Origin of the sequence: Nocardioides sp. Iso805N (assembly GCF_000364605.1) — a bacterium.
Taxonomy (GTDB): Bacteria; Actinomycetota; Actinomycetes; order Propionibacteriales; family Nocardioidaceae; genus Nocardioides.
The window spans coordinates 56,770-114,440 of sequence record NZ_KB822585.1 but is presented as its reverse complement, the minus strand read 5'-3'; the positions used below and the strand labels follow the sequence as shown (position 1 = coordinate 114,440).

General features: G+C 70.5%; 51 protein-coding genes and 1 riboswitch (2 of these 52 only partly in view). Of the genes, 18 read left to right on the top strand and 33 right to left on the bottom strand.

Going from position 1 to position 57,671, the window contains the following annotated elements; genetic code table 11:
- From H036_RS24620 to H036_RS0118630, 3 genes are all read left to right on the top strand, one after another.
- On the top strand, positions 1–522 hold part of the coding region annotated (locus H036_RS24620; RefSeq protein ID WP_017936325.1) for an HNH endonuclease signature motif containing protein (this coding region is incomplete at its 5' end). 648 nt of the annotated region lie to the left of the window's left edge; 522 of 1,170 annotated nt are visible.
- Positions 523–531: 9 nt separating this feature from the next.
- Complete coding sequence (locus H036_RS0118635) at positions 532–1,287, top strand: peptidylprolyl isomerase (RefSeq protein WP_017936324.1); 756 nt, start codon at positions 532–534, stop codon at positions 1,285–1,287.
- A gap of 89 nt (positions 1,288–1,376) precedes the next feature.
- Positions 1,377–1,658 carry a hypothetical protein gene (locus H036_RS0118630; RefSeq protein ID WP_017936323.1) on the top strand — a complete coding sequence of 94 codons (282 nt, stop codon included), beginning with the start codon at positions 1,377–1,379 and terminating at the stop codon, positions 1,656–1,658.
- 28 nt (positions 1,659–1,686) lie between these two features.
- On the opposite strand, the gene H036_RS0118625 is transcribed toward H036_RS0118630, so the two are convergent.
- A complete protein-coding gene (locus H036_RS0118625; RefSeq protein WP_017936322.1) occupies positions 1,687–2,127 on the bottom strand; it encodes an OsmC family protein in 441 nt (146 codons plus the stop codon).
- A gap of 105 nt (positions 2,128–2,232) precedes the next feature.
- On the opposite strand from H036_RS0118625, the gene pepN reads away from it, so the two are divergent.
- From pepN to H036_RS0118610, 3 genes are all read left to right on the top strand, one after another.
- Positions 2,233–4,692: an aminopeptidase N gene (pepN, locus tag H036_RS0118620; RefSeq protein WP_017936321.1), complete on the top strand. Its 2,460-nt coding sequence runs from the start codon at positions 2,233–2,235 to the stop codon at positions 4,690–4,692.
- Positions 4,693–4,776: 84 nt separating this feature from the next.
- A complete protein-coding gene (locus H036_RS0118615; protein WP_017936320.1) occupies positions 4,777–5,991 on the top strand; it encodes an exonuclease SbcCD subunit D in 1,215 nt (404 codons plus the stop codon).
- Entirely contained in the window at positions 5,991–8,930 is a 2,940-nt protein-coding gene (locus H036_RS0118610; RefSeq protein WP_017936319.1) for an AAA family ATPase, read from the top strand. The genes H036_RS0118615 and H036_RS0118610 overlap by 1 nt, the downstream gene beginning before the upstream one ends.
- A 104-nt stretch (positions 8,931–9,034) precedes the next feature.
- Here H036_RS0118610 and gcvP read toward each other — a convergent pair whose 3' ends face one another.
- The 14 genes from gcvP to H036_RS23690 all read right to left on the bottom strand — a co-directional run bounded on the left by gcvP (position 9,035) and on the right by H036_RS23690 (position 22,713).
- Positions 9,035–11,917 (bottom strand): aminomethyl-transferring glycine dehydrogenase, encoded by a 2,883-nt coding sequence (gcvP, locus tag H036_RS0118605; protein WP_017936318.1) that lies wholly within the window; start codon positions 11,915–11,917, stop codon positions 9,035–9,037.
- Between the two features lie 86 nt (positions 11,918–12,003).
- A riboswitch (glycine riboswitch) is annotated at positions 12,004–12,090 on the bottom strand.
- Between the two features lie 78 nt (positions 12,091–12,168).
- Complete coding sequence (locus tag H036_RS0118600; RefSeq protein ID WP_017936317.1) at positions 12,169–12,768, bottom strand: MerR family transcriptional regulator; 600 nt, start codon at positions 12,766–12,768, stop codon at positions 12,169–12,171.
- A gap of 215 nt (positions 12,769–12,983) precedes the next feature.
- The gene (locus tag H036_RS0118595; RefSeq protein WP_017936316.1) at positions 12,984–13,451 is read right to left on the bottom strand and encodes a bifunctional nuclease family protein; all 468 of its coding nucleotides are present in this window, start codon (positions 13,449–13,451) and stop codon (positions 12,984–12,986) included.
- Positions 13,452–13,495: 44 nt separating this feature from the next.
- The gene (ftsR, locus tag H036_RS0118590; protein ID WP_017936315.1) at positions 13,496–14,245 is read right to left on the bottom strand and encodes a transcriptional regulator FtsR; all 750 of its coding nucleotides are present in this window, start codon (positions 14,243–14,245) and stop codon (positions 13,496–13,498) included.
- An 11-nt stretch (positions 14,246–14,256) separates the two neighbouring features.
- The gene (locus H036_RS0118585) at positions 14,257–14,751 is read right to left on the bottom strand and encodes an FHA domain-containing protein (RefSeq protein WP_017936314.1); all 495 of its coding nucleotides are present in this window, start codon (positions 14,749–14,751) and stop codon (positions 14,257–14,259) included.
- An 80-nt stretch (positions 14,752–14,831) separates the two neighbouring features.
- Positions 14,832–15,218 (bottom strand): glycine cleavage system protein GcvH, encoded by a 387-nt coding sequence (gene gcvH, locus H036_RS0118580; protein ID WP_026146167.1) that lies wholly within the window; start codon positions 15,216–15,218, stop codon positions 14,832–14,834.
- A 50-nt stretch (positions 15,219–15,268) separates the two neighbouring features.
- The gene (locus H036_RS23695; protein ID WP_017936312.1) at positions 15,269–16,099 is read right to left on the bottom strand and encodes a DUF881 domain-containing protein; all 831 of its coding nucleotides are present in this window, start codon (positions 16,097–16,099) and stop codon (positions 15,269–15,271) included.
- On the bottom strand, positions 16,092–16,424 hold the full coding sequence (locus H036_RS0118570; RefSeq protein ID WP_017936311.1) for a small basic family protein: 333 nt from the start codon (positions 16,422–16,424) through the stop codon (positions 16,092–16,094). Before H036_RS0118570 ends, H036_RS23695 begins: the two co-directional genes overlap by 8 nt.
- The gene (locus H036_RS0118565; protein ID WP_017936310.1) at positions 16,421–17,434 is read right to left on the bottom strand and encodes a DUF881 domain-containing protein; all 1,014 of its coding nucleotides are present in this window, start codon (positions 17,432–17,434) and stop codon (positions 16,421–16,423) included. Before H036_RS0118565 ends, H036_RS0118570 begins: the two co-directional genes overlap by 4 nt.
- Positions 17,431–18,039 carry a CDP-alcohol phosphatidyltransferase family protein gene (locus H036_RS0118560; RefSeq protein WP_017936309.1) on the bottom strand — a complete coding sequence of 203 codons (609 nt, stop codon included), beginning with the start codon at positions 18,037–18,039 and terminating at the stop codon, positions 17,431–17,433. Before H036_RS0118560 ends, H036_RS0118565 begins: the two co-directional genes overlap by 4 nt.
- Before the next feature lie 118 nt (positions 18,040–18,157).
- Positions 18,158–19,234: a hemolysin family protein gene (locus H036_RS0118555; protein ID WP_017936308.1), complete on the bottom strand. Its 1,077-nt coding sequence runs from the start codon at positions 19,232–19,234 to the stop codon at positions 18,158–18,160.
- On the bottom strand, positions 19,231–20,565 hold the full coding sequence (locus H036_RS0118550; RefSeq protein ID WP_017936307.1) for a hemolysin family protein: 1,335 nt from the start codon (positions 20,563–20,565) through the stop codon (positions 19,231–19,233). Before H036_RS0118550 ends, H036_RS0118555 begins: the two co-directional genes overlap by 4 nt.
- Positions 20,566–20,613: 48 nt before the next feature.
- A complete protein-coding gene (locus H036_RS0118545) occupies positions 20,614–21,417 on the bottom strand; it encodes a spermidine synthase (protein WP_017936306.1) in 804 nt (267 codons plus the stop codon).
- Positions 21,418–21,549: 132 nt separating this feature from the next.
- Entirely contained in the window at positions 21,550–22,713 is a 1,164-nt protein-coding gene (locus H036_RS23690; RefSeq protein WP_017936305.1) for a hypothetical protein, read from the bottom strand.
- 439 nt (positions 22,714–23,152) lie between these two features.
- On the opposite strand from H036_RS23690, the gene H036_RS24615 reads away from it, so the two are divergent.
- Positions 23,153–24,703, top strand: coding sequence for a S53 family peptidase (locus tag H036_RS24615; RefSeq protein WP_157417619.1), 1,551 nt, complete (start codon positions 23,153–23,155; stop codon positions 24,701–24,703).
- Between the two features lie 148 nt (positions 24,704–24,851).
- Here the strand turns inward: H036_RS24615 and H036_RS0118530 are convergent, their stop codons facing one another.
- From H036_RS0118530 to H036_RS0118495, 8 genes are all read right to left on the bottom strand, one after another.
- A complete protein-coding gene (locus H036_RS0118530; RefSeq protein WP_017936303.1) occupies positions 24,852–26,639 on the bottom strand; it encodes a thiamine pyrophosphate-requiring protein in 1,788 nt (595 codons plus the stop codon).
- A gap of 89 nt (positions 26,640–26,728) precedes the next feature.
- Entirely contained in the window at positions 26,729–27,187 is a 459-nt protein-coding gene (locus tag H036_RS0118525) for a DUF779 domain-containing protein (protein WP_017936302.1), read from the bottom strand.
- A gap of 19 nt (positions 27,188–27,206) precedes the next feature.
- The gene (gene adh, locus H036_RS0118520) at positions 27,207–28,730 is read right to left on the bottom strand and encodes an aldehyde dehydrogenase (RefSeq protein ID WP_017936301.1); all 1,524 of its coding nucleotides are present in this window, start codon (positions 28,728–28,730) and stop codon (positions 27,207–27,209) included.
- Positions 28,731–29,008: 278 nt separating this feature from the next.
- A complete protein-coding gene (locus H036_RS0118515) occupies positions 29,009–30,301 on the bottom strand; it encodes a GAF domain-containing protein (RefSeq protein WP_017936300.1) in 1,293 nt (430 codons plus the stop codon).
- A 201-nt stretch (positions 30,302–30,502) separates the two neighbouring features.
- Entirely contained in the window at positions 30,503–31,786 is a 1,284-nt protein-coding gene (locus tag H036_RS23680; protein ID WP_051068723.1) for a S1C family serine protease, read from the bottom strand.
- Between the two features lie 104 nt (positions 31,787–31,890).
- Positions 31,891–33,000 carry an acetate/propionate family kinase gene (locus H036_RS0118505; protein WP_017936299.1) on the bottom strand — a complete coding sequence of 370 codons (1,110 nt, stop codon included), beginning with the start codon at positions 32,998–33,000 and terminating at the stop codon, positions 31,891–31,893.
- Positions 32,982–35,387 carry a phosphoketolase family protein gene (locus tag H036_RS0118500; RefSeq protein WP_017936298.1) on the bottom strand — a complete coding sequence of 802 codons (2,406 nt, stop codon included), beginning with the start codon at positions 35,385–35,387 and terminating at the stop codon, positions 32,982–32,984. The genes H036_RS0118505 and H036_RS0118500 overlap by 19 nt, the downstream gene beginning before the upstream one ends.
- A 54-nt stretch (positions 35,388–35,441) precedes the next feature.
- The gene (locus tag H036_RS0118495) at positions 35,442–36,332 is read right to left on the bottom strand and encodes a LysR family transcriptional regulator (protein ID WP_036489238.1); all 891 of its coding nucleotides are present in this window, start codon (positions 36,330–36,332) and stop codon (positions 35,442–35,444) included.
- A 76-nt stretch (positions 36,333–36,408) separates the two neighbouring features.
- Between H036_RS0118495 and H036_RS0118490 the strand changes: the two genes are divergently transcribed.
- Together H036_RS0118490 and H036_RS0118485 are read left to right on the top strand one after the other, a co-directional pair.
- Positions 36,409–37,506 (top strand): TDT family transporter, encoded by a 1,098-nt coding sequence (locus H036_RS0118490; RefSeq protein ID WP_017936296.1) that lies wholly within the window; start codon positions 36,409–36,411, stop codon positions 37,504–37,506.
- A gap of 119 nt (positions 37,507–37,625) precedes the next feature.
- Positions 37,626–38,657 carry a lysylphosphatidylglycerol synthase domain-containing protein gene (locus H036_RS0118485; protein ID WP_017936295.1) on the top strand — a complete coding sequence of 344 codons (1,032 nt, stop codon included), beginning with the start codon at positions 37,626–37,628 and terminating at the stop codon, positions 38,655–38,657.
- Positions 38,658–38,664: 7 nt separating this feature from the next.
- Here the strand turns inward: H036_RS0118485 and H036_RS23675 are convergent, their stop codons facing one another.
- Positions 38,665–39,576, bottom strand: coding sequence for a LysR family transcriptional regulator (locus H036_RS23675; RefSeq protein WP_017936294.1), 912 nt, complete (start codon positions 39,574–39,576; stop codon positions 38,665–38,667).
- Positions 39,577–39,671: 95 nt separating this feature from the next.
- On the opposite strand from H036_RS23675, the gene H036_RS24610 reads away from it, so the two are divergent.
- Positions 39,672–40,403, top strand: coding sequence for a type 1 glutamine amidotransferase (locus H036_RS24610; protein WP_017936293.1), 732 nt, complete (start codon positions 39,672–39,674; stop codon positions 40,401–40,403).
- Here the strand turns inward: H036_RS24610 and kynU are convergent.
- Genes kynU through H036_RS0118440 form a run of 7 tightly spaced genes read right to left on the bottom strand, consistent with a single transcriptional unit; the run spans position 40,396 to position 48,137 of the window.
- Entirely contained in the window at positions 40,396–41,652 is a 1,257-nt protein-coding gene (gene kynU / locus H036_RS0118470; RefSeq protein WP_017936292.1) for a kynureninase, read from the bottom strand. The two genes, H036_RS24610 and kynU, sit on opposite strands and share 8 nt — an antisense overlap.
- Entirely contained in the window at positions 41,649–42,578 is a 930-nt protein-coding gene (locus H036_RS23665; RefSeq protein WP_017936291.1) for an alpha/beta hydrolase, read from the bottom strand. Before H036_RS23665 ends, kynU begins: the two co-directional genes overlap by 4 nt.
- Positions 42,575–43,543, bottom strand: coding sequence for an ABC transporter ATP-binding protein (locus tag H036_RS0118460; RefSeq protein WP_017936290.1), 969 nt, complete (start codon positions 43,541–43,543; stop codon positions 42,575–42,577). Before H036_RS0118460 ends, H036_RS23665 begins: the two co-directional genes overlap by 4 nt.
- Complete coding sequence (locus H036_RS0118455) at positions 43,540–44,532, bottom strand: ABC transporter ATP-binding protein (protein ID WP_017936289.1); 993 nt, start codon at positions 44,530–44,532, stop codon at positions 43,540–43,542. Before H036_RS0118455 ends, H036_RS0118460 begins: the two co-directional genes overlap by 4 nt.
- Entirely contained in the window at positions 44,529–45,431 is a 903-nt protein-coding gene (locus tag H036_RS0118450) for an ABC transporter permease (protein WP_017936288.1), read from the bottom strand. The genes H036_RS0118455 and H036_RS0118450 overlap by 4 nt, the downstream gene beginning before the upstream one ends.
- Positions 45,428–46,525 (bottom strand): ABC transporter permease, encoded by a 1,098-nt coding sequence (locus H036_RS0118445; protein WP_081615623.1) that lies wholly within the window; start codon positions 46,523–46,525, stop codon positions 45,428–45,430. The genes H036_RS0118450 and H036_RS0118445 overlap by 4 nt, the downstream gene beginning before the upstream one ends.
- Entirely contained in the window at positions 46,500–48,137 is a 1,638-nt protein-coding gene (locus H036_RS0118440; protein ID WP_017936286.1) for an ABC transporter substrate-binding protein, read from the bottom strand. The genes H036_RS0118445 and H036_RS0118440 overlap by 26 nt, the downstream gene beginning before the upstream one ends.
- A 109-nt stretch (positions 48,138–48,246) precedes the next feature.
- On the opposite strand from H036_RS0118440, the gene H036_RS0118435 reads away from it, so the two are divergent.
- Positions 48,247–49,899: a DUF885 family protein gene (locus H036_RS0118435; RefSeq protein WP_017936285.1), complete on the top strand. Its 1,653-nt coding sequence runs from the start codon at positions 48,247–48,249 to the stop codon at positions 49,897–49,899.
- A 48-nt stretch (positions 49,900–49,947) separates the two neighbouring features.
- Here H036_RS0118435 and H036_RS0118430 read toward each other — a convergent pair whose 3' ends face one another.
- Complete coding sequence (locus H036_RS0118430; RefSeq protein ID WP_017936284.1) at positions 49,948–51,897, bottom strand: S9 family peptidase; 1,950 nt, start codon at positions 51,895–51,897, stop codon at positions 49,948–49,950.
- A 90-nt stretch (positions 51,898–51,987) separates the two neighbouring features.
- Here H036_RS0118430 and H036_RS0118425 point away from each other — a divergent pair, with 90 nt between their 5' ends.
- The 4 genes from H036_RS0118425 to H036_RS0118410 are packed head-to-tail and all read left to right on the top strand — an operon-like array spanning position 51,988 to position 55,155.
- Positions 51,988–52,413, top strand: a complete 426-nt coding sequence (locus tag H036_RS0118425; protein WP_198290019.1) for a Rid family hydrolase — start codon at positions 51,988–51,990, stop codon at positions 52,411–52,413.
- Positions 52,410–53,393, top strand: coding sequence for an LLM class flavin-dependent oxidoreductase (locus tag H036_RS0118420; RefSeq protein WP_017936282.1), 984 nt, complete (start codon positions 52,410–52,412; stop codon positions 53,391–53,393). Before H036_RS0118425 ends, H036_RS0118420 begins: the two co-directional genes overlap by 4 nt.
- 52 nt (positions 53,394–53,445) lie before the next feature.
- Positions 53,446–54,297 carry a tryptophan 2,3-dioxygenase gene (gene kynA / locus H036_RS0118415; RefSeq protein ID WP_017936281.1) on the top strand — a complete coding sequence of 284 codons (852 nt, stop codon included), beginning with the start codon at positions 53,446–53,448 and terminating at the stop codon, positions 54,295–54,297.
- A 6-nt stretch (positions 54,298–54,303) separates the two neighbouring features.
- Positions 54,304–55,155 carry a PaaX family transcriptional regulator gene (locus tag H036_RS0118410; RefSeq protein WP_017936280.1) on the top strand — a complete coding sequence of 284 codons (852 nt, stop codon included), beginning with the start codon at positions 54,304–54,306 and terminating at the stop codon, positions 55,153–55,155.
- A 30-nt stretch (positions 55,156–55,185) separates the two neighbouring features.
- On the opposite strand, the gene H036_RS0118405 is transcribed toward H036_RS0118410, so the two are convergent.
- Positions 55,186–55,614, bottom strand: a complete 429-nt coding sequence (locus tag H036_RS0118405) for a RidA family protein (protein ID WP_017936279.1) — start codon at positions 55,612–55,614, stop codon at positions 55,186–55,188.
- Positions 55,615–55,678: 64 nt separating this feature from the next.
- Here H036_RS0118405 and H036_RS0118400 point away from each other — a divergent pair, with 64 nt between their 5' ends.
- The 3 genes in view from H036_RS0118400 to H036_RS0118390 are tightly spaced (at most 43 nt apart) and all read left to right on the top strand, a layout consistent with a single transcriptional unit that may run on beyond the window.
- Positions 55,679–56,533 carry a fumarylacetoacetate hydrolase family protein gene (locus H036_RS0118400; RefSeq protein ID WP_232421909.1) on the top strand — a complete coding sequence of 285 codons (855 nt, stop codon included), beginning with the start codon at positions 55,679–55,681 and terminating at the stop codon, positions 56,531–56,533.
- Between the two features lie 43 nt (positions 56,534–56,576).
- Entirely contained in the window at positions 56,577–57,062 is a 486-nt protein-coding gene (locus tag H036_RS0118395; protein ID WP_017936277.1) for a cupin domain-containing protein, read from the top strand.
- Positions 57,059–57,671: the 5' portion of an acyl-CoA thioesterase gene (locus H036_RS0118390; RefSeq protein ID WP_017936276.1), read on the top strand. 290 nt of this gene lie beyond the right edge of the window; 613 of the gene's 903 nt are visible here — the first part of the coding sequence; the start codon lies at positions 57,059–57,061; its stop codon lies beyond the right edge, outside the window. The genes H036_RS0118395 and H036_RS0118390 overlap by 4 nt, the downstream gene beginning before the upstream one ends.

Genomic DNA, 57,671 nt, shown 5'->3' with positions numbered 1-57,671 from the left:
CGCAACCGGCTCTTCGCCGACGCCTTCGCCCAGCTCCTCGAATGCGTGCCCGGCGACCGTGTCCCCGCCCACGGCGGCGACACCACCGCCGTGATCGTCACGATCCCCATCGAGTACCTGCACAGCGAGCTCGGCATCGCCCAACTCGGCGACACCAACGTCCCCGCCGGGGAAGCACGGCGACTGGCCTGCACCGCCGCGGTCATCCCCTACGTCCTCGGCGGCAAGTCCGAACCCCTCGACCTCGGCCGAGCCAGACGCCTCTTCTCCCCCGCCCAACACAAAGCCCTCAGAATCCGCGATCGGCACTGCCGCGCCGAGGGCTGCACCGTGCCCGCGACCTGGTGCGACGCCCACCACGAAAATCCCTGGAGCCGAGGCGGACCCACCGACCTGACCAACGCCGCCCTCCTCTGCGGCCACCACCACCGCAAAGCACACGACCCCACCTACGAAACCATCAGGCTCCCCAGCGGCGACTACCGGTACCGCCGCAAGTGCCTGCGTCGAGTCGCGGCCTAGGATCCAGCCATGCTCTTGCGCGCCTCGATCGCCCTGACCGCCCTCGTCCCGGTCCTGCTCCTGTCCGGATGCGGAAGCGACGACTCCAAGGCGACCGACTCCGCGACTACCTCGCCGGCCGCATCATCGAGCAGTGCCGCCGCCGGTGGGGCGACCACCTGCACCTACCCGAGCAGCGGCGCGGGCTCGGCGGGCGTGAAGGTCAGCACTCCCCCGGCGACGCCCGCAGTCTCCGGCAAGGTCGCCGCCACGATGCACACCTCGATCGGCGACATCGGCCTGACGCTCGACGCTGACACCGCACCGTGCACCGTCAATTCGTTCGTGTCGCTGGCGAAGCAGAAGTACTTCGACAAGACCAGCTGCCACCGGCTCACCACCGAAGGCATCGATGTGCTGCAGTGCGGCGACCCCAGCGGTACGGGTTCCGGCGGGCCGGGCTACACCTTCGCCGACGAGCTCGACGGCGCCAAGGCCCTGGTGACGGACAAGGAGGGCACCTCGGCGGCCGGCGAGACGATCAAGACCTACCCCGCGGGGACGGTGGCTATGGCCAACGCGGGCGCGAACACCAACGGCTCGCAGTTCTTCCTGGTCTACGCAGACAGCCCGCTGCCGCCGAACTACGCCGTCTTCGGCACCATCGACGCGGCCGGCGTGAAGGCGATCATCGCGGACGCCGCGGCGGGCACCGACAACGCCAACGGTCAGGGCGACGGCCACCCGAAGAAGCCGGTCGACATCACCTCGGTCACGGTCGGGTGATCTGGGCTACGTCGTCCGCCGCGTCCGTGTAAGCCCTGTCTATCGGGGTATTGGCCAGAGGACATGCACCCAACCCGGGAGGAGCCATCATGCTCACCCTGACCGAGAACGCCAGCACGATCGTCAAGAACATCACCCACCAGCCGCAGGCACCGGACACGGCTGGTCTTCGGATCACGTCCGACGACGCCAGCCAGACCTTCGAGGTCACCGCCGCCCCGACAGCGCACCCTGGCGACCAGGTGGTCGAGCAGGACGGCGCCACCGTCTACCTCGACGAGCGAGCCGCCGAGCTCCTGGAGGACAAGGTCCTGGACGCGGCGGTCGACCCCGATGGCCGGGTCGAGTTCGCGCTCGGACCGCAGGCCTGACCCACAGCGCTCACGCCTGGGTGCACGCTCACTCGAGCGCACCCTCGACGTACGCCACCGGTGCGCCGAGCTGAACCGTCCGTCCGACGGTGCACAGCCGGTCCCGGATACGGTCGAGTGTGGCGGGGACGACCGCGCGAGCGGCGTCCCCGCCCTCACCGTCGGGGAAGGTGACATCGAAGGTCACCTCCAGATTGACCACGTGGTTGCCGTTCTCATCACGCACCACGTCGCCCGCCGCGCGCGCGGCGAAGGCCTCGAACGGGGCGCGCTTGCCGGTGATGTAGTCCAGATCGAGCGCGCCGCACGCGGCCAGTCCTGCGAGCAGCAGTTCGACCGGCGAGAAGTCCGCCCCGTCGGCCACGCCGACGCTGACCTCACCGCCGCGGCCGTTGGTGGCCCTGAAGAGATGCTCGCCGACCTTCTCCAGATCGATGGACCGCCGGTCGACCTTCGCTACGTCATTCACGCGCCTAGCGTGCCAGACCCGTTGACCGGCGCCGCGCGGCACGGCCCGCGCCAGAGCTCGTACCTCGCTCGCGCTGTCGCTCGCTTGGTCGCCTAGGCTGCCCACGTGTCGAGTGTCCAGAATCCCTTCCACAGCCTCCAGCGCACCGAGGCGCAGGCCCGCAAGGCTCAGCTCGAGATCATCGGGTACGACGTGAGCCTCGACCTTGCGACCAGCGAGACCGAGTTCTCCTCGCGGACCGTGATCCGGTTCCGCTCGGCGGGCGGTGACACATTCGTCGACGTCAAGCCGGTGCGACTCCACGCGATCCGGCTCAACGGCGAGCCCCTCGACGCCGACCTGCTCGAGCGCGGCCGCTTCCCGCTGCACACCCAGAGCGGCGAGAACGAGCTGGTCGTGGAGGCGACGATGCGCTTCCGCAACGACGGCGAGGGGCTGCACCGCTCCGTCGACCCGGCCGACGGCAAGCACTACATCTACGGCATGTCGTTCATGGACGCCGCACCGAGCGTCTTCGCCTGCTTCGACCAGCCCGACCTGAAGGCGCCGTACACGCTGCACGTGCGGGCCCCGCGGGATTGGGTCGTGATCGGCAACGCGCCCGGGCAGCAGGTCGCGCCGGGTGAGTGGGAGCTGGAGCAGAGCCAGCCGCTGTCGACCTACTTCGTCACACTCGTCGCCGGTCCCTACCACGTGCTCCACGACGAGCACCGGCTCAGCGACGGTGTCATACCGCTCGGCCTCTCCGCCCGCGCCAGCCTGGCCAAGGACCTGGACAAGGACGCCGACGAGCTGTTCACCTTGACCAAGCAGTGCTTCGACGAGTTCCACCGACTGTTCGGGATCCGCTACCCGTTCGGCAACTATCACCAGGCGTTCGTGCCGGAGTTCAACGCCGGCGCGATGGAGAACCCGGGCTGCGTGACCTTCCGCGACCCGCTGATCTTCACCTCCCGGGTCACCCGCGGCATCCGCATCCAGCGTGCCACCACCGTCGCGCACGAGATGGCGCACCAGTGGTTCGGCAACCTGGTCACACCGGCCTGGTGGGACGACCTGTGGCTCAACGAGTCGTTCGCCGAGTACATGGGCAACCGGGTGACCGCCGACGTCACCGAGTACGCCGACGCCTGGGCCGACCTGTCCTACTCCCGCCGGCAGTGGGGCCTGGTCGCCGACCAGCGGCCCTCCACCCACCCGGTCGCCGGCAACGGAGCGGAGGACGCTGTCGCGGCGCTCCAGGACTTCGACGGCATCTCCTACTCGAAGGGCTCGGCCATCCTGCGCCAGCTCGCCGCACGCCTCGGCGACGAGGTGTTCTTCGGCGGCGTGGTCGACCACTTCAACCGCCACCGCTTCGGCAACGCGACGATGCACGACCTGTTCGACTCCTGGCAGCGTGCCGGCGCCGCCGACCTGGGCGACTTCGCGGCGCAGTGGCTGCGCACCGCCGGCCCAGACACCATCACCTACGACCGCAGCGCGGGCGTGCTGCTGCGTACCCCCCCGGCAGACCACCCGGCCGACCGCTCGCACGCCTTCCGCGCAGCGGTGAACGATGGGGCAGGATGGCGCACCGAGCAGGTCAGCGTCTCCGCCGCGTCGACGCCCCGGCCGCTCGAGGGCGAGGCGATCATCCTCGACCCGTACGACGACACGTGGGCGGTGCTGATCCCCGACCAGACCACCGTCACAGCGCTCAAGCGGCTCCTGCCCGAGGTCACCGACGGTCCGCTGCGCGCGGGCATCTGGAACAACCTGCGCAACGGGTTCCACAATGCCGCCATCGCACCCACCGACATCGTGGACATCGCGGTGGCCAGCTTCCCCGTCGAGGACACCGAGGACACCGCCCGGCGGACCATCGCCTGGCTGTTCCGCGACGTCGTGCCGGTGGCGCCGGACGGCTCGCTGGCGCGGTTGCACGAGGCCGCACTCGGCAAGATCACCTCCACCGACGTCGGCTCCGAGCAGCAGCTGGCCGGCTTCCGGGCGGCGATCCGGTCGGCCGAGGACAGCGGCGTGCTGCGGGGCTGGCTCGCCGCCACTCCCCAGGGCATCGACCTCGACCTCGACCTGCGCTGGCGGCTGCTCGGCCGACTGGCGGCGCTTGGCGCCATCACCCGCGAGGAGCTCCAGGCGGCGTACGACGCCGAGCCCGCCAACGACGCCCGCGTCGCGCTGACCGGCGCCCTCTGCTCGCTGCCGGACGCCGAGGCGAAGGCGTACGCCTGGTCGGTCTTCACCGGCGAGACGAACCTGCCCAACTACGAGGTCGTGGCCGCCGGCCAGGGGCTCTGGCGTGGTCCGGACGAGCTGACGGCGCCGTACGTCGAGCGCTACTTCGCCGAAGTGCCCGACACCGTCAAGGTGCGGTCGGGCTGGGTGCTGGCCACCGCCGCTGAGGCGTTCTTCCCGGCCGGATCGGTGCAGGACGCCACCTTGGCGCGCGCACACGCGACGATCGACCTGCCAGGCCTCGACCTTCCGCTGCGGCGCGTGCTGGTGGACTGCGCCGACCAGCTCGCGCGGCAGCTTGCCGTACGCAGCACGTTCGGCGGCTGAGGATCGGCCCGCTCCGGGTGCCATCTCGGTCACGTCCGGCGTGGGTCACCCAGACTGTCAGTGGTCCCTTCTAGGTTCTCTTCCATGCGGATCCTGCACACCTCCGACTGGCACCTGGGGAGGTCCTTCCACCGGGAGGGCATGCTCACCCACCAGGGCGTCTTCGTCGACCACCTGCTCGAGGTGGTCGAGCGTGAGCGGGTCGACCTGGTCGTCGTCGCCGGCGACATCTACGACCGGGCGCTCCCGCAGGTGGACGCGGTTCGGCTGGCCTCGGAGACGCTGGCCCGGCTGGCAGCTTCGCGGGCCAAGGTGGTGCTCACCAGCGGCAACCACGACTCGGCCCACCGGCTCGGCTTCGGCTCGGACCTGATCGATGCGGCCGGGGTCTTCATCCGCACCGACGCCTCCCGCGCGGCTGCGCCGATCATGCTGGAGGACGAGCACGGGCCGGTGGCCGTCTACGGCATCCCCTACCTGGATCCCGACACCGTGCGCGAGCCCTGGCAGCTCGCTGCACGCTCCCACGCCGCCGCACTCGGCGAGGCGATGCGAAGGGTCCGCGAGGACCTCACCCGTCGCGGCGGCGCCCGCTCGGTGGTGCTGGCGCACGCCTTCGTGGCCGGCCGCGCCGAGGAGCCGGTGCAGCCGAGCGACTCCGAGCGTGACATCTCCGTCGGTGGCGTCTCGATCGTGCCGACCTCGGTCTTCGACGGCGTCTCCTATGCCGCTCTCGGCCACCTGCACGGCCGCCACACGCTCAGCGAGACGATCCGCTACAGCGGCTCGCCGCTGGCCTACTCGTTCTCCGAGGCGAGCCACCGCAAGGGCTCCTGGCTGGTCGAGCTGGGTGCCGACGGTGTCAGCCACGCGGAGTTCGTCGAGGCGCCGGTCCCCCGCGAGCTGGCGCTGCTGCGCGGCGACCTGGAGACCCTGCTCGCCGACCCTGCCCTGGCCGTCCACGAGGGCTCGTGGGTGCAGGTCACGCTGACCGACCCGGTGCGCCCCAGCCAGGCGATGGAGAGGCTGCGCCGACGTTTCCCGCACACCCTGCTGCTCGGTTTCGAGTCGACGGCGCCCGTGGTCGGAGCACTGCCGCAGGGACACGGCCCGATGCGCCGCGACCGGGACCTGGTGGCCGACTTCGTCGCCGAGCTGCGCGGCGCGCCCGCCTCGGAGGGTGAGCTCGCCCTGCTGGGCCGTGCCGTGGACGACTGCTGTGAGGACACGGATGTCGACGTGCTCGTCGGCGCCGGCGCCGCGTCGGTCGAGGAGGAATGGGCGGAGGTGCTCTTCTGATGCGCCTGCACCACCTCGAGATCACCGCCTTCGGTCCGTTCGCCGAGACCGTCACCGTCGACCTGGACCGGCTCTCCTCGGCCGGCCTGTTCCTGCTCTCCGGGCCGACCGGCGCCGGCAAGACCAGCGTGCTGGACGCGATCTGCTTCGCTCTGTACGGCGATGTTCCCGGCGACCGCGCCTCCGCGAAGAGGCTGCGCTGCGACCAGGCCGCGCCCGGTGTCGCACCCCGGGTCGTGTTGGAGGCGACGCTGGCCGGCCGCCGCTTCCGGATCGGCCGCTCCCCCGCCTGGGACCGCCCCAAGAAGCGCGGCACGGGATCCACCACCGAGCAGGCCGCGGTGGTGGTGCAGGAGCAGCGTGCCGACGGCTGGACCACCCACACCACGCGACTCGACGAGGCCGGCCACCTGATCACCGACCTGCTCGGCATGACGCTCACCCAGTTCACCCAGGTCGCCCTTCTCCCGCAGGGGCGGTTCCAGTCCTTCCTGCGGGCGAGGTCCGAGGAGCGCAAGGAGCTCCTCCAGCGTCTCTTCCGCACCGAGCGGTTCAACGACGTCGAGCGCTGGCTGCGCGAGCACCGGCTCTCGCTGCGTCGACGCAGCGAGGGCCTCAACCAGCGGGTCGCGGACGCGGTCAGCCGGATCAGCGAGGCCACCGCATCGCCACTTCCCGATGACTGGGAGCTCGCCGACCTGACCCTGCCTGCCGGCGACGGCGCCATGATCGGCTGGGTCGAGGGGATCGGGAAGCAGCTGCACGAGGACCACGTCGCCGCCTGTGCCGTGGCAGCGGATGCCGTCGGCGCCGAGGCGCAGGCGCGCGACGCGCTGGACCAGGCTCGGGCTTTCGTGAACCGCCGCCTGCGGCACGACGCCGCCGTGCGCGAGCATGCCGAGCTCGTCGCCGAGGCTGAGGAGATCGACACCATCGCCGCCCGGGTGGAGGCGGCCCGCCGAGCCGCGACGGTGACCCCGGTGCGCAGGCTCGCCGAGCGGGCGCGCGCCCAGCACGAAGCCTGCCTGACCACGACTCCTGCCGACGCACCACTCGTCGAGGCCCGCGCCACGCAGCGCGAGCTGATCCGGCTGGTCGACGCAGCGCAGGCACTCCTGCCCCAGGAGGCACGTCGCGATGCCGTGGCGGTCGAGCTCGGCCGCGCCACCGCAGCACACGAGCGTCTGTCCGCCGAGATCGCCACCCTCAGGGCCCGGACGCAAGCGGCACCGGCCCGCATCGACGAGCTGCGATCCTCCTTGGAGGCCGCTCGACGTGCCGGTGCCGTGGTCGACACGCTGAGCGTGCGCGCCGGCGCCTACGCCGAGGCCGACCGTCTGCGGATCGCCCTCGCCGAGGCGAAGGAAGCACACGCCGCAGCACGCAGTGGGGCTCAGGAGCTGCGCGGCAACGCCCTCGACGTACGTGCTGCTCGGCTGGACAGCATGGCGGCCGAGCTCGCCGGTGCCCTGGCCGTGGGAGGCTGCTGCCCCGTCTGTGGCTCGGCCGAGCACCCGGACAAGGCCACGCCCTCCGCCGACGCCCCGGATGCCGAAGCGGAGAAGGCCGCCCAGAAGGCAGCCGACGACGCCAGCGCCGTCGAGCACCTCCGCGGGCTTGAGGTGCGTGACCTCGAGACCCGCCTCACCCTCACGCGGGAGCAGGCCGGCCCCGATCCCGAACGGGACGGCGTCCTGTCCGACCTCGCCGACGCCCGGACCCTTGCCGCCACCGCCTCCGACGTGGAGCGCGGTCTCGCCGCAGCCAGCCGCACCGCCGAGGCCGACAGCACGCGAATGACCGAGGCGAGCGCGCAGGCAGCCGCCGCGGAGGCAGCGCTCGCCGCGCTGGGCCGTGAGCACGTGACCCTGGATGCCTCGCTTGCGGAGGCGCTCGCCGCTGCGACCACGGTTGCCGACGGCGCCGCCATCACATCGATCGCTGGCCTCCTCGCCCATCGCGAGCAGGCCGCCCACGCCGGCGCCGCCTTGGTCGAGGCCATTGAGGCTCGCGATCGCGCCGCCAGTGCTCGCAGCGAGGCAGAGCGGGCGCTCGCGCACGCGCTGACCGACGCAGGCTTCGAGGACGCAGACGCGGTCGCTGCCGCCGAGATCCCGGCGCAGGAGATCGAGAGCCTCACCGCCCGGCTCAAGCGCCACGAGCGCCGCCTGGCCGTGGTCACGTCGGTCCTGGCTGAGCCGGATGCCGAAAGCCTCGGCGATCGCCCGCTCCCCGACGTGCCGGCCCTGACGAGCACGCACGAGACCGCGCTGCGCACGATGAGCAGTGCTCAGGCCGCGGTCGCGCGCTGCACCGCCGCGCTCGCCCGGCTGGCCAAGCTGCGCGACGAGCTCGACGAAGGTTTGGGCGCCTGGGCGCCGCTGCGCGGCGAGCTCGAGGTCGCTACCCGGCTGGCGTCGTTCGCGGAGGGCAAGAGTGCCGACAATCGATTGCAGATGTCCCTGTCCGCCTACGTCGTCGCCTACCGGTTGACCCAGGTGGTGGCCGCTGCCAACGAGCGGCTCTCCTCGATGAGCGACCAGCGCTACCAGCTCGAGCACACCGCAGCCCGTGGCGCCGGCGACCGCCGCGGCGGCCTGGCGCTGCTGGTGCGCGACGACTGGTCGGGTGAGACCCGTGACCCGGCGACGCTGTCGGGCGGCGAGACGTTCGTGGTCTCGCTGGCGCTGGCCCTCGGCCTGGCCGACGTGATCACCCAGGAGGCCGGTGGAGCGATGCTCGACACGCTCTTCGTCGACGAGGGCTTCGGTTCACTCGACGCCGAGACGCTGGACGATGTGATGGCCGTCCTCGACGGTCTGCGCGATGGCGGCCGGGTCGTCGGCGTCGTCAGTCACGTCGGTGAGCTCCGTGACCGGATCCCCACCCAGCTGCGGGTCGCCAAGTCCCGCACCGGGTCCACCCTCGCCGTGCACTGAACCCCCAGGCCGAGAGGTCACTTTCCGCAGGTTGAGTGTCCATCCACGTGGACACTCACACCGCAAGAAGTGACCTCTCGACCCGCAGAAAGTGACTCTTCGAGCTACTCGGCGAATGCCTCCGGCGGCGGGCAGGCGCAGACCAGGTTGCGGTCGCCGTACGCGTTGTCGATCCGGGCGACCGGGGGCCAGTACTTGTCGGCGGCGGAGTTGAGCCCAGGGATGCCCTGGGGGAAGACCGCCTCCTCACGGGAGTAGGGGCGGTCCCAGTCACCGACCAGCACGCGCGAGGTGTGCGGCGCGCCGCGGAGCACGCTGTTCTCGGCCGACCACTCCCCCGACGCGACCCGGTCGATCTCGCCGCGGATCGCGATCATCGCCTCGATGAACCGGTCCAGCTCCGCCAGGTCCTCGGACTCGGTCGGCTCGACCATCAGCGTGCCGGCGACGGGGAACGACATCGTCGGGGCGTGGAAGCCGTAGTCGATCAGTCGCTTGGCGACATCCTCGACGCTGACACCGGTCTGCTTGGTCAGCTCGCGCAGGTCGAGGATGCACTCGTGCGCGACCAGGCCGGAGTCGCCGCGGTAGAGCACCGGGTAGTACTCGCCGAGACGAGCGGCGACATAGTTGGCCGAGAGCACCGCAGCGGCCGTCGCCTTGGTGAGGCCGGCGCCGCCCATCAGCCGGATGTAGGCCCACGAGATCGGCAGGATCCCCGCCGAGCCGTACGGCGCGGCAGAGATCGGCCCGATGCCGGCGCGCTTCGACTCCTCCGGGTGCAGCCCGTGCGAGGGCAGGTACGGCGCCAGGTGGGCACGCACCGCCACCGGTCCCACACCCGGACCGCCGCCGCCGTGCGGGATGCAGAACGTCTTGTGCAGGTTGAGGTGCGACACGTCGCCGCCGAACTCACCGGGCTTGGCGTAGCCGAGCAGCGCGTTGAAGTTCGCGCCGTCGATGTAGACCTGACCGCCGTGGCTGTGCACGATCTCGCACAGCTCGGTGATGCCCGCCTCGTAGACGCCGTGCGTCGAGGGGTAGGTCACCATGATCGCGGCGAGGTCCTGGGCGTGGGTCTCGCACTGGGCGCGGAGGTCGTCGAGGTCGACGGTGCCGTCCTCGGCCGACTTCACCACCACCACGCGCATGCCGGCCATCACTGCGGACGCGGCGTTGGTGCCGTGCGCCGAGCCGGGCAGCAGGCAGACGTCGCGCTGCGCCTCGCCGCGGGCGCGGTGGTAGCCGCGGATCGCCAGCAGCCCGGCGAGCTCGCCCTGAGAGCCGGCGTTGGGCTGGATGGAGACCCGGTCGTAGCCGGTGACCTCCTCGAGCCAACCCTCCAGCTCGGCGACCAGACGCGCGTAGCCGGCGGCATCCTCGGCCGGCACGAACGGATGCAGGTCGGCGAAGCCGGGCAGCGAGATCGGCTCCATCTCGGTGGTTGCGTTGAGCTTCATCGTGCACGAGCCGAGCGGGATCATGCCGCGGTCCAAGGCATAGTCGCGAGCGGCGAGCCGCGCCAGGTAGCGCAGCATCTGGGTCTCGCTGTGGTGCGCCGAGAACACCTCGTGGGTCAGGTACGGCGTGGTCCGCAGCAGGTCGGACGGCAGCGAGTCGGCCGTGGTGCGGTCGAGCTCGTCAATGTCGGCGCTGATCCCGAACGCGCTGAACACGCTGCTCAGCGTCGAGCGGGTGGTGGTCTCCGAGGTCGATAGACCGACGGTGTCGGCGTCGACGTGGCGCAGGTGGATGGCCAGGTCGCGAGCCTTGGCGACCACGGCCGCGGCGACCCCCGGCACCTTCACGGTCAGCGTGTCGAAGAACTCCTCGCTGCTCAGCTCGTACCCGGCAGCCCGAAGACCGGCGGCCAGCACCGCGGCGTAGCGGTGGGTGCGGGTCGCGATCTGCGCCAGGCCCTGCGGCCCGTGGTAGACCGCGTACATCGAGGCGGTCACGGCTAGCAGCACCTGCGCCGTGCAGATGTTGGAGGTGGCCTTGTCGCGGCGGATGTGCTGCTCGCGCGTCTGCAGGGCGAGCCGGTACGCCGGACGTCCCTCGGCGTCGACCGAGACACCGACGAGGCGGCCCGGGATGTGCCGCTCCAGACCGGCGGAGACGGCCATGTAGCCGGCGTGCGGGCCCCCGTAGAAGAGCGGGACGCCGAAGCGCTGCGAGGAGCCGATCACGACATCGGCGCCGAGCGCGCCGGGGGCCTCGAGCAGGGTGAGCGCGAGCAGGTCGGCTGCGACCACGGCGAGAGCGTTGCGCTCGTGGGCGGCTGCGATGACAGCACGCGGGTCGAGCACGGCTCCGGAAGCGCCGGGATACTGGATCAGCACGCCACACAGCTCGCCGTCAGGCAGGCCGGCGCTCAAATCGGCGACGACGACCTCGATCCCCATCGCCTCGGCGCGGGTGCGGACGACGTCGATGGTCTGGGGCAACGCGTCGGCGTCGACGACGAACGGTCCGGATGCCTTGCGGTTCGCCCGGCGTACCAGCGTCATCGCCTCAGCTGCCGCGGTGCCCTCGTCGAGGAGGGACGCGTTGGCGGTCGGCAGACCGCACAGGTCCCCGACGAGGGTCTGGAAGTTGATCAGCGCCTCGAGCCGGCCCTGCGAGATCTCCGGCTGGTACGGCGTGTAAGCGGTGTACCAGCTCGGGTCCTCGAGCACGTTGCGACGGATCACCGCAGGCGTGATCGTGCCGTGGTAACCGAGCCCGATCATGGTCTCGCCCGGGCGGTTGCTGGCGGCGAGCTCACGAGCCAGCGCGGCGACCTGCGGCTCGCTGAGCGGGGCCGGCAGGTTGAGAGCCTCTGTGCTGCGGATGCCGCCGGGGACGGCAGCATCCATGAGAGCGTCGAGCGACCCGAAGCCGAGCCGGTCGAGCATCGCGACGGCGTCGTCGTCGGACACACCGATGTGGCGCTGCACGAACGGGGCGCTGGCGTCGAGCTCGGAAAGGGTGGGGCGGTCGGACACGAGGGCTCCTCGGGGACGCACGGGTCAGGTCGTCCTCCCCCTCTGTCACAACATCGCGCAGATGTGCGGATGACACTTCAGAGTCGCCAGCCCTCGTGGTCCTGGTGCCTGAGAGGTTCCGGGGAGGAATTGCCCCTTCGGCGCTCGCGATCGAGCTCTCCCACGCGGGTTGTCGGCACCCCAAGGATAGACGAACTCCGGCCCCGAGCCGTCAATCGACGGACCGGGGCCGGAATGATGTCTGGTGGGCCTCAGCCGACCGAGCGTGCCGCGCGTCGAGCTGCCAGCTCGTCACCCGGGGTCGACTCCCTCGTGTCGGCGCCGGCGCGCTCGCTCGGCAGCTCGGAGAGGCTGCCCTCGATCTCGCGCCACACCCCGCCGATCGCGATGCCGAAGACGCCCTGTCCGCCCTGGAGCAGGTCGATGACCTCGTCGTTGCTGGTGCACTCGTAGACCGAGGCGCCGTCGCTCATCAGCGTGACGCGGGTCAGGTCGTCGGTGCCGCGCTCACGCAGGTGGGTGACCGCGGTTCGGATCTGCTGCAGCGAGATGCCCGCGTCCAGCAGTCGCTTGATGACCTTGAGGATCAAGATGTCGCGGAAGGAGTAGAGCCGCTGCGACCCCGAGCCGCTGGCGCTGCGGATGGTGGGCTCGATCAGGCCGGTGCGGGCCCAGTAGTCGAGCTGACGATAGGTGATGCCGGCGGCATTGCACGCGGTCGGACCGCGGTAGCCCTGATCGCTCGGCAGTGGCGAGACGTCATCGCTGAAGAGCAGACCCTGCTCCTCGGCCTGCTCGGCCGCTAGGGATGCCTCGGCGCTGAGGCCTGGCTCCCGTTCGTGCTCGTTCACGCGATCCTCCGTGGTCTACTCCGGTTCAGCGTAACCCGATCGGGGAAGCCGTGGTGCCCTGTGGAGCACAACGGTGGAGTTACACCAGAGACAGTTCAAGGTAGGACCGCGATCGCCCCGGGTCAAAGACGCTTCCGGCGTGTCGCAACCCTCAACCTCAAGTTGAGGGTCATGGTCACGCCTGGTACGACGTCGAGCACGACGTCGGGCGACCCTCAGAGCGACTCGAAGTCCTCCGGCGTGACCTGGTCGAGGAACTCGCGGAAACGCTCCACCTCGTCCTCCTGTTCCGCCGGGACGGCGACGCCGGCCTCGGCCAGAACCTCGTCGGCGCAGACCACGCGGGCACCGGTCCGCAGTGCGATGGCGATCGAGTCCGACGGACGCGCCGAGACCTCGACACCCGAGCTGAAGACCAGGTTGGCGAAGAACACGCCGTCCTTCACATCCACGATCTGCACCTCGGAGAGCTCGTTGCCGGTGGCCTCGAGGATGTCCTTGAGCAGGTCGTGGGTCAGCGGCCGCGGCGGCACCACCCCCTGCTGGGCGAAGGCGATCGCCGTCGCCTCGACAGCTCCGATCCAGATCGGCAGGTAGCGCTCCCCGGTCACCTCACGGAGGAGCACCAGGGGCTGGTTGGAGGGCATCTCGACTCGGACGCCCAGGACGTCTACCTCACGCACGCCATCCAGCCTACTCCGCCGGCCCCGACGAGCCAGGGCGGCCTCTACGGCTGCTTCAGGCCGGCCTTGACCAGGGTGGCGTGCAGCCGCACCGAGAGTGCCGCGACCTCCGCCGCGGTCTCGGCAGCGCGTGCCCGGGCCGCCGGATCGTTGGTGCGCAGCTGGGGTGCGACGATCTGCTGGACCAGTCCGACCTCGCGGTCCGCCGCAGCCTTCATGCCGCGCAGATGGCGCGGCTCGATGCCGAACTCGGCCAGCTCCTTGGCGGTCTGGGCGATCACCAGGGCGTCGGTGTCGTAGTAGCCCCGGACCGGGGCTATCAGCTTGGCGTCCTCGAGCTCGCGCAGCAGCTCATCGCTCACGTCGGCGATCTTGACCAGCTCCTTGCGCGAGAGTCGCAGATTGTCGGTACGCCGGAACGAGTCGGGACTCGGCGTACCGTCCGAGGAGAGCGCCACGGTCGGCACGGTCGGGACGACCGGCCCCGGCTCCGGCGGCTCGAGGCCGCGGTCCAGCGCGTCGAGGTGCTCGGCGATGACCTTCTTCGGCAGGTAGTGGTCGCGCTGCATCCGCAGCACGTAGCGGATCCGGTCGACGTCTCGGTGGGAGAACTTGCGGTAGCCGCTAGCGGTGCGGTGCGGCGAGATCAGCCCGTCCTGCTCGAGCAGCCGGATCTTGGGGATGCTGATCAGCCCCGGGAAGTCGGCCCGGAGCAGGTCGAGGACCTGCCCGATGTTGAGCAGCTCGGTCCTCTCCCCCGACTCCGTGGTGGTGACCTGGTGTTCTGCTGCCACGCCCGGTGACCTCAGCCCTCGGCGTGGCCGGCGTAGTAGACCAGCCGGTACTTGCCGATCTGGACCTCGTCGCCGTCGTTGAGTACGACCTTGTCGATCCGGTCGCGATTGACGTAGGTGCCGTTGAGGCTGCCGACGTCCGCGACGGTGAAGTTCTGCCCGGAGCGGTCGAACTCGGCGTGCCGACGCGAGACGGTCACGTCGTCGAGGAAGATGTCGCTGTCCGGATGCCGACCCGCGTAGACGGTGTCCTTGTCGAGGAGGAAGCGGCTGCCCGAGCCCGGGCCGCGCTGCACCACCAGGAGAGCGCTGCCCGGCGGGAGGCCGTCGACCGCGGCTGCGTCGACCGGGTTGAGCACCCGCTCCGAGGTGTCGGAGCGTGCGTCAGCGATCTGGATGGTCGCGGTGCTGTCCGACGGGGCCGTGGGCGCGGCCAGCGCCGTACCGCACTGGGAGCAGAACCGCGCGTCGGCCGGGTTCTGGTTCCCGCAAGCGGGGCAGGTCATCGGGCATTCCTCCTCGTCTGACCCTCATCCGGATGGTGAGGGTGGGACGTAGTCGAACCTATCAGGTAGGCAGGTGCCGGTCAGGCCTGCAGCGTGGCCTCGTAGCCGGCGGCGTCGAGCAGACCCTCGACCTCGTCGCCGGAAGCGGGCACGACCTCGAAGAGCCAGCCGCCGCCGTAGGGGTCGTCGTTGACGAGCTCCGGGGTGGTGTCCAGCCCGGAGTTGACCGCGACGACCTCGCCCGAGATGGGCGCATAGACGTCGCTGACCGACTTGGTGGACTCCAGCTCACCGCAGGTGTCGCCCGCGCTGACCGTGGCGCCGACCTCCGGGAGGGAGACGTAGACGATGTCGCCGAGGGCGTCCTGGGCGAAGTGGGTGATGCCGATGCGCACCGACCCCTCGTTCTCGCCGGGAGTGCGGACCCACTCGTGCTCGCTGGTGTACTTCAGGTCCTGCGGATACAGCGACACGTCGTGCTCTCCTGAGGTCGGGGGTGGGCGAAGCTGTCGAAACCCTACTGCGTCTTGTGGATCGCGGTGATGTCCAGGGCGCTCTGCTGGGTGACCTTCACGGTCGCCCCGTCGTCGGCGAACTCGTCCTCGGGGCCGCGGGCGAAGGTGACCGCACCGGCGAGCGTCGCCGGCTCGCCGATCGCGTCGATCGTGTACGGCGGGGTGAGCAGCTGGTTGTCGACGTACAGGCCGTCCGGACCCTGCTCGAAGGACGAGGAGGCGACGAGCCGGACCTTGCCGTTGACCTGGATCGCCTCGGCCCCGGCCGAGCGGAGCTCCTCCACCAGGTCCAGGAAGTCGTCGACGTTCACCTGGTCGGTGGTCTCGGTGATGGTGACCTGGATGCCGGGACCCGTGACCGGCACCTGGCCGGCCAGGATCTTGAGGGTGTCGACCTGGCTCTGCGCCTGGTCCAGCGCGGCCTGGCGCTGCTCGGTGGCCGACGAGAGTCGGGTGCGGGTCTGCTGCAGCCGGGTCAGCTCGGACTGGGCGCGCTGGCTGGTGCCCGCCAAGCCGTTGAGCACGTCGATCAGGTCCTGCTCGCGGTAGCCGGCGTAGGTCGAGTCGTGGTCGTTGCTGTTCACCTGGGTGACGGCTCCGAAGCCGACGACAGCCAGCAGCACCGCCACCACGACCTGGCCGCGGCGGGCGTGGGTGAGCGCGTCGAGGAGTCGCTGGCGGCCGCTCGTCCCGGTGGCGTGGCCCGTCTGGTCGTCGTGGCCCGTCTGGTCGTCGTGGCCCGTCTGGTCGTCGTGGCCCGTCTGGTCGTCGTGCCCTGCTTGATCATCGTGACCTGCCGCGTCGCCGGCGGTCGGCTCCTGCGGATCAGGCATGGAACAGGTGCCGACGGATCGCGGCCACGTTGGAGAAGATCCGGATGCCGAGGACGACGATGACGCCGGTCGACAGCTGCCCGCCGACGCCAAGCTTGTCGCCCATCCACACGATGCCGGCGGCGATCACCACGTTGCTGATGAACGAGACCACGAAGACCTTGTCGTCGAAGATGCCGTCGAGGTACGCGCGCAGCGCGCCGAAGACGGCGTCGAGGGCGGCGACGACGGCGATCGGTAGGTACGGCTCGAACCCGACCGGCACATCCGGTCGGAAGATCAGGCCGAGCACGACCCCGACGACCAGTCCCAGCGCTGCGATCACGGCTTCTCCTTGTCGTCCACCGGTCCATGATCGGCGCGAGCGTGCCGCAGGACCAACATCGAGGATGGGGCAGCCGGCAGCATGAGGTTCGATTCGTTCTGCATGCTGAACGGCATCCCGTACTGGGTGGTGAGGTTGTGCAGCCGGATCCCCGAGACCGTCTGGGCGAACTTCGCCTGCATCATCTTGGTGTCTCCCAGCGCGAGGACGGTGTACGGCGGGGAGAGCGAGGTGTCGTTGATCCGCACCACCGACGCGGTGTTGCGCAGCGAGCTCAGCGGTGTGACGCGCTGTCCGTTGACAGCGATCGCTGTCGCGCCGGCCTGCCACAGCCCGTTGACCAGGCCGGCGAGATCGGAGTCGCGGACCTGACCGGCGGTGCCGCCGGACGCGGCATCGTCGAGGGTCGCCCGGACGCCCGCGCCGCGCACGCTGGCCCACCCGGCCGAGGCGCTCAGCGCGTCCTGGGTGCTGGTGGCCGTGTCGAGGCTGCGGCCGAGATCGCCGTACGCCGTCTCCTCGCGGGTCGTGCTCGTGCGCAGGGCCGCGATCTGCTTCTGCAGCGAGGCGACCGCCGCGTGCCGGGTGTTGATCCGCGAGATCAGCTGGTCCTTGCTGGCGTTGTCGACCGAGGCGTTGCGCGAGGTCTGCACTGCCGCCACCGCGACGAGAAGACCGAAGACGAGCACGACAGCGATGGTCAGGCCGCTGCGGTTCAGCGGTCGTCCGGTCCGACGCGATGCGATGTCCGGGCCGTCGCTCTGCTTGCTCGTTGGCGCTGCAGCCGCACGCTCACGTCGGCGCCGTTCGGCGACGTGCTGGTAGTCCTCGTCCAGGGACTGCCGCGTGATCAGGTCGAGCAGCGGTACGGCGGCGCGTGTGTCACCGGGCGACGGTGAGTAGGTGGCATGGACCGGTCCGTGGGCGGACTCGCGGACCGGTCCGTGCGCGGTGCTGTCCCAGGGCGACTGGGTGCGCTGCTCGGTGTTCTCCCGGGTCTCCTCACTCACTGGCCGACAGCTCCCAGGGGCGGCGTGCTGCGCAGCAGCTGCCGGGTCTGCAGGACATAGAGGACGGCCGACCACCAGTAGAGCGCGATGCCCCAGATCGCGAAGGACCAGCCGAGCACCCGGCACAGCATCGCGCCCACGCCGTCGCCGTCCGCGAGCAGGAGAAGCGGGAAGGCGTAGAGCAGGTTGAAGGTGGCCGCCTTGCCGAGGAAGTGCACGGGCAGCGCCCGGACGCCCCGCGTGCGCAGGACCGGCACGAGGCCCCAGATCACGAGGTCGCGCAGCGGGAGGACCACCGCCATCCACCACGGGATGAGGTCACGGAGCGCGAGCCCGATCACCACGGCGAAGATGTAGAGCCGGTCAGCAAGCGGGTCGAGCAGCTCCCCGATCCGGGAGTTCTGGCCCAGCCGGCGGGCCAGGTAGCCGTCGAGATAGTCGGTGATGCCCGAGACGACCAGCACCGCGAGCGCCGCGACATCCCAGTGCGGGCCGAGGAGGAACCACAGGAAGACGCCGATCCCGATCAGTCGCAGGACACTGAGCGCGTTCGGAATCGTCCAGACGCGGTCGGTCCTGGTGTCACGGGTGACGCTGTCATGCACGCGGCCAACCCTAGGCGACAAAGCGAGTGGCAGCGCGAGCGAGGTACGAGCTCGGGCGCTGGCCGCGAGCGCCGGAGCCAGCGCGCGAAGCTCGCCAGACGGGCATCGCCCGTCTGGCTCACTCTTGGAGACTTGGCACCTCATCTGCGTGCGCGGCGTCACGGATCTCGCCGACGAGCTCCTCGATCACGTCCTCGAGGGTCGCCAGCCCGACGGTCACGCCGTTCAGGTCCACCACCCGGGCCATGTGCGAGCCGCGGCGCTGGAGGGTCTCCAGCGCGTCGTGCAGCGGGTCGTCGGCGGTGACGGTCGCGAACGGACGGATCCACTTGTCCTCGACCGGTCGCTGGCGTCGTACCTCGTCGGGCTCGAGCACGTCCTTGATGTGCAGGTAGCCGAGCAGGTCGGGCGCGCCGTCCGCCGGCCGGTCGTCCTCCACCGGGAAGCGGCTGAATCCGGTGGCGGCGCACAGCGCCTCGATGTCGGCGCCGGAGGCGCCCCGGCGGACGGTGGCGAGGGACCCGGTCGGTAGCAGTACGCCGGCCACTGTCTTCTCGGTGAAGCCGAGCGCACCTGCCAGCCGGTCGTACTCGCTCTGCTGCAGCAGGCCCTCGCCGCGCGACTCCTCGACCATGGCTGCGACCTCCTCGCGGGTGAACGCGGAGACCACCTCGTGCTTGGGCTCGACCCGCACCAGCCGCAGCGTGGCGCGGGCGATCGCGTCGAGGACGACGATGAGCGGCCGCAGCACCCGGACCAGCGCGTACATGATCGGCGCCAGGATCAGCACCGCCCGCTCCGGGAGCGCGAGCGTGACGTTCTTCGGCACCATCTCGCCGAGCACGACGTGCAGGAACGCGACCAGCGACAGCGCGATCACGAAGGCGATCGGGTGCACCGCCCCTTCCGGCACGTGGATGGCGTCGAGCACCGGGGCGACCACATGGCTCACCGCCGGCTCGGCGACCGCGCCCAGGATGACCGAGCAGACGGTCACGCCCAGCTGGATGCCGGCGATCATGGAGGCGACGTCCTCCATCGCCCGCAGCGTTCGCCGGGCCAGCCGGGAGCCCTCCTGGGCCTGCGGCTCGATCTGGCTGCGGCGCGCGGAGACCAGCGCGAACTCGGTGGCGACGAAGAAGGCGTTGAGCAACAGCAGGACCACCGCCAGCACGAGTGCGACGGGCGTGCTCATGGCGTCACCCGCAGGGAGAGCCGGTCGATCCGCAGTCCGTCCATGTGCTCGACGGTCAGGACGGCGATCCGCTTCCCCGGTTCGTCGGGGTCGCTGAGGTCGGGCACCGCCACCTCGGCGCTGTCGCCGCGCAGCGGGATGCGGCCGAGCAGCCGCAGCACCAGGCCGGCGATGGTGTCGTACTCCTCGCCCTCGGGCAGCGCCACGCCGGTCAGGTCCTCGACCTCGTCGGGTCGCAGCAGACCCGAGAGCGACCAGGTCCCGTCGCGACGAAGCCGAGCGCGGGCGCCGAGCGTGTCGTGCTCGTCGGCGATGTCGCCGACGATCTCCTCGATCACGTCCTCGAGGGTGACGATGCCGGCCTGATCGCCGTACTCGTCGAGCACGATCGCCAGCTGGAAGCTCTCCTTGCGCAGCAGCGCCAGCAGCGGATCGAGCCGCAGCGAGTCGGGCACCAGGATCGGCTTGGCCATCAGGTGCTTGACCCGGGTGGTGGCGCGCTCGTGCACCGGCAGGGCGACGGCGTTCTTGACGTGGACGGTGCCGACGACCGCCTCGTGCTCGTCCAGCACCGGGAAGCGTGAGTGCCCGGTGCGCCGAGCCAGCTCGATCACGGCCTGGGCACGATCGCCGTCCTCCAGGCTGTGCTGCCGCACGCGGGGCGTCATGATCTCGCCGGCGGTGCGGGTGCCGAACTCGACCGAGCGCTCCATCAGCTCAGCGGTGTCGGCATCCAGGGTGCCCTCGTCGGCCGAGCGCTGGATCAGCGAGGTCAGCTCGCTGGAGCTGCGCGCCGAGCGCAGCTCCTCCTGCGGCTCGATGCCGAACCGGCGGACCAGAGCGTTCGCGGCGCCGTTGAGCAACCGGATCGGTCCGGCATTGACCTTGGTGAAGGCCCGCAGTGGAGCCTGGGTGGCCTTCGCCGTGCGCATGGGCAGCGCGAGCGCGATGTTCTTCGGCACCAGCTCGCCGAAGACCATCGTGACGACGCTCGAGGCGACCAGCCCGAGCACCACCGAGATCGGCGCGATCGCCGACTCGGCCACGCCGATCGAGCGCAGGGGCGGACCGATCAGGCCGGAGACGGCGGGCTCGGCGAGCCAGCCGATGCCTAGGTTGGTCAACGTGATGCCGAGCTGTGCTCCGGAGAGGTTGCTGGAGAGCGTGCGCAGGGCGTGCTGGACGCCGGAGGCGGTCGCGTCACCGGCCGCGACCTCCTGGTCCACGGCGATGCGGTCAACGGTCACGAGCGAGAACTCAGCGGCGACGAAGAAGCCGCAGGCGGCGACCAGCAGCAGCGCGAGCACGAGCAGCAGAGCGGAAGTCAGCACGAGTGCGACCTCCGCCGGAGATGGTGGCTGTCCATGGTGCGGCTCAGTCTATCGGCCCCTGGTCGGCACCGGGCCGGACTCCGCGTCCTCGTCGCCGAACGGCACTCCGCCGCCGAGCGTGTCGCTGACGGCGCGCCCGTCCAACACCCGGTACGGCGCACCGGCCCGTGCGGCCGCGGCCTCCAACGCGACGGCGATCTCGGCGCCGCCAAGATGCCCCGCCACCACCACCAGGTTCCCCTGCCGTCGGCCGCGCAGGGTCGCCGCCTCGGCGGTCACGACCAGCTCGGGCAACGACTCCCGGATGCCGGCGAGCACCCGGCGAGAGTGCCGGAACGGCGCCACGTCGCCGAGGTTGGCGATCAGCCGGCCATCGAGCGCCAACGCGCGCCGTACGTCGGCGAAGAACGCCGCCGTGGTCAGGTCGGCGGGCATCCTGCCGTCGGCGAACGCATCCACCACGACCAGGTCCTGCGACCGGTCGCGGACAGCCGCCAGACCGCTGCGCCCGTCGGCGATCCGAACCTTGATCCCGCTGCGGACCGGCAGCGGCAGCTCGACCCGGACCCGGTCGGCCAGCTCGGCGTTCGGCTCCAGGACCACCTGGGCCGACCGCGGCCGGGTGGCGGCGACGTAGCGCGGCAGGGTGAGGCCCGCACCGCCGATGTGCAGCACACGGAGCGGATCGCCGCTCAGCGTGTGCGCGTCGATGACGTCGCCGATGCGGCGCACGTAGTCGAAGACCAGCCGAGTCGGGTCGGCCAGGTCGACGTAGGACTGGTCCATCCCGTCCATCTGCAGGAGATAGGCGTCGGGACGGTCCGCCGCCACGATCTCCAGCGAAGCGTTCACGGGGCGATCCTGTCAGATCACCCGCAGCCGTCCGTCCCCGGAGACACGGACGGCCACGGGGCCCGTCAGGTCAGCGCGCATGGCGCTGTCCCCTCCATACCCGGAAGGACGTGCCGCAAACCTCGACCGCTCTCACTCGTCGGGGATGAGCGACTCGGCGAGGTCGACGAGCCCGTTGTAGCTCGCCACGTGCTCCGGCTTCGGTAGCGGCGTGTCGACACCGTGCACGGGGTCGGGGACAGCTGTCTTCTCCTGCTCCTCGAGCATGAACTCGAGTGCCTCGACCTCGGCCCGCATCCGCAGGATCCGCTCGTAGGCCGGATGCGCCCGCACCCGGGTGCCGCCATCGGCGCTGTACGCCGCCAACGCGTCCACGAGCTGCTCGGCGGTGGCCAGCAACCCCGCGATCCGGCGCAGCACGTCGATCGGGGCATCGTTCTGCACCAACCGGCGCGGCGCGTCCCTGACCACCTCGTAGGCGTCGGCGACGTCATGGCGCACCACGCGACCGCGCGGCCGGAGCCGCTCGTAGTGCACCTCGGCGCGCAGCAGGGTCGCGAACGCCGCGGCCAGCAGGCAGACCGTGATGGTGACGACGATCAGCTGGTTGCCGCTCGGGTCGGTGGGGTCGCTGCGCAACCTGGTGGCCAGTACGACGGCGGCGATGGCGCTGACGATGGTGGCGACGAAGGTCATCGTCGGCACCCAGACCGACGCACGGCGCTCGACCAGGCTGGCCATCGCGGACTCGGTCGGGGTGAAGACCGGTCGGGTCAGGTGGTGGGCGTAGCGCGCGCGGCGTAGGCGCTCCTCGACGAGCTCCTCGAAGCGGCGGCGCAGCGCCTGCCCGGGGGCGTCCTCCTCGTCGTCGTCCGCGTCCGCCTCGGCGTCCTCGGCGTCCTCGGGGCCGTCGGCGTCGGCGTCGGCGTCGCCGTCGCCCTCGTCAGCGTCTCCGGGCTCGTCAGGCGCGTCGTCACCCTTGTTGTCCGTGCCGACAGCTTCCTGTCCGACGTACGGCTCCGGGCCGACAAGATCTTCCCGCATCTCGAAGATCGGAATGCCGGGTCGGGGGATCTCGAACCCCTGCAGACCGGGCATCGGAGCGCCGGGCAGCTGGGCCCCGGCAGGAGTGCCCGTCGCAGCGGCACCACCGTCGCCGAAGGCGTCCGCGGCGGTCTCGGCCTCATCCTCGGCCCCGGACCAGGCAGCGCCCGGCTCGATCGGGTCGGCCCAGAACGGTCTGGGCACGAACCCGGGCGCCGGGAGCTGATGCTCCGGCGTCGAAGACTCGGTCACGTTACCTCCGGCTCGTGGATGTTCCCCCGCTCATCGGCAGGAATAGGACTCATATCAGGCGAAGGATGCCATTTCCCTCGAACGAACCATTTGCCTGTCCAGATGGTCAGCTCCCAATACCAAAAGCCGATCAGAAGGGAAGTCCCAACACCGTCCCGTATTCCCTAGACAGATATAGCCGCCCATGAAGAGATGCTCCCTCCCCACCTTGGCGCTGCTCTCCCTGCTCCTCGTCACCGGCGTCATGATCGCGGTCCCCACAGCCGCCGATGCCGACTCGTGGGGCCCTCCGGCCGAGCCCGCGCTCGTGCCGGTGACCGCCACTGGTTGTCCCCCGACCCCCGAACCCGGCCAGGCAACCTGCCTCGCCGAAGCCCTGCCTGTGAGCCACGCGGTCGCCGAAACGGTCGCGAGCAACGAGACCGACCGAGTCCGACCCATGGCAACAACCGCTCAGACCGTCAGCTACTCACCCGCCGACCTGGCCAGCCTCTATCGGATCCCTTCTGACCTGACGCCGACGTCCACCGTCGGCATCGTCGACGTCGGCAGTGACCCGAACACTCTGGCGCAGATGTCCTACTTTCGCAGCAGATTCCAGCTACCTGCGTGCACGAAAGCCACCGCCTGCTTCCGCGAGGTGGCGCAGGACGGGAGCACCCGGCTGCCCGCAACCGACAGCGACTGGGTCGTCGAGACCGCTCTCGACGTCCAAGCGGTCAGCGCCATCTGCCCGACCTGTCACATCCTGCTCGTGGACGCGTCCTCGGCCGGCATCACCGACATGGCCAGGGCCGCCCTGACAGCGACGCGGCTCGGTGCAGCCTACGTCTCGCTCTCCTATGGCTCCGCCGAGTCGGCGGCCACGACCTCGCTGCGCAACACCTACTACGCCAACCCCGACGTCACCTACGTCGCCGCGGCCGGCGACAACGGTTCCAGCGGTGGCGCCCTGTTCCCGGCGAGCGCACCGAACGTCGTCGCCGCAGGGGGCACCAGCGTGCGCCGGGTCAACGGCGGCTGGCAGCAGAGCGCATGGTCCCACGCCGGCGCGGGCTGCTCGACGCAGTACGCGATGTCGCCGGTGCAGGGGCTGGCCTCGGTGGGATCGGTCTGCGGCGGCAAGCGTGTCGTCTCCGACGTGTCCGCCCTGGCCGATCCCGCCACCGGAATGCTCTTCTACCGCGGCGGCAGCTGGTGGAACGCCGGCGGTACCTCCCTGGCCGCGCCTATCCTCACCGCGCTGTACGCGCTCGCCGGCAACCACACCGCACCGCTCTCGTTCTACGCCGACACCTCGGCGTTGGTTGATGTGACCACCGGATCGACCGGCAGCTGTGCCACCGCGAGGCTCTGCAGGGCGGGACCAGGCTGGGACGGTCCCACCGGCCTCGGCACGCCAGGTGGTCTAGACGCCCTGGCGGCCGGAGCGAACCTGCCGAGCTATGTCACCACTACCGCCGGCGGGCTCACCTACGGCGGCGGCTACCCGGCCACGCTGCGCTTCCACCTCACCGACCGTGACACCGGCGGAGGGGTGCAGGGTGCCACCGTGCAGCTGCAACGCCGCGTGTACGGCGGCGCCTTCGTGCCGGTCCGGAACGGGTCCACGAACGCCGCCGGAAACGTCGCGTTCGCCGACAGGCCGATGAAGCCGACGGCCTATCGGGTGGTCTTCGCCGGCGACGATCTGCACGGGAGGTCCGCGTCGAACACTGTCTCGCTCAGCAAGTTCCTGCCCTCCGTGAAGCTCCGCCGCCTCTCCGGTCGCCTGCGGGTGAAGATCCGCACCCCCTGGGGGTCCGCGCTGAAGTCGTCGACCGTGCGGCTGCAACGCCGCAGCGGTCACTCCTGGATCTCGGTGCGCAGGCTCCGCACCGACAAGCGCGGCATCGTCGTCGCCGGCGTCCAGCGTGGCAGGACCTATCGCCTCCAGTACGGCGGCGGCACCTGGCAGCTCGGCCACACCGCGGCCGTCAGGGCCCGCTGACCCTGTCATCCCCGTCACGTCGGCGCCCATGATGAAGCAGCGAGGCTGCCCACCGTCGGGTGGGCAGCCTCGCTGTCATCGTGGTCGCGCTCAGAAGGTATCGATCTGGACCGACTCCTCGGCCAGCGATCGATCCTGACGCACCTGCTCAGTCGTGGTGGGGCAGCAGCTCCTGCGCCTTGGTCTTGATGCCCTCCTTGATGACGCCCCAGCGCGAGGTGTCGCCCTTCAGGAGCGCGGCCGCCACGTTCCGCATCTCCTCCAGGTCGGCGTGCGGCGGGATCGGCGGCACGTCCGGGTCGCAGTAGACGTCGAGCACGTAGGGCCGGTCCGCCGAGAGTGCCTGCGTCCATGCCGATGCCAGCTGACCGGGCTCGCGCACGGTGATGGCACCCAGGCCGATGGAGGCCGCGAAATCGGCGTACGAGACCTCCGGGAGGGCCTGCGACTCGATGAAGGTGGGCGTGCCGCCCATCGCGCGCAGCTCCCAGGTGACCTGATTGAGGTCGTTGTTGTGCAGGACGGCGACGACGAGCCGTGGGTCGCTCCACTCGCGCCAGTAGCGGGCCACGGTGAGCAGCTCGGCCAAGCCGTTCATCTGCATCGCGCCATCGCCCTCGAACGCGATCGCGGGGCGGTCGGGGTGGGCGAACTTCGCGCCGATCACGTACGGGACCGCTGGCCCCATCGTGGCCAGGGTGCCCGACAGGCTGCCCCGCATGTGGCCGCGCATCCGGATCTGTCGGGCATACCAGTTCGCTGCCGAGCCGCTGTCCGCCGCGATCATCGCGTTGTCGGGCGCGACCTGGGAGAACTCGTGGAAGATCCGCATCGGGTTGATCGGGTCCGCCTCGACCTGGGCCTCGGCCTCCATCACCTCCCACCAACGGGTGACGTTCTTCTCGATGGTCTCGCGCCAGCCCCGGTCGGGCTTCGGCTCCAGCAGCGGGATCAACGCCCGTAGCGTGCGGGCGGCGTCGCCGACGAGGTTGATCTCGTACGGATAGCGCATGCCGATCAGGGCGCCGTCGATGTCGATCTGGACAGCGCGGGCCTGGCCGGCCTCGGGCAGGAACTGGCTGTAGGGGAAGTTCGAGCCGATGGTCAGCAGGGTGTCGCAGTCGCGCATCATCTCGTAGCTCGGCCGGGTGCCGAGCAGCCCGATCGATCCGGTCACGAACGGCAGCTCGTCGGAGAGCACGTCCTTGCCGAGCAAGGCCTTGGCCACGCCGGCGCCGAGCAGCTCCGCGACGCGGGTGACCTCCTCGCCGGCTCCGCGCGCACCCTGTCCGACGAGGACGGCGACCTTCTTGCCCTCGTTGAGCAGGTCGGCTGCAGCGCGCAGCGCGGCGTCGTCGGGATCGACCGCCGGCCAGCTGATGCCCAGGCTGGAGGGCACCATCTTCATGGCGTGCGCGGGCGGGCTGTAATCCAGCTCCTGGACGTCGTTGGGGATGATGATGGCGGTCGGAGCCTGCCTGGTCATCGCGATCCGGATCGCCCGGTCGAGCACGTTGGGCAGCTGCTCGGGGACCATCACCATCTGCACGTAGTCGCTGGCGACGTCCTTGAACAGGCTGAGCAGGTCGACCTCCTGCTGATAGCTGCCACCCATCGCACTGCGGTTGGTCTGACCGACGATCGCGACCACCGGAACGTGATCGAGCTTCGCGTCGTAGAGGCCGTTGAGCAGATGGATCGCTCCCGGCCCCGAGGTAGCCAGGCACACGCCCGGACGGCCGCTGAACTTCGCGTAGCCGACCGCCTCGAACGCCGACATCTCCTCGTGCCGCGACTGGATGAAGCGGGGGTTGTCATCGGCGCGGGAGAAGGCGCCCAGGATCCCGTTGATCCCGTCACCGGGATAACCGAAGACCTGCTCGATCCCCCACTCGCGCAGGCGGGCCAGCAGCTGGTCGGCGACAGTGGTGCTCATCGGGACTCCTTCCGGGGGCGGGGTGCCTCCAGCGGTCGAGGTACCTCGCCAGCCAGGGCCCATGCATCGCCCCGGCCCGGAGACCCGGATCAGGAGCTCGTCGGCGCCAGCAGCGCCACCTCCTCGTCGGTCAGCAGCCTCGACCTGAGCAGGAACCTGTTCCCGGTCGGTGCCTCCAGCGAGAAGCCGGCCCCTCTGCCCGGGACCAGGTCGATGGTGAGGTGGGTGTGCGACCAGTAGGCGAACTGCTCACGCGACATCCACACCTCGACGCGCTCACCCGGCTCACCGGGCTCGCCCGCCGCACCGGGTGCGGTGACGTCGAGATCACCCACGTGCACGTCCGCATCGCCCACCAGGAACTCCCCCTGCGGGAAGCACATCGGCGCCGAACCGTCACAGCAGCCGCCGGACTGGTGGAACATCACCGGCCCGTGCTGCTCCTCCAGCTCACGGATCATCTGCGCCGCCGCAGGCGTGACCGCCACCCGGCTCGCCGGGGTGGCGGTCACGTCGGCCTGCTGTTCAGCCTGTACGTCGTCGGTCATGGACGTTGGGGTCGCCGGCTCAGAAGAAGCCGAGCGCGTCCGGCGAGTAGGAGACGAGCAGGTTCTTGGTCTGCTGGTAGTGGTCGAGCATCATCCGGTGGTTCTCCCTGCCGATGCCCGAGGACTTGTAGCCACCGAAGGCCGCGTGCGCCGGGTACTGGTGGTAGCAGTTGGTCCACACCCGGCCCGCCTGGATCTCGCGGCCAGCCCGGTAGGCGGTGTTGGCATCGCGCGACCAGACACCGGCCCCGAGGCCGTAGAGGGTGTCGTTGGCGATCGCCATCGCGTCGTCGTACCCGTCGAAGCCCGTCACCGAGACGACCGGTCCGAAGATCTCCTCCTGGAAGATCCGCATCTTGTTGGTGCCCTCGAAGATCGTCGGCGCGACGTAGTAGCCACCGGACAGGTCGCCGCCGAGGTCGACCCGCTCACCGCCGGTGATGATGCGGGCGCCCTCCTCGGTACCGATCTGGATGTAGGACAGGATCTTCTCGAGCTGGTCGTTGCTCGCCTGGGCGCCGATCATGGTGGCGTCGTCGAGCGGGTTGCCCTGCACGATCTTCTTCACCCGGTCGGTGGCAGCGGAGAGGAAGGGCTCGTAGATCGAGTTCTGGATCAGCGCCCGGCTCGGGCAGGTGCACACCTCGCCCTGGTTGAGGGCGAACATCGCGAAGCCCTCGAGTGCCTTGTCCTGGAACGCGTCGTCGGAGGCGAGCACGTCCTCGAAGAAGATGTTGGGGCTCTTGCCGCCGAGCTCGAGGGTGACCGGGATCAGGTTCTGGCTGGCGTACTGCATGATCAGCCGGCCCGTGGTGGTCTCGCCGGTGAACGCGATCTTGCGGATCCTGCTCGAGGAGGCCAGCGGCTTGCCGGCCTCGACGCCGAAGCCGTTGACCACGTTGAGCACGCCCGGCGGAAGCAGGTCCGCGATCAGCTCCATCAGCAGCATGATGCTGGCGGGGGTCTGCTCGGCCGGCTTGAGCACGACCGCGTTGCCGGCTGCCAGCGCGGGTGCGAGCTTCCAGGTCGCCATCAGCAGCGGGAAGTTCCACGGGATGATCTGACCGACCACGCCGAGCGGCTCGTGGAAGTGGTAGGCGACGGTGTCGTCGTCGATCTGGCTGAGCGCACCCTCCTGGGCGCGGATCGCACCGGCGAAGTAGCGGAAGTGGTCCACGGCCAGCGGCAGGTCGGCCGCCTTCGTCTCGCGCACCGGCTTGCCGTTGTCCCAGGTCTCGCCGACAGCGAGCATCTCGAGGTTCTCCTCGATCCGGTCGGCGATCCTGTTGAGGACCAGCGCACGCTCGGCCACCGACGTCTTGCCCCAAGCGGGTGCAGCACGGTGTGCGGCGTCCAGGGCCAGCTCGACGTCCTCGGCCGTCGAGCGGGCGACCTCGCAGAAGGTCTTGCCCGTCACCGGCGAGGGGTTCTCGAAGTACTGCCCCTTGACCGGCGGGACCCACTCGCCGCCGATCCAGTTGTCGTAGCGGGGCTTGTAGCTGACGAGGCTGCCCTCGGTTCCGGGCTGTGCGTAAACGGTCACGGTGACCTCCAGTGCTCAGGTGACGACGGCCGGGCTCACTGCTCGGCTGGATGTGACGCTAGTCACGCTGGGGTTGCAGCAACGTTGCACCGGCCAGCGCGCTGCCTGCTCTGGCGCGGGCCGCTGGCCACGTACGCCGGGGGCAGGCCTACCGCCGCCCGGCGCTCCTTCGTCGCGGCGCGTCGTCCGGCAGCGCCCCCTACGGCGCACGCCGCCAGCCACCCGCTCCAGAGCTCCGATGCACGAGGTGGGAGACGAACGAGTGGTCTTCCGCTCGGTCAGAGCCCGCCGAGCTCCTGGGCGAGGAAGGAGAGGTGGTGGGCGACCTGCGCCTGGCGGGGTGAGCCCGGGCCGACGACGCGTTCGAGGTGCTGCCAGATGGCCAGATCGAGCAGACCGTGCTCGCTGGTGGCGAACCGCAGCAGCGCCGCCGCGTCGCCGCCGGACAGCAGCGCCGCACGTACGTCGTCGTGGAGGTCCTGGCGCACCCGCTCGATCCCAGGTGCGTTCGAGAGCGGGAGCAGCGGGCCCTGGTAGGCGTCGACGGCGTCGGTCAACCGACCGGCGGCGAGGTGCCGCCGGATCGACGCGGCATCGGTGTCGACCGGGTCGGAGAGACGGTAGGGACGCGACTCCAGCCGCAGTGGAGCCAGCGCCGGCCGCAGCCGGGACAGCTCCGCGCGCAGCGAGACCATGGCGTTGTCGTGCTCGTAGAGCGCGAGGGCGAGCTGTTCCCCGGAGAGGCCCTCGGGGTGCAGGGCGAGCAGCAGGACGAGCTCGCTGTGGCGCAGGCTGAGCCGGGCCGCGCGACCGGAGCGATGGAGCACAGCACAGGGGCGGCCGAGCGCCTGCAACGACCACGCGCCCGTGCGCTGTGACGCGGGCGGTCGGGGGCTGTCCGCGCTGGTGAGTCGCCGACGCTGCAGCTCGCCCTCCACTGCGGCGACCGCCGAGCGCACCAGCGCGAGGGCGTGCGGCGCCGCCACCTCGTCGCCACCCGTGACGTCCAGGCAGCCGAGGATCGTGCCGGTGTCGGGGTCGTGGATCGGTGCCGCCGTACAGCTCCAGGGGGTGACCGCCCGGGCGAGGTGCTCCCAGGCGAAGATCTGCACCGGCTGATCCAGGGCGAGCGCGGTGCCCGGGGCATTGGTCCCGGCGCGGCTCTCCGACCACCAGGCGCCGGCGGTGAAGTGGATCGACTCGGCCCGTGACCTGACCGGGGTCGCACCCTCGACCCACAGCAGTCGGCCGACCTCGTCCGAGACCGCGACCAGCATCCCCGCCTCGGCGGCATCCTCGACGAGGAGCCGCCGGATCATCGGCATCACCGGCGCGAGCGGGTGCTGCGAGCGCCACTCCTCCAGGTCGCGGTCGAGCAGCTCGAGCGGCGGCAGGCCACGCTCGGGGTCCATCCCGCTGCTCACCGACCGGACCCAGGACTTCGCGACCAGGGGCCGGACCCGACCCGGAACCGACCCGGTCACGAGGAAGTCGTCGTGCGCTGCGTGCAGCGTGCGGGCCAGGTCACGCGGATCATCGCCGAGGGTCCACGCTCGCCCGCTGTCGCCCATCGATGGCCTCTCCGGCATCGTGACCTACGTCACCTTCGCACCGTCCTCAGGATAGCCCGAGGCTCCAGTCGCCACTCCGTGGTGACCGGCCGTGGTGACCGGCCCTGGTGACCGGCCCTGGCCGGCCGTGGCCGGCCGTGGCCCGTGGTGACGTGATGCGGGGTGGTGGCCGATCCGGCGACCACCCCGCATGACGTCGGCTCAGCCGATCGGCGCGGTGCCGAGCGTGACGGTGGCGCTGTGCGCGGCGCCGTCCGCGTCGGTCCAGCCGACCTTCACCTGGTCGCCGGGCTCGTACGCCGTCAGCGCCTTGGTCAGCGCGCTGTAGCTGGAGACCGAGGTGCCCCCGACCGAGGTGATGGTGTCGCCCTCGGCGATGCCGGCCTTGTCGGCGGCGCCGTCGGAGATGACGCCGGCGACGGAGGGGGTGCCGCTGGTGCTGTCGAGCTCGACGCCGAGCGCGGCACGGGTCCCGATGGTGATCGTCTTGCTCGCCTGCCCGGCGACGATCTTGTCCGCGATCTTCAGCACCTGGGTGATCGGAATGGCGTAGCCGGTGACCTGGCTGGTGCCGGTGGAGGCGGCGACGTTCATGCCCACCACCTCGTTGTCTGCGTCGAGGAGCGCGCCGCCGGAGTCACCGGGGACGACGTCCGAGGAGTTCTCGATCAGCCCCTTGAGGTGCTCGGTGGTGCCGTCGTCGCCACTGACGTCGATCGTGGTGCGCCGGGTCAGGACCTTGCCGTCGGCCGCTGTCAGCGTGCCGCCCCCCTCGGCGTTGCCGACCGCCGAGACGGCCTCGCCGACGCTCACGCTCGAGTCGGTGGTGACGGTGCTCAGGTCGCTGGCACCCTGCAGCTTCAGCACCGCCACGTCGCGTGAGGTGTCGTAGCCGACGACCTTCGCGGTGTACTTCTTGCCCGTGCTCGGCACCGTGACCGAGATCGAGGTGGCGTCGGCGACGACGTGGTGGTTGGTGACCACGGTGCCGTCCGAGGTGAGCACCATCCCGGTGCCGGCAGCCTCGCCCTGGTCGTAGTCGACCGCGGTGTCGATCAGCACCACGCCGCTGGACTCCACGCTGGTGGCGGTGGTGGCGTCCTGGGTGGTCGTCTGGGTCGACTGGGACGGGTCGGTGGCACCGCCTTGGCTCCCGTAGGTCCCGCCGTAGTCGCCCCCGTAGCTCTGGCCGTAGCCGGAGCCGTCACCCGAGCCGTAACCCGACCCGTAACCCGACCCATAGCCCGAGCCGTAGCCGCCGAAGCTGTCGCCGAAGCCACTCAGCCCGCTGCCGTCGTCGCCGAACGCCGTGCCGTACCCGTCGCCCCACGGCGATCCGCTGACGAAGTAGCCACGGGCGTCCATGGTGCTGGCCGCAGCGACTGCGGGAGCAGCCGGGACGGCGAGCAGCGGCAGCGCGACCACGGCTGCGGTGATCGAACGGCGGGAGCGAGTACGGCGGGCGGAGCTGGGCTGACGGGACATCGGGATCTCCTGGTGGTGAGGTGACATCACTACGGTGCGCCCCGGTGCTGAGGCGCAGCGAAGAGATCCACCTGGGATCCGCTGAGAAGCTTCCGGACCCGTTCTCAGGCTTCGCCGCCGGCCAGCACCCGCGCGACATGCGCTGCGGCGGCCAGCTCCTCATGCGCGGCCACCACCAGCACCGGTACGCCGCCAGCCGCGGCGAGGTCCCGATCCTGATCCGACTGCTCGGCGTTGCGCTCGGGGTCGACCGCGACGCCGAGCCAGCCCAGCCGCTCGCTCACCGCGGTGCGCACCTGCGCCTGGTGCTCGCCGACGCCGCCGGTGAAGACCAGCGCGTCCAGGCCACCCGCGGAGGCGACCATCGCACCGATCTCTCGCACCAGCCGGTGCACGTAGACATCGAACGCGAGCGCGCAGGAAGTGTCACCGCGCCCGAGCCCGGCGACGATCTCGCGCATGTCGCCCGACGTGCCGGACAACCCCGACAGGCCGCTGTGTCGCTCCAGCGTCTCCGCCAGCTCGTCGACACCGACGCCTGCTGACTGCTGCAGCCACAACACCAGTCCGGGGTCGACCGAGCCGCTGCGCACCTGCATCGCCAGGCCTTCCAGCGGCGTGTAGCCCATCGTGGTGTCGACCGATCGGCCGCCCGCTACCGCGCACAACGAGGCGCCCCCGCCGAGGTGGCAGATCACCAGCCGCAGGTCCTCCAGCGGCCGGCCCAGCAACGCCGCCGCCCGACCGGCGGCGTACTCGTGGGAGAGGCCGTGGAACCCGTAGCGCCGCAGCCGCCAGCGCTCGTTCCACTCCCGCGGCAGGGCGTAGGTCGCCGCTGCGACAGGCAGCTCGGCGTGGAAGGTGGTGTCGAAGCAGGCCACCAACGGCAGGCCGGGGTGCGCGTCGAGCAGTGCCCTGGCCGCCCTCAGGGCAGTCGGGTTGTGCAGCGGCGCCAGCGGCGTGACCGTCTCCAGCTCGGCGAGCACCCGCTCGTCGAGCCGGACCGGCTGCAGGTGGTCGGGACCACCATGGACGAACCGCACCGCGGCCGCGTCCAACGGCATCCAGTCCGCGGCCACCCTGGCCACCTCCTCGAGCGCCTGGCCCGAACCCACCTCCGCCGTACGGACCGTCTGGCCGGCCGCGACCAGTGCCGCCTTGAGACTGGTCGACCCGGGATTGACGACCAGGATCCTCAGGCCGGAGGCGTCCACTGCCACTCCTGCACCTCGGGCAGATCCTGGCCGTGCTGGCGGATGTATCGGCCGTGCTCCACCAGCTTCACCTTGAGCAGGTCGTGCAGCTCGCCGGCACGGTCCAGCAGCCCGGGCACGCGCTCCAGCACGTCCAGCGCGAGGTTGAACCGGTCGATCTGGTTGCGCACCGTCATGTCGAAGGGCGTGGTGGTGGTGCCCTCCTCCTTGTAGCCGCGGACGTGGATGTTGGCGTGGTTGCGGCGCCGGTAGGTCAGCCGGTGGATCAGCGAGGCGTAGCCGTGATAGGCGAAGATCACCGGCTGGTTGGTGGTGAAGAGCGCGTCGAAGTCGGAGTCCGAGAGGCCGTGGGGGTGCTCGACATCGGGTTGCAGCCGCATCAGGTCGACCACGTTGACCAGCCGGATCCGCAGCTCGGGCAGGTGCTCGCGCAGCAGGGCGACAGCGGCCAGCGCCTCCTGGGTCGGAGTGTCGCCGGCGCAGGCCATCACCACATCGGGCTCGACCAGCCCGTCGGTGCCGCCGTCGTTGGAGGCCCAGTGCCAGATCCCGATGCCCCGGGTGCAGTGCACGATCGCCTCGTCCATGGACAGGTACTGAAGGGCGGGCTGCTTGCCTGCCACGATCACGTTCACATAGTCGCGCGAGCGCAGGCAGTGATCGGCCACCGACAGGAGGCAGTTGGCATCCGGCGGCAGGTAGACGCGGACCACCTCCGCCTTCTTGTTCACCACGTGATCGACGAAACCGGGGTCCTGGTGCGAGAAGCCGTTGTGGTCCTGGCGCCAGACGTGGCTGGTCAGCAGGTAGTTGAGGGAGGCGATCGGGCGGCGCCACGGGATGGCGCGGTTGGACTTGAGCCACTTGGCGTGCTGGTTGAACATCGAGTCGACGATGTGCACGAACGCCTCGTAGCACGAGAACAGGCCGTGTCGCCCGGTCAGCAGGTAGCCCTCGAGCCAGCCCTGGCAGGTGTGCTCGGAGAGGATCTCCATGATCCGGCCGTCAGGCGCGAGGTGGTCATCGGCCCAGAGACCCTCGCGGACGATCTCGGCGTTCCATGCCCGGTCGGTCACCTCCATCACCGCCTGCAGCCGGTTCGAGGAGTTCTCATCCGGCGCGAACATCCGGAAGCTGTCCATGTTGGCCCGCATCACGTCGCGCAGCCACTGCCCGAGGACAGCCGTCCCCTCGACGGCACCCGTCCCCGGAACAGGTACGTCGACGGCGTAGTCGGCGAAGTCCGGCAGCTCCAGCGCCTTGAGCAGCAGCCCGCCGTTGGCGTGCGGCGTCGCGCTCATCCGCAGGTCACCCGCCGGGTGCAGCGCGGCGATATCGGGCATCAGCGCACCGGCGTCGTCGAAGAGCTCCTCGGGCTTGTAGGAGAGTAGCCACTGCTCCAGCACCTTGAGGTGGCTCGCGTCGGTGTGCGCGTCGGCGAACGGCACCTGATGGGAGCGCCAGTAGCCCTCGATCGGCTTGCCGTCGATCTCCTTGGGACCCGTCCAGCCCTTCGGCGAGCGCAGGATGATCATCGGCCAGGCCGGACGATCCGGCAGCTGCTCGGCAGAGCGGGCCTCACCCTGGATCTCCTTGATCCGGTCCAGGCAGGTGTCCAGCGTCGCCGCCAGCGCCTGGTGCATCTCGGCCGGGTCCGAGCCCGCGACCACGTGCGGCTCGTAGCCATAGCCGCGGAAGAGCGAGAGCAGCTCCTCCTCCGGGATGCGAGCGAGCACCGTCGGGTTGGCGATCTTGTAGCCGTTGAGGTGCAGGATCGGCAGCACCGCGCCGTCACGCGCGGGGTCGAGCCACTTGTTCGAGTGCCAGCTGGTCGCCAGCGGGCCGGTCTCGGCCTCGCCGTCGCCGACGACGCAGGCGACGACGAGGTCGGGGTTGTCGAAAGCTGCGCCGTACGCGTGCGAGAGGGAGTAGCCCAGCTCGCCGCCCTCGTGGATCGAGCCGGGTGTCTCGGGCGCGACGTGGCTGGGGATCCCGCCAGGGAAGGAGAACTGGGTGAAGAGCCGCTTCAATCCCGCCTCGTCCTGGCCGATGTGCGGATAGACCTCGGAGTAGGTGCCCTCCAGGTACGTCGCGGCAACCGCGCCGGGGCCGCCGTGACCGGGGCCGGCGATGAAGAGCGCGTGCAGGTCCCTCGCCATGATCGCCCGGTTGAGGTGGGCGTAGAGGAAGGTCAGCCCCGGGGTGGTCCCCCAGTGCCCGAGCAGGCGTGGCTTGACGTGCTCGAACTGCAGCGGCTCGCGCAGCAGCGGGTTGTCCATCAAGAAGATCTGCCCGACCGAGAGGTAGTTGGCCGCGCGCCACCACCGATCCAGCCGGTCCAGCTCGTCCGCGGTGAGGGGGCCCGAAGGGTGCGTCTGGATCGCCATGACTCCATCGGACCCTGCCGGGCGTCGCATGACAAGAGCCAGGTGACGGCGGTCTCAGCCGGCTCGGGCGATCGCCAGCAGGTCGCGCACCGGACCAGCCGGCGGCCGCGCACGTCCCACCCACCCGGCTCGGAACTCCCGCGTCAGGTCCAGCCCCGCGGTCCGTACGGCGACGAGCACGCCGCGGGACAGGTCGGCCGCGGCAGCGCGCCCCGAGACGAAGGCCGGTGAGCCCCCGACCCGTACGGCCGCCAGGATCGCGGCGTTGGTGGCCAGCTCGACCTCGGGCGGGGCGAGCCGCTCCCCGGCGTCCCGCATCGCCTCCTCGACGACGGCGCGGGTGCCCGAGCCGTGCTCGCGGCAGGTCAGCGGACGGCTGGTGAGCTCCCCCGGGGTCAGCCGGGCGCGCCGCCGGGCCCACGCGTCATCGGGCGCAGCCACCAGGACCAGCTCGTCGATCCCCACGACGGCCGTGGAGAGCCCGGTGAGGTCGACCGGGCCCTCGACGAAGCCGAGGTCGGCGTCGCCCCGGCGTACGGCGGCGACGACCTCCTCGGAGTTGGCGGCGCGAAGGCTCACCGAGACCTGACGGACCTGGCGCAGCCGCACCAGCCAGCTGGGCAGGAGGTATTCGGCCGTGGTCATCGAGGCGTGGACGCGCAGCTCGTGCGATCGGGCGTGCCGCAGGGTGGCGAGCGCGTTCTCGATCTCGTCGGCGCGGGCCAGCAGGTCGCTGCTCCACTCCACCAGCAGTCGGCCGGCGTCGGTCAGCTCCGAGCCGCGCTGGGCCCGCTGCACCAGCACCAGCCCGGTCTCGGTCTCCATCGCGCGCAACCGCTCGGAGGCGGACTGCTGAGAGATGCCCGCGGTCCTGCCGGCGGCACCGATGCTGCCGAGCCTGCCGATGTCGGCGAGAAGGCGCAGGGCGGCGAGATCCGGCAGCATGAACACAGGCTATCCCTGTGGCGCCACAGGTGTTTGCCCGCTACCGGCGGGAGGGGCGTTCGACGAGAGTCGAGCCATGAGGCTCCCGCTCCCCTTCGGACCGCACTGGTACGCCGCCGTGATGGGCACCGGCATCGTCGCGCTCGCCTTCGAGGGACTGCCCTTCTCCCTGCCCGGAGCCCACGACGTGGCGCTCGCCTTCTGGCTCGCTGCGGCCGTCCTCCTGGCGGCCGTCACTGCGGTGCTGCTCGGCGAGCTGCGAGAAGACCGCTCTCTGCTGGTCCGGCACTACGACGACCCGGCGACGGCGTCGTTCTTCGGAGCGCCGGCGATGGCACTGCTGACCGTCGGCGCGGGGGCGCTCGCCAGCGGCCAGGGGCTGCTCGGCCGCACCGTCGCCGTCTGGACCGACGCCGCCCTGTGGACGACCGGCACCATCCTCGGTCTGGCCGCGGCGGTGGCGGTCCCCTACCGCGCGATCACCCGGCACGAGCTCGACGACGCCAGCGCCACCGGTGGTTGGCTGATGCCCGTCGTCCCGCCGCTGGTCTCAGCCACCGCAGGCGCAGCACTCGTGCCCCACCTGCCGCCGGGCCAGCCCCAGGAGACGATGCTGCTGGCCTGCTACGCCTTCTTCGGGCTCAGCGTGGTGGCCGGCTTCCTGGTCCTCAACCAGCTCTGGCAGCGGCTGGTCCGGCACGGTGCGCTGACCCCGACGACGCTGCCGACGGTGTGGATCGTGCTCGGCTTCCTCGGGCAGTCGATCACCGCCGTACATCACCTCGGACTGCTCGCGCCCGCGCTCGTCCCCGGGTACGGCGAGGCCCTGGGCGAGCTGGCACTGTGCTACGGCGTCCCGGTGTGGGGCTTCACCATGCTCTGGGTCGCCCTGGCCTCGGCGCTGACCGCCCGGCAGGTCCGCGCCGGGATGCCCTTCGCACCGTCGTGGTGGTCCTTCACCTTCCCGGTCGGCAACGTGGTGCTGGCGACCAGTGCCCTCGCCGTCGCGACCGGGCTGGACCTGTTCCAGGCGATCGCCGCACTGTTCCTGCTGGGCCTGCTCGGCGGCTGGTCGGCAGCGGCCACCGGCACCGCGCGGGCCTTCACGCGGCGGGCGCCTCGGGCGACACCGATCGCCGTCGCCGAGCACACGCCGCGAACCGTGGTTGGATGACGTGAGCCCGTCGCCCTCCTCCTGATCCAGCGAGCGCTGGTCAGCACGTCGCCGACGGGTGCACGGAGGCCCGCCATGCCAGCACCTTTCCCCGCTCGGGTGACCCGCTGAACCGCCGCGTGCGCGCCTGGGTCATCCGGGTCGTCCTGTTCGCCGTGGTCGTGGTGGTCACCGTCGCGGCCGTGCGGCTGATCGGCGAGGTCGACTGGGTCGAGGTGTGGGACGCCCTGGGGCACCTCAGCTGGTGGCAGGCACCACTGCTGCTGGTCCTGCTGGTGGTGCGGCAGACCTCCAACTCGCTGCCGCTCTCGCTCTACATCGCCGGGCTCTCGCCCTACCGAGCGGTCCTCAACGACCAGGCCGCGTTCGTGATCGGCACGGTGGCTCCGACGCCGAGCGATCTGGCCCTGCGTACGGCGATGTTCAGCTCCTGGGGGATCCCGGCGGCGGCGGGCGTGGCCGGAGCGCTGCTGCACAAGCTCACCTTCTGGATCGCGCGCTTCGGCGTACCCGTCGTGGGGCTGGCCGTCCTGCTGGCCCGTGGCGACGAGCTCGGCGTGCGCCTGCTGGATCTGGCCAGCATCGCGTTCGCGATCGGCCTCGCGGCCGTCCTGCTGCTGGTGATGCGCAGCGATCGCCTGGCACGCAACATCGGCCGGCGTGGGGGCGAACTCGTGGGGCGTGTCCGCACTGTCGATCCGGAGGCGTGGGCCACCTCCTGCGCCGACTTCCGGGTGAAGGTCGCGATCCGGTTCCACGGCGGCTTCCCCCGCGCGCTGGCGGCGTTGGCCGGACTGCTCGCCGTCGACGTCGTGATGCTGACACTGTGCCTGCGCTTCGTCGGGATCGACGCGACGGAGGCACCGTTCGGCGTCATCGTGGCGGCGTACGCCGTCGGCTATCCGCTGAGTGTCTTCCCCTTCGCCGGCATCGGGCTCCTCGACGCGGCGATCATCGGCGGGGTCACGGCCTACGGCGGGCACGCCCTGGAGGCTCCGGCCGTCGCCGCCCTCATCGTGTGGCGGGTCTTCACCCTCGGCGGCCCGATCGTGCTCGGTGTGGCGTCGGTCGCGCTGTGGCACCGCTCCGCCGCCGGGTCCGGGACGGACATCAGGCAGCTGATCCGCAGCAGAGGGGACGGCGTGCACTGAGTCCGGCTCAGCGGCCGTGGTCACGCACCGCCGCTGCCAGGTGCCGGCGCATCGTTCGCTGCGCCGGCGACGACGTGTCCCGGGCAAGACCGGCGAGCAGGATCCGGCGATGCCAGGGCTGCCCGGCGAGCGGGAGCAGCGCGACGCCGTCCGGCAGATGGGTGGTGACGAGTCTGGGCAGTAGGGCGACGCCGAGACCGCGGGAGACCAGCTGCAGCGTGGTGGTGTAGTCCTCACCGACGAAGCGCACGGCGTAGGAGCGCGACGGCGAGGTCTCGGCGACCGGACCCGGCATCGGCAGCTTGGTCATCGGCGTGCCGATCAGGTCCGCGGCGACGACCTCGTGCAGCGTGACCGTCGGCTGGGCGGTGAGCCGATGGCCGGTCGGCACGACCGCGACGAACTCGTCGATGGCGATCTCCTGGAGATCGACGCCCTCCGGCAGCTCGAAGGGCGACTGCGGGTACTCGTAGGTGACGGCGATGTCGACCTCACCTCGCAGCACCCCGAGATAGGCCTCCGGTGGCTCGACCTGCAGCAACCGGATCGCGACGGCGGGCAGGTCACGGTGGAACCTGGCCAGTGCGTCGGGCACCGGGCCGGCCGCGGCCGAGGTGAAGGTCGCGACGGTGATCGAGCCCGACTCGCCCTCGCGCAGGGCGCGCAGGTCCTGGTCGGCGACCGCGAGGGCTGCCCGGATCCGGCCGGCGGCGGCGAGCAGCACCTCACCGGCCGGGGTCAGTCGCAGCGGGCGACGATGGACGACCGGCTCACCCAGGCGCCGCTCGAGCTCACCGATCTGCTGCGACACCGCAGGCTGCGTCACGCCGAGGTCGTCGGCGGCGTCGATGAACGTTCCCGCGGCGACCACTGCCTCGAGCGTCGCGAGAAGGCGGGGGTCCAGGGCACTCTGCGGCATAAGCCCACCTTATCAACAGAGCAATATTCTTTGTTTGCGCTAATCCGATGGTCGGGCAATGCTCCATGGGTACGCCGACCACGAGGAGACCCCTGATGCCCACCGCTGCCGTCGTCCACAACTCCGGCGCAGGAGCTGAGCTCGGTCACCTCCATGACTGGCTCACCCTGCGAGGCTTCGACGTCACGATGCTCGAGCGCGACCGGGACCTGGTCGCCGATGCGGACCGCGCACGCGCCGCCGCCGACGCCGCCGACCTTCTCATCCTGCTCGGCTCCCGATGGTCGGTCGCGCGGCCGATGGATCGGATCGACGACGAGCCGTACGCCGCAGCCGCCATCGCGATCGAGACCGACCTCACCGAGCGCCGTGTCGCCCAGGACCGCCCGCTGCTGGGCATCTGCTTCGGTGCCCAGCTGCTGTGCCGCGTGCTCGGCGGCAGCGTCACGCCCCTCCACGAGAAGGTCTTCGGCTGGATCGAGCCACGATCCGACGAGTCCGCCCTCACCCGGAGCTGGTACTTCGGGCACGAGGATCGCTTCGTTCCTCCGGCGTACGTGCGGACGACGGCGGTCGCCGACCACGCTCAGGTGGCCTTCCGGCACGGCCGGGCGTGGGGTCTCCAGTTCCACCCGGAGGTCGACGCGCACACCCTGAGGACGTGGTTCGACGAGCTGGGCATGGATCGCGCCAGGGTCGGCGACCACATCGTCCAGGTGCTGACCCGGCGCGAGGCCAACCGCGCCGATGCCCACGCGCTGTTCGACCACATCTGGCAGCAGGCGTCGAGCGACCTGCACGAGCCGAGCGGTGCCGCGGTCAGGTGACGTTGTTGCGGACCGCGTAGCGCGGCTCCTGCCACGACTTCGACTCGAGGATCGAACCGAGCACCGCGACGGCGTCCCAGACGTCGGTCGCCGACAGGTACAACGGAGCGAAGCCGAAGCGCATCAGGTCGGGGGCGCGGAAGTCACCGATCACCCCGCGCTCGATGAGTGCCTGCATGACGGAGTAGCCGCCCTCCACGCGGAGCGAGACCTGGCTCCCCCGGGCCGCGTGGTCGCGCGGGACGACGATCTCGCTGACCCACTCGCCGAGCGTGCTCTCGACCAGGCCGACGAAGAGGTCGGTCAGCGCGAGACTCTTGACACGCACCTGGGCCAGGTCGATCTCCTGCCACATGCGCAGGGTCGACTCGAGGGCCGCGAGCGAGAGCATCGGCGGCGTACCGATCCGGAAGCGGGCGATGCCGGGCGCCGGCTCATAGCCGACGGTGAAGGCGAACGGGTCCGCGTGGCCGTGCCACCCGGTCAACGGGGGCGCAGCGGTCTCGTGGTGGCGCGGGGCGACATAGAGGAACGACGGCGAGCCCGGACCGGCGTTGAGATACTTGTAGGTGCAGCCGACGGCGAAGTCAGCCTCGGCGGCCGTCAGGTCGATCGGCACCGCACCTGCGCTGTGGCACAGGTCCCACACGACGAGCGCACCCGCCTCGTGGATCTGGCGGGTGACGGCGGCCATGTCGTGCAGCCGGCCCGTGCGGTAGTCCACGTGCGAGAGCAGCACCACGGCGACGTCCTCGTCGAGGATTTCGTCCAGGGTGCCGTCGGGACCCAGCAGGCGCCGCTCCAGACCGCCGGCGATCTCCTGGACCGAGCCGAGCAGGTAAAGGTCGGTCGGGAAGGCACGCTCCTCTGCCACGACGACCCGGCGACCGGGCCGCAGCCTGACCGCGGCGGTCAGCGTCTGGAAGAGGCTCACCGACGTCGACTCGCCGATGACGACCTCACCGGGCCCTGCGCCGATCAACGGCGCGACGAGGTCGCCGAGCAGCTCGGGCTTGGCGAACCAGCCGGCATCGTTCCAGCTGCGGATGAGTCCCTGGCCCCACTCGCGGCGGATCACCGACTCCACCGCCGACGGCGTCTGGACCGGCAGCGCGCCGAGGGAGTTGCCGTCGAGGTAGATCACTCCCTCCGGCAGCAGGAACCTCTCCCGGTATGCCGAGAGCGGTTCCGCGCGGTCCCAAGCAAGGCAGTCGGCGCGAGTGGTGGAGGTTCCGGTGTGCTCGATCATGATTCGCTTCCTTCGATCTGCTCCGCTGGCTCGACCCCGCACATCGACCTGACCCGGTCGAGGACGACGGGCCAGGCGGAGCCGTGCGGGTCGACCAGGTCGAAGTGGTTGGCGCCCTCCAGGTAGTCCAGCCCGATCGGGCTGCTCCCCCAGCCCGCGACCGCTTCGACGTACGTGTGCGACTGCTCGATCAGGCTCGACGCGTCCTCGCTGCCGACGATCAACGATTGCGGCGCGTCGACGTGCTGCCACCTGATCATCGGCGACACCTGCTCGATGCGATCCTGGAGCTCGTCGGGCGCGAGCGAGCCGTCGGCCCCGAGCAGGATGCTCAGGAAGCGCGGAGGCTCGGCACCGTCGGTCATGAACGCGTGCAGGTCCAGCATCCCGGCCAGCGTCACCAGACCTGTGATCGGCAGCGGATCGGGGGTGTGCACCTCGCTGTCCCCAGCGAGGGCCGGACGGCCGGCTGCCCAGCTCCCGAACGTGCCACCGGCCGAGTGGCCCACGACCACGACACGGGTGAGGTCCAAACCGAAGCGCTCGGCGATGGTGCGCAGGTGATCGATGCCCTGGGCGATGTCCAGCCAGGTCCCGGGCCAACCACCGCCGGCCTGGCCGGGCTTGCGGTACTCCAGGTTCCAGGTCGCGACTCCCGCGCTCGCGGTGAGTTCCTCGGCCAGCGGAGCGATGTGGTCCAGGGACCAGTTCGGCGAGTAGCCGCCGCCGTGCACCACCACCACGACCGGGTGGCCGGCGACGTCCGCGTTCTGCGCGGGAAGGCGCAGGTCCCCGAACTGCTGGGCGTCCTCGCCGTAGCGGAACCGGTGGTCGGCCAGGCGCTGCGGCAGCCACTCCACGATGTCCTGCGGGGTCGGATTGGCATAGGGGGTGGCGCCGTCGGGCAGGCGTGTCCCTGTCCTCATGCCGGCACGTCCGCGCGCTGGAGCCAGCAGGCCTGGGTGCGCCCGGGCTCCACCGTCAGCAGCGGGGGCGCGTCGGTCCTGCAACGGTCGAACGCCAGGGGGCAGCGCGGGTGGAAGCGGCAGCCTGCCGGCGGCGCGGCCGGGTTCGGTACCTCGCCCGGCAGCACGGTCGGCTGGGAGTGCTCGCCGTCGGCCTGCGGGATCGCACCGATCAGTGCCTCGGTGTACGGGTGTCGCGGCGTCCGCCACAGCTCCCCGGTCGGCCCCTGCTCCACGATCAGACCCAGGTACATCACCGCCACCTCGTCGGCGACCTGGTTGACGATCGCCAGGTCGTGGGAGATCAGCAGCATCCCGATGTCGAGGTCACGGCACAGCCGGACCAGCAGGTTGGCGACCTGCGCCTGCGCGGACGCGTCGAGCGCCGACAGCGGCTCGTCGAGCACCATCACGGTCGGGTCCGCGGCCAGCGCTCGGGCGATAGCGATGCGCTGTCGCTGGCCGCCGCTGAACTGGTGCGGGTAACGGCTGCTCGCCGAAGCGGGGAGGCCGACCTGCTCCAACAGCTCACTGACCCGCGCCGGATGACCCGAACGAGGCGTACGACGGACGATCTCCAGGGCATCGGCCAGCTGCGAGCCCACGGTGCGTCGCGGGTTCAACGACGACTGCGGGTCCTGGAAGACCATCTGCAGTCCGGTCAGGGACGCGGGGCGCGAGCGCAGCCCGAGCGGCTTGACCGGCTCGCCGTGGAACAGCACCGAGCCGGCGCTCGGCGCGACCAGGCCGACGGCGGCACGCGCAAGCGTCGACTTGCCGCAGCCGCTCTCGCCCACCAGACCCACGATCTGGCCGGGCTTGACCGCGATGCTCGCTCCAGCGACCGCGCGCACCGGCGTACGGTGCCGGCGCTGGTAGACGATCTCGACGTCCTTGAGCTCGAGCGCGTTCGCTTCGCTGCTCACGACCGCACCTCCTTCGACTCGATGGCCCCCGATGCGGTGGCGACGACACAGGCGATCCGGTCCCCGGAGATCAGCTCCAGGGGTGGGACCTCGGACCTGCACCGGTCCACGGCCTTCGGACAGCGAGGGTGGAACGCGCACCCGGACGGCAGCATCGCCGGCGTCGGGGGGCTTCCGGGAATGGGCACGAGCTTGTCGTCCGAGCGGTCCGGACGGGGAAGCGCGCCGAGGAGACCCTGCGTGTAGGGGTGCCAGGGGTCCTGCAGCACCCGTCGCGTCGTCCCCGACTCGACGATGCGTCCGGCGTACATCACCGTGAGTCGGTCAGCGGCCGTGCTCATCACACCGAGGTCGTGGGTGATCAGGATGACCGAGAGACCGTTCTCCCGCTGCAGACGCTCCAGCAGCCTGATCACGCCCGCCTGCACCGTCACGTCCAGCGCCGTGGTCGGCTCGTCCGCGATCAGCAGACGCGGCCGGCACATCAGCGCCGAGGCGATGGCGATGCGCTGGCGCATGCCACCCGAGAATTGGTGCGGATAGCTGGCGAGGCTCCCTTCGGGATCCGGGATCCGGACCTCGGCGAGCATCTCGACGGCGCGCTTGCGCGCCTCGGCACGGCTCACCCCGAAATGCTGTCGCACCTGCGTGGTGAGCGACTTGCCGATGGTCAGCATCGGGTGCAGCGAGGTCATGGGGTCCTGGAACACCATCGAGATCTCGTTGCCCCGCACCGCTCGCATCGCCTTGGGGTCCAGGCCGAGCAGCTCTCGACCCTGGTAGACGATCCGCCCCTCGACGATGGCCCGGGGTGGGAGCAACCGCAGCATGGCGAGAGCGCTCATGGTCTTGCCGCTGCCGCTCTCCCCCGCGATCCCGAAGATCTCGCCTTCCTCGACCGTGAAGTCAAGTCCGTCGACGATCGTCACGGCACCGTTCGGGCCCGGCAGGCTGACCCGCAGGCCCTCGACCTCGACCAGCGCGGTCATGAGCGCTCCCCGCTTCCCCACGAGCTGCGCGGATCGATCGCGTCACGCAGGCTGTCACCGATGAAGTTGAATGCCAGCACCACGCTGAACATCGCCAGACCCGGGAAGGTCCCGATCCACCACGCCTGGAAGTTGGCCGTGCCCTCCGAGACCATCGCACCCCACTCCGGGTTGGGCGGTTGCGCGCCGAGGCCGAGGAAGGACAGTCCGGCCAGCAGCAGGATCGCGTTGCCGATGTCGAGCGTGGCCAGGACCAGGACCGGACCGACAACGTTCGGAGCGACGTCCTTGCGCAGCGCACGCGTGGAGGACGCGCCGAGCAGGCGCACGGATTGCACGTACTCAGCACGGCCGGCCGACAGCACCAACCCGCGTACGACACGTGCGTAGGTCGGCCACGTGACCAGCGCCAGCGCGAGCACGGCGTTCTGCAGGCTGGGCCCCAGCACGGCCGTCACCACCATGGCCAGGATGATCGCCGGGAACGCGAAGACGATGTCCACCAGCCGCATCAGCAACGAGTCGACCCACCCACCGAAGAAGCCCGCCACCGCGCCGACGAGGCAGCCGATGCTGACGGCGATCACCACCAGCAGGAAGCCGAGCGGTAGCGAGACGCGCGAGGCGTGGATGACACGGCTGAAGACATCCCGGCCGAGCTCGTCCGTGCCGAACCAGTGGGCACCTGACGGCGCCGAGAGCAGCTCGGAGCTCGGGTTGATCGGGTCCTGGTGGGCGATCAGCGGCGCCGCCACCATCACGATCACCCAGATCACCACGATCACCAGACCCGTGATCGCCAACGGTCGCCGCAGCGACGCCGGCAGACGGCGTCGGCGCAAACGCATCGGAAGCGTCGCGCGCTTCTGTGCGATCGGCATGGTCTCGAGGTCGGTCATGTCACTCGAATCCTTGGATCAAGTACTCCGTAGAGCAGGTCGACGACGAAGTTCACGACCAGGTAGACCAGCGCCACGAAGAGGCTGACGCCCATGATCGCGGGCAGGTCGAGGGTCGAGGCGGCCTGGTAGCCGTAGCGTCCGATCCCCGGCCAGGCGAAGATGTTCTCCACCAGCACCGCTCCGGTGAGGACGTTGGCGAAGAGCAGGCCGATCACGGTGATCACCGACGGAAGCGCCGCCCGCAGCACGTAGCCGAAGACCACGGTGCGCTCGGAGAGGCCCTGGGCACGCGCGGCCCGCACGTAGTCCTGGTCGATGACGTCCAGCACGGCCGACCTCGTGTAGCGCGTCAGCAACCCGATGCTGCTCGCGGCGAGCACTGCCGAGGGCAGGATGACGTGCTGCAGCGCGTTAACGAACACCGACCACTGGCCGTGGAGTAGCGCGTCGACGGTGTACATCCCGGTGACGTGCGGTGGTGGCGTCATGCTCGGATCCAGCCGCCCGCCTCCTGGCAGCAGTCCCCAGACGTAGAAGAAGAGGTACAGCAGCACCAGCGCCAGCCAGAACACCGGCACAGAGATGCCGGAGAGCGACACGACCCGCAGGACGTGGTCGGGCCAGCGGTCCCGGTAGAGCGCGGCGAGGATGCCGAAGCCCACACCGATCACGGTGGCCATCACCATCGCCAGGAGGGCGAGCTCCAACGTGGCCGGCACGAACGAGCCGAGGTCGGCCATCACGGAGTTGTGCGTCTGCTGGGAGACACCGAGGTTTCCGTGCAGCAGGTTCTTCATGTAGTGGACGTACTGGACCACCAGCGGGTCGTCCAGGCCGTGCACCTCGCGGTAGTTCGCGAGCTGGGCGGGCGTCGCCTGCTGACCGAGGGCGGCCACGGCCGGATCGGCAGGCACGGCCTGGGTGAGCATGAACGAGATCAGCGTGATGCCGAAGAGGATCACCAAGGAGGCGAGGAATCTCCCCGCCACGAAACGCGGCAGCGGCCGGCGGTACCAGCTGGGCCGGGACTCAGAGGGTCCCGGCCCAGCGGTCACCGCTTCGGCGCTACTTGCTTCCGATCGCAGCGACATCGAGGGTCCAGAGCGGGTCCAGCTTGACCCCGCTGAGGGTGGCGGAGCTGACGACGGTCTGCGCCGTCTGCATCAGCGGGACGTACGGGCTCGACGCGTTCAGGTCACGCTGCAGCTCCTGGGCGAGCTGGGCCCGCTGAGCGTCGTCGACCGTGGAGTTGATCTGGTTGCCGAGGTCGACGATCTTCTGGTTCTGCGCATCGACCTTGGACCACCCGGCGCGCACCGCGTCGGAGGATGCACCCGGCACGAACGAGGAGTAGTAGGCGGGGTCGAGGTAGTCGGGCAGGTTGTAGGTGACGGTCATCTCCATCTTGCCCTTGCCCCACTGGGACAGGTAGTTGGCCACCTGGAGACCCTGGAGCTTCACCTTGATGCCCATGGCGCCGAGGTCAGCCTGGACGCGGGCCGCCAAGGTGGCGAAGTCCAACCCGTTGACGTTGATCCCGGTGGGGTAGCTCAGCGTCACGCTCGGGCTGGAGATGCCCGACGCCGAGAGCTCCTGCTTCGCCTTGGTCAGGTCCTGCTTGACCGCGTCCGAGGCCGGGAGGGCACCGGGGACGGTGCTGGGGATCAGCCCGGGCGCCTGGATCGCACCATCGCCGGCCAGCTGCACCATCGCGTCGTAGTTGATGCCGTCGCGCACGGCCGCCTGGAAGTCGGCGTTGGACGAGACCGACGAGGCCGACGGATCCATGTTCAGCTGCAGGCGGAAGACCGCCGAGGACGGGTCGGTCAGGACCGTCACGGCCTTGTTGGACGCCAGCGGCTTGCTCTGGGTCGCCGACAGGTCGAGGGCGACCTCGTTGGTCCCTCGCTGGACGTTGAGCAGCTGGGTCGCCGCCGTCATGTTGCGGATGACGACGCGAGCGAACTTCGGCTTGGTCCCCCAGTAGTTGTCGTTGCGGACCAGGGTGATCGAGTCGTCCGCCTTGTACGACGAAAGCACGTAGGGACCGCTGCCCGCCGAGTGCGAGTTGAACCAGGTGTCGGCCTTGTCCGCCTTCGGCGCGTCGGTGCCGTCGGTGCCGCCGCCGGCCTTGACCTCGGCGGAGTTGAGGATCACGAACGCCGGGGTCGACACCATCGCCGGGATCGCGGGCTTGGGGTCCTTGGAGGTCAAGACCACAGTCTGCGGGTCCGGCGCGCTGACGGTCAGGCCGTCCATGAGGTAGGAGCCGCCGAGCTGGAGGTTCGCGAGGCGCTGGAAGGAGAAGACCACATCGGCGGAGGTGAGCTTGGTGCCGTCGGCGAACTTGACGCCGTCACGCAGGTGGAACGTGTAGGTCTTCGCGTCCTTGGACGCGTCGAAGGACTTCGCGATCGACGGCTGCGGGCTGCTGTCGCCCGGGGTCGTCGTCAGCAGGGTGTCGTAGATCCCGCGGGTCGCGATCGACAGGGTGGGGGTGAGGGCACGGTCCGGGTCGAACGACGTCATCACGAACGAGGTGTCGACGACGAGGGTGTCGGCATTGCCGGAGGACGACGTGCTCCCCGATCCGCTCCCACCGCCGCATGCGGTCAGTGCGAGGGCTGAGACCAGCCCGGTCGCGAGGAATGAGAGGCTCTTCCGGCGGTCTCGGAACCGGCTTTGCCGGCGGAGGGTAGTCACAACAGGACTCCTTCTGTATGGCCGCTCGGAGCTCTCTCCTTTGAGTGGACCGATGGCGTTGTCGTGGGCTTGAATATACTGACTTTGTGACTACCGTCAACGATTTGAGATGGCCTTTGAGATGGGAGCCGACGTGCGGCAGCTGATCGAGGACTTCTGGGGCTGGCGGATCCGGCAGCAGCCGCGCACCAGCGACGACATCCCGCGGGTCGAGCGTCCGGCGGGATGGACGCCCGACTTCTCAGCGGCCGCGGTGGCGCGTTACCGGGTAGAGCTCGACGAGTTCGAACACCGCTGGGGCGCCGCCCGTCCCGACGACGCCGACCGTGCGGCCGCGGTCGACCACCGGCTGATCGGCTCGGCGATCGCTCGGGTCCGCTGGGAGCTGGACGTGCTCCGCACCTGGGAGCGCGACCCCGCCTTCTACGTCGACCAGACCGTCGGTGTCGTCTTCGACCTCCTCACCGTGCCGGCGCTCACCGCATCCCGGCTCGAGGACGTGCGCATCGCGCTTGAGGCCACTCCCCGGGTGCTCGCCGACGGTCGTGCCAACGTGGCGTCCACCGGCTATCGGGAGTTCGCAGCGCTGACCGTCGATCAGCTCGGCACCGTCGACGCCGACCTCGCATCGATGGCGCGCGCCTTGACCCGGCTGGACATCCCAGGCTGGGGTGAGCCCGACAAGCAGGCGCTCACCGCCGCTGCGCACGCTGCCGGGCACGCCCTGAACGAGTTCCGCTCCTGGTTGCAGCAGATCGGCTCGTCCCTGGAGCCTGCTCGCCCCGTCGGACGCGACGCGTTCGAGTGGTTCCTGCGCTCGGTCGCCCTGCTGCCCTACTCGGCCAGTGACCTCGCCACCATCGGACGGATGGAGGCGGATCGCGCCGTCTTCCTGGAGCTGTTGGAGCGGCGCAGGAACGGGACCGCCGTCGGCACCACGCCTGCCTCCAGGTTCGCCGACGCCACCGAGCAGTCCGCGGCGGAGGCCGCCGCCGAGACCCAGGTCCGTGCGTTCTACCTCGAGAAGCGGCTGCTCAGCCAGCCGGACGAGCTGCGGGCTTACCACACCCATCTGATGCCCGGGTACCTCGCGCCGATCGCCTGGGCCGGCACAGCGGACGACCTCACCGGGCCGAGCCGGCTCGACCAGGACGGCGCGGCGTACTTCCCGGCTCCGTCGGGCGACCTCCCCTACTTCTACGCCGCGAACGCCCACGACCCGCGCGCCGGCATCGTGCACGAGGGGGTCCACTACCAGCAGCTGACGATCTCGTGGCGACACCCGCGCCCGGCTCGTCGCTGGTACTACGACTCCTGCCCGAACGAGGGCATCGCCTTCTACAACGAGGAGATGATGCTGGCGGCCGGACTCTTCGACGACGAGCCGCTGACCCGCGAGATCATCTGCAACTTCATGCGGCTGCGCGCGTTGCGGGTGGTCGTCGACGTCAAGCTCGCCACCGGTGAGTTCGACATCCCGGCGGCAGCGGCCTTCCTCGAGCGCGAGGTGCCGATGGACGCAGGCTCTGCCGCACACGAGGCGGCGTTCTTCGCCGCGACGCCGGGCCAGGCCATGACCTACCAGGTCGGCAAGACCCAGATCCTGCGGCTGCTCGCCGACGCGAAGGCACATGCTGGATCCGACTTCGACCTGCAGGCCTTCCACGACCGGCTGTGGCTGGAGGGCAACGTGCCCCTGGCACTGCAGCGCTGGGAGCTCCTGGACGACTCCAGCGAGCTGGACGCGCTCGACGCGCAGTAGCGGCCCGAGGTGCGAGCGACCCGGCACAGCCGGGCCGCTCGCGTCGTCTCACCGCGAGGGCGTGAGGTGCTTGCCGAACCACTCCGTGAGGATCTGCGAGCGCTGCAGCCGGTGGACCGGGGTCCCGTTGCGGGTGAGGCTGTGCCCCTCGCCGGGGAACCTGACGAACTCGACCTCGCGACCCAACAGCTTGAGGGCCATGAAGAGCTCCTCGGCCTGACCGATCGTGCACCGGAAGTCGTTCTCGGAGTGCACGATCGCCAGCGGTGCGGTGATCCCGGCGGCGACCCGCAACGGCGAGGCCTGCCAGTAGGACTCCGGGTCCTGGAGGTGGTCGCTACCCAGGTAGGCCTCGAAGAACCACGGCGCCTCGTCCTTGGTGCCCGCATCGCTGAGGAGGTTGTAGGGACCACGCTCGGCCCACCCCGCCCGGAACAGCTCCGTCTGCCCGAGGAGGTGCGTGGTGACCAGGCCGCCGTACGAGCCGCCCATCACCCCGACCCGCTCCGCGTCCAGCTCGGGTACGGCGGCAAGCGTGTGCTCGACGACGGCCGAGACGTCGGCGATGTCGATCGCGCCCCAGCCCTGACCGGGGATCTCCGCACGTGCCCCGTTGACCGCACGCATCCAGGCGGTGCCGTAGCCCGCGGAGCCACGCGCGTTGAGGTAGAGCACGGCGAAGCCCTGGGCGGCCAGCAGCTGCACCTCGTGCGACCACTGGTAGCCGAACTGGGAGCCACCGCCCTGCAGCCACACGATGAGGGGCCACGACTCGCTCGCGGCCGTCGGCCGAACGAGCCAGGAGTCGACGGTGACGCCCGGCTCCACCTCGACGGGCCGGTGCTCCGCATCGGCCAGGATCCGGGCGGCGGCGAGGTCCTCGTTGGGAGCGTGGATGACCACCGGCTCCGGTGCGCCTGCCAGCAGGCACGGCGGCTCGACGGTCGCGGAGCGGACGAAGGCGATCGCCTCGTCGCGTACGTCGAAGGCGGTGACCCGGTAGTCGCCGCCGAGGCGGGAGCTCGCATCGCCGGTGCTGGCGTCGAACTCCACCAGCTCGATCCGTCCGGAGCGATCGACCAGGGTCACCAGCGTCTCGGGGCCGGTCCACACCACGGCGTCGGCGTGGGTGTCGCGGTCGATCGACTCGGTCACCAGGCGGCTCTTCCCGGTGCTGAGGTCGAGGACGGCGAGCTGCAGCGCCTGCGGGTAGCGGATCACGTCGACGCGCCCGTAGGACAGCAGTCGGCCGTCCGGCGAGCACCTGGGCGAGGCGAACTCACCGTCCGTAGCCGTCAATCGCTCCGGGTCTCCGGCGACGCCGTCGGCGTCCACTGTCATCCGGAAGACGTCGTTGATCGGCGAGCGCTCCCACTCGGGGTGACGCTGGGACACGAAGAACACCGACGATCCGGTGGGTTCCCAGCTGAACTGGCTGTCGTCGTGGGCACCATCGGTGAGCCGCACGACCGGTCCGCCGGCGAGCGGGACCAGGTAGGCCTGGCGGCGCGTGTTGACCGTCCAGCCGATCCCGTCCTCGCGGTAGCGCAGCGAGGTCAGCCGCAGCGGCGGCCTCCGGTCCTCCGGCGTCTCGAACCACTCCCGGTCGACCGGCTCGCGGACGACGAACAGCAGGCGGCTCGCGTCCGGAGCGATCGCGAGCTCCTGCACCGCGTCGGGGATGCCCTCGGCGACCGTGGCCCACTCGCCACTCCCCGAGCCGACCTTGATCGCCCATCCCCCGGGCTGCCGGACCACGACCGCCAACCTGCCGTCCGTTCCCACCCACACCGGCGAGGACGTGGCTCCGGGAGCGCCGGCATCGATCGCCGTCAGCGGACCATCGATCGGGCCGAGGACCACCTCGCTCCGGTAGGTGTTGCTCACCGGGTCCATGCGGACCTGCGTGGCGGCGACCTGCTTCCCGTCCGGCGAGAGACGCACATCGCCGAGTTCGGAGAAGAGCATCAGGTCGTCGTGGTCGATGGCTGTTCGCATGGTCGTCCTTCTCGTCGGCAGGCAGGGTTATGCTGTTATCTTGACGATAGTAAGAGATTTGCAATGAGACTACCGCTCAAGGGGATCCACGTGAATCCAGCCTCGGCCACCGGCCGGCCCGACCGCTACGCCGACGACGCTCTGTGGCAGGAGCAGGCCGGCTACTCCCGAGCAGCGCGCCGCGGCAACCTGATCGCGGTCAGCGGGACCACCGCCTCAGCACCCGACGGCACGGCCGAGGCGCTCGGCGACACCCGGGCGCAGACCGCCGACGCCATCGCCCGCTGCCTGCGCGCCGTGCAGGCGCTCGGCGGCACCGTCGACGACGTCTACCGGACCCGGGTCTATCTCGCGCCGGAGGCGGACTGGCGCGGTGCGGCGCAGGCGCACCGCGATGCCTTCGCTGCGGTCGCACCGGCCAACACGATGCTGCACGTGGCCGGCATGATCGGCGACGGGCTCCTTGTCGAGGTCGAGGTCGAGGCACTCGTTCAGGACGAGCAGGTGCCGGCATGACCGCCGCCGTACGAACCAGCCTGCGTCTCAACAACGACCTGACCGTCGCCGAATTCGTCGACCTCTGCGTCACCGCCGAGGAGCTCGGCTTCGACCAGGTCTGGGTCTCCAACGACCTGTACCTGCGCTCCGCCGGCGTGATGCTCACCGCCGCAGCGGCCGCAACCTCCCGGGTGGAGCTCGGCGTCGGGATCATGAACCCTTACTCCATGGACCCGGCCGAGATCGCCATGATGGCCGCGACGCTGCAGGAGTACTCCGGCGGCCGGTTCGCGCTCGGCCTGGGCGCCGGCGCCGCGGAGTTCCTCGCCTGGGCGGGCATCACCCAGACGCGACCCCTCACCCGGACGCGCGAGGCCCTGCAGACGATCCGAGCCCTCCTCCGGGGCGAGCGCGACGGCGGCGCAGACTCCCTGGCCTACCTCCGCTTCGAGCCGCACGACGTGCCGATCTACCTGGGCGCGATGAGCCCGAAGATGCTCGCGCTCACCGGCGAGCTCGCCGATGGCGCACTCCCCCTGCTCTACCCACCGGAGCACTACCCGGTGGCGGCCGCCCAGATCCTCGAGGGCGCAGAGGCGGCCGGCCGCTCGGCCGACGAGATCGACCTTGCCGCCTGCATCTGGGTCTCGGTGGACGCCGACGGCGACGCGGCCCGCCGCGCGATGGCGGAGAAGATCGCCTACTACGGCGCGTCGTTCGCGCCGTACCTGCTGGAGCGGGCCGGTCTCAGCCGGGCCGACTTCCAGCCCGTGCAGGCAGCCCTCGCCTCGGACGGCATCGAGGCGGCGACCCGCCTCATCACTCCCCAGATGCTGCGGCTGGGCATCGCCGGCACACCCGACGAGGTGGTCGAGCGCTGCCGGTCCCTGATGGCGCTCGGCGTGCGACACCTCTCCTTCGGGCCGCCGCTGGGCCCGGATCCGCGAGCCGCGGTCCACACCCTCGGCAGCACGGTGCTGGCGCGTCTGCGCGAATGATCGCCGTACGCCGCAGCAGCGAGACCCCACTCGACCACCAGGAGGAGACCTCATGACAGTCGACAACACCCGCGAAGTCGAGAACACGATCGTCACCGACTTGGCCGACAAGATGAGCTACAGCGGCTACCTGCAGCTGGACAAGCTCCTGTCCGCCCAGAGCCCGGTGAGCGATCCGGAGCACCACGACGAGCTGCTCTTCATCATCCAGCACCAGACCACGGAGCTGTGGCTGAAGCTCGCCCTGCACGAGCTGCGATCCGCCCAGCGGCACCTCGCCGCGGACGAGCTCCAGCCGGCGCTCAAGCAGCTCGCGCGGGTCAAGCACATCCAGCAGCAGCTGACCCAGCAGTGGTCGGTGCTGGCCACGCTGACCCCCACGGAGTACGCCGAGTTCCGCGACGTCCTGGGCAACTCCTCGGGTTTCCAGTCCTGGCAGTACCGCGCGGTGGAGTTCGTCCTCGGCAACAAGAACGCAGCGATGCTCAAGGTGTTCGACCACGAACCGGGGGCGCGTCAGGTGCTTGCCGAGCTGCTCGAGGCGCCCAGCATCTACGACGAGTTCCTGCGCTACCTGGGCCGGCGCGGCTACGCCGTACCCGACACGATCCTGGACCGGGACGTGACCAAGGCCCACACCTTCAACCAGGACCTGGTGCAGGTCTTCAAGCAGATCTACGAGAACGCCACCGCCGACTGGTCCGCCTACGAGGCCTGCGAGGAGCTGGTCGACGTCGAGGAGAACTTCCAGCTGTGGCGCTTCCGCCACCTCAAGACCGTCGAGCGCACCATCGGGTTCAAGCGGGGCACCGGCGGCTCCAGCGGGGTCTCCTTCCTGCGCAAGGCGTTGGACCTGACGTTCTTCCCGGAGCTGTACGCCGTGCGTACGGAGATCGGTAGCTGAGGGGACGTGCCGCCGGAAGAGCTCGACGACTTCAACGTCCGCCCGCACAGCGCGTCCTCGGTGCTGCGGACCTTCATCGGGGTGCACCTGCGCGACATCGGCGGCTGGATCGCCGTCGCCGATCTCATCGAGCTGTGCTCGCAGGGTCGCGACCCCGGAGGAACGCGATCGGCGCTGTCACGGCTGAAGGGCAAGGGGCTCGTCGAGCCCGAGGTCCGGGACGGCCACGCGGGCTACCGCCTCGCACCGAAGGCCATCCCCATGCTCGAGCGCGGCGATCGCCGCATCTTCGCGCACCGTGAGCTGCAACCCGACAGCGACGGCTGGATGGTCGTGGTCTTCTCCGTGCCCGACTCCGAACGCCACCTGCGCCACCAGCTGCGCCACGAGCTGATCTGGCTGGGCTGCGGCATGATCGCACCCGGGACCTGGATCGGACCGGGGCACCTCTTCGACGAGGCCCGCGAGCTGCTGCGGCAGCGCGACCTGCACACCTACACCACGCTCCTGCGAGCCGTGGACCTGAAACCGGCAGGGAAGCTTGCCGACGCGGTCGCCCAGTGGTGGGACCTCGACGAGCTGGAGCAGCGCTACCTGGCGTTCCTCGCCGACCACACCGAGACCGAACAGGCCTGGGACGGATCCGATCAGATGGCCTTCAACGAGCACCTCCGACTGGTCGACGACTGGCGGGCGATCCCCTACCTGGACCCCGGGCTGCCGCCCGAGATCACCCGTCCGGACTGGCCCGGACACCGCGGGATCGAGCTCTTCCTGCGGCTGGAGTCAGTGCTCGCCGGTCCTGCCGCGCGGCACGTGGCAGCGGTGACGTCGAGGACCGCGCCCGCACCCAGCTGAAGCCGTCCGGCGCCTCCGGGTGAGCAGGGCTCAGCGGGAGGGGGCGACCAGCCGCTCATCGGGGATGACGGCGACCCCGAGGATCTCGATCAGTGCCTCCGGCTGCCACAGGCCGGTCGTGCCGATGCCTGCCATCGCCGGGTAGACCGGCCCGGCCAGCTCGCGCCACGCCCGGCCGATCTCTCGCCCGTGGGCCTGGTAGTCGGGGATGTCGGTGAGGTAGAGCGTGATGCTGACGAGGTCCTCAGGCACCCCGCCCGCCTCTCGCAGCGTCGTCAGCACGTTGCCGAACGCCTGGCGGAACTGCTCGACGATGCCGCCCGGCACGATCCGCATGTCGGCGTCGAGGGCGGTCTGACCGCCGAGGTAGAGGGTGTTTCCACTCAACGTCCCGTGTGAGTAGCCGCTCGGCGCGGGGAGCGCCGCGGGGTTCACCGGGATCGGGGTGAGGTCGGTCATCCGAGTCTCCTGGAGGGTGGCGGGATCTCACCGTAACGCGCCTATTGACACACTTGCAACGATCGTGCGGGAATTGCAATATCCCTACGAGAGCGAGTCACTCATGCACCTGGCGACGTTGGCCACCCCCGACGGCACGACGGCCGGCGTACTCCTCGACGGGCAGTGGCGGCGACTCCCGGCCGACGACCTCTCCGCCCTGCTGGCCACCTCGACGCAGCCCCTGACGGAGCTCGAGCCGGGCGAGGTCCTCCCCGACGCGACGCCGGTTCAGCCGCTCCCCCGGCCGCGGAAGGTGATCTGCTGCGGGCTCAACTACGGCGACCACATCGCCGAGACCGGGCGCGAGCGGCCGGCGTACCCGACGCTGTTCGCGAAGTACGCCGACACCCTCATCGGACCGGACGAGCCGATCGAGCTGCCGCACGGCGTCGACATCGACTGGGAGGCAGAGCTCGCCGTGGTGGTCGGTGCGAGCCTGCGCAACGCCGATGTCGAGCAGGCGGGTGCCGCGATCGCCGGCTACACCGTCGCCAACGACATCTCCGTGCGCGACTGGCAGCGTCGCACGCTGCAGTGGTTCCAGGGCAAGGCATGGGACGCCACCACACCACTCGGCCCCGTCGTGGTCACCCCGGACGAGCTCGACCCGGTCCGCGGCGCCGAGGTGACGTGCCGGGTCAACGGCGTGGAGCGCCAGCGTGGCAACACCCGCACCCTGGTCTTCGACTGCGCGAGCCTGCTCGCCTACATCTCCACCTTCACGGTGCTGCGGCCCGGCGACGTGGTCCTCACCGGGACGCCCGGCGGCGTCGGGATGGCGATGGATCCGCCCCTCTACCTCCGCGACGGCGACATCGTGGAGGTGGCGGTCCAGGGCATCGGCACTCTCACCAACAGGGTGCGGCTCACCCGCTGAGCCACTCCGGCACCGGACAACCGAGAAAGCTAGGAGCACCAAGATGGACCCCGATCTCAGCAACTACGTCCTGGACGGCGACCCCTCGGCCTACGCCGACGAGCACGGCCTCGTCGTACCAGTCGTGACCCGCGCCGGCCAGGAGCCCGGCCAGACCGGCCAGAGCGAGGGCGCCACCCGGATCAGCGGGGTGAGCATCCAGCACACGCCGGCCACGAAGCTGTGGTTCGGCAAGGTGCACAACCTCGCCGGCTACCGCTCGGTGCCGCACCACCACGGCGAGGCGGAGACCGGCGGCTACGTCCTCTCGGGCCGGGCGCGGATCTACTTCGGCGCGCGCTTCGAGGACTACATCGACATGTCGGAGGGCGACTGGGTCTTCGTTCCGCCGTTCCTGCCGCACGTCGAGTGCAACCTGGATCGGAACAACCCGTTGACCTGGATGACGACCCGCACGCCCGAGAACATCGTCGTCAACCTCCCGCAGGTCGAGGACGCCGTCCTTCGCGACTGGATGTCACGACCGTGAGTGCCACGTCCCGGACCTTCACCGACGCGATCACGCTCACGCCCACCGACGCGGAGCTGTTCGACCTCGCCTTCACCGCCACCACCCAGCCCTGCCCCTGGCCCAAGGCGTACGGCGGAGACCTCGTCGCACCAGCCCTCGTCGCCGCCGTGCGCAGCGTCGAGGACGGCAAGGCGGTGCACTCGATGCACTCCTACTTCATGCGTCCCGCGGACATCGGAGCCGAGGTCCGCTACGAGGTCGAGCTGCTCCGCGACGGACGGGGCTACAGCACCCGGCAGGTGCGGGCCTTCCAGAACGGCAAGGCCGTCTACACCTGCCTGGTGAACTTCGCCGCGGGCGAGCCGGGCACCGACTTCCGGGCGAGCGCGCCCACCGGCATCCCTGCGCCGGAGTCGCTCCCCAGCTCGGCCGACTACCTCCGCGACCGTGCCGGCGGCACCATGACCGAGGAGTCCAAGGCCTACTGGTCCTTCGGGCGCAGCTTCGACATGCGGCACGTGCCCGGCCCCGTCTACCTCGAGATCGAGGGCGAGCGGGCTCCGCGCCAGGCGGTCTGGGTCCGGCCCTTCGACGCGCTGCGCGAGGTCGCCGGCCTCACCCCTGCCC

Excerpts from the sequence above, each read along its gene's own strand:
- H036_RS0118435 (WP_017936285.1), top strand. The coding sequence starts at position 48,247 with ATGGCCTTTGAGATGGGAGCCGACGTGCGGCAGCTGATCGAGGACTTC.
- H036_RS23665 (WP_017936291.1), bottom strand. The coding sequence starts at position 42,578 with ATGAGGACAGGGACACGCCTGCCCGACGGCGCCACCCCCTATGCCAAT.
- H036_RS0118585 (WP_017936314.1), bottom strand. The coding sequence starts at position 14,751 with ATGACCTGCCCCGCTTGCGGGAACCAGAACCCGGCCGACGCGCGGTTC.
- H036_RS0118450 (WP_017936288.1), bottom strand. The coding sequence starts at position 45,431 with ATGACCGACCTCGAGACCATGCCGATCGCACAGAAGCGCGCGACGCTT.
- H036_RS24615 (WP_157417619.1), top strand. The coding sequence starts at position 23,153 with ATGGCAACAACCGCTCAGACCGTCAGCTACTCACCCGCCGACCTGGCC.
- H036_RS24610 (WP_017936293.1), top strand. The coding sequence starts at position 39,672 with ATGCCCACCGCTGCCGTCGTCCACAACTCCGGCGCAGGAGCTGAGCTC.
- kynU (WP_017936292.1), bottom strand. The coding sequence starts at position 41,652 with ATGATCGAGCACACCGGAACCTCCACCACTCGCGCCGACTGCCTTGCT.
- H036_RS0118555 (WP_017936308.1), bottom strand. The coding sequence starts at position 19,234 with ATGAGCACGCCCGTCGCACTCGTGCTGGCGGTGGTCCTGCTGTTGCTC.
- H036_RS0118615 (WP_017936320.1), top strand. The coding sequence starts at position 4,777 with ATGCGGATCCTGCACACCTCCGACTGGCACCTGGGGAGGTCCTTCCAC.
- H036_RS0118530 (WP_017936303.1), bottom strand. The coding sequence starts at position 26,639 with ATGAGCACCACTGTCGCCGACCAGCTGCTGGCCCGCCTGCGCGAGTGG.
- H036_RS0118445 (WP_081615623.1), bottom strand. The coding sequence starts at position 46,525 with ATGTCGCTGCGATCGGAAGCAAGTAGCGCCGAAGCGGTGACCGCTGGG.
- H036_RS0118610 (WP_017936319.1), top strand. The coding sequence starts at position 5,991 with ATGCGCCTGCACCACCTCGAGATCACCGCCTTCGGTCCGTTCGCCGAG.
- H036_RS23680 (WP_051068723.1), bottom strand. The coding sequence starts at position 31,786 with ATGTCCCGTCAGCCCAGCTCCGCCCGCCGTACTCGCTCCCGCCGTTCG.
- H036_RS0118490 (WP_017936296.1), top strand. The coding sequence starts at position 36,409 with ATGAGGCTCCCGCTCCCCTTCGGACCGCACTGGTACGCCGCCGTGATG.
- H036_RS0118405 (WP_017936279.1), bottom strand. The coding sequence starts at position 55,614 with ATGACCGACCTCACCCCGATCCCGGTGAACCCCGCGGCGCTCCCCGCG.
- H036_RS0118515 (WP_017936300.1), bottom strand. The coding sequence starts at position 30,301 with ATGGGCGACAGCGGGCGAGCGTGGACCCTCGGCGATGATCCGCGTGAC.
- H036_RS0118420 (WP_017936282.1), top strand. The coding sequence starts at position 52,410 with ATGACCGCCGCCGTACGAACCAGCCTGCGTCTCAACAACGACCTGACC.
- kynA (WP_017936281.1), top strand. The coding sequence starts at position 53,446 with ATGACAGTCGACAACACCCGCGAAGTCGAGAACACGATCGTCACCGAC.
- H036_RS0118495 (WP_036489238.1), bottom strand. The coding sequence starts at position 36,332 with ATGCTGCCGGATCTCGCCGCCCTGCGCCTTCTCGCCGACATCGGCAGG.
- H036_RS0118500 (WP_017936298.1), bottom strand. The coding sequence starts at position 35,387 with ATGGCGATCCAGACGCACCCTTCGGGCCCCCTCACCGCGGACGAGCTG.
- H036_RS0118635 (WP_017936324.1), top strand. The coding sequence starts at position 532 with ATGCTCTTGCGCGCCTCGATCGCCCTGACCGCCCTCGTCCCGGTCCTG.
- H036_RS0118630 (WP_017936323.1), top strand. The coding sequence starts at position 1,377 with ATGCTCACCCTGACCGAGAACGCCAGCACGATCGTCAAGAACATCACC.
- H036_RS0118395 (WP_017936277.1), top strand. The coding sequence starts at position 56,577 with ATGGACCCCGATCTCAGCAACTACGTCCTGGACGGCGACCCCTCGGCC.
- H036_RS0118430 (WP_017936284.1), bottom strand. The coding sequence starts at position 51,897 with ATGCGAACAGCCATCGACCACGACGACCTGATGCTCTTCTCCGAACTC.
- H036_RS0118525 (WP_017936302.1), bottom strand. The coding sequence starts at position 27,187 with ATGACCGACGACGTACAGGCTGAACAGCAGGCCGACGTGACCGCCACC.
- H036_RS23675 (WP_017936294.1), bottom strand. The coding sequence starts at position 39,576 with ATGCCGCAGAGTGCCCTGGACCCCCGCCTTCTCGCGACGCTCGAGGCA.
- H036_RS23695 (WP_017936312.1), bottom strand. The coding sequence starts at position 16,099 with ATGCCTGATCCGCAGGAGCCGACCGCCGGCGACGCGGCAGGTCACGAT.
- H036_RS0118455 (WP_017936289.1), bottom strand. The coding sequence starts at position 44,532 with ATGACCGCGCTGGTCGAGGTCGAGGGCCTGCGGGTCAGCCTGCCGGGC.